Origin of the sequence: Perlabentimonas gracilis, from assembly GCF_011174675.1 — a bacterium.
Classification (GTDB): domain Bacteria; phylum Bacteroidota; class Bacteroidia; order Bacteroidales; family Tenuifilaceae; genus Perlabentimonas; species Perlabentimonas gracilis.
In genome coordinates this window covers 1-57,671 of sequence record NZ_JAANIG010000028.1, presented here as the reverse complement: position 1 = coordinate 57,671, position 57,671 = coordinate 1, and the positions used below count along the sequence as shown (strand labels likewise).

The window sequence follows — 57,671 nt, the reverse complement described above, 5'->3', positions numbered from 1 at the left end:
ATAAACAATTCTTGCATTGGTTCTTACGTTGTTATATGTACCGCCAGTAGCGTAAATACGGGACAAACCCATGGCATTGAACGACAGCTTGGCCAGAAAGGGAATACTTATATAGTTAACACGGCGCGTTCCAAAATCGTCAGCAACACCCTTTGATGTGAATGTTAGCTCAGTTTCAAAAGAGAGCATATTGGTAAGGCCAATTTCACCCACAGCCCCAATTTGAATTCCTGTGCGGGAACTCACATTGGTAGTATAAGCATCCATATTGGTAATGGTTGAGAATGTGGTACCCACTTTGGGGCCAAGGTAGGCAAAGCCAATTTCGTGTCCTCTTATGGTGAAAAGCTGTGCACTTGCATTACCAAAGGTAATTAACACTAGCGCAAAAAGTAATGCACGTCTCATAGGTGTTTTTTAATTAATCGTTTACCTAAACAAAATTAAGGTATTTGGGGGCATTTCCGATAAAAATCTTTGCATTCTATACAATTTTTGATAAAACATAAAATTTTCTGGATAAACATATAATCGTGTAGGATATAGGCGTCGGAATTAATAGAAGTTTGTTGATAAGGACAAAGGTTGTTAGAAACAAATTCTCAGAATTTGATACATTTGAGGCTACCTTTTGATTCGATGCATGGATAGTTTAAATGGCCCAATCTCATTTCTTAAGCTTGTAGCAACAACAACGCTTCTGCAAATTATTTGGCTACTGGGTTTTATTTTTGTCTTTGGCATACTACTATCCCTTTTGGCTCGATTTACTAGGATTACCTTCGTTAAAACAATTGGATTGAAGTCTGACATATTCTTTAAAGGTTGGATTGGAGTTCCCGTTCACGAGCTGGGGCACGCTCTTTTCTGCATCATTTTTCGACATAAAATTATCGACATAAGGCTTTACCGACCAAATGCGGAGGATGGAACGCTAGGATACGTAAACCATACCTACAACTCTAGAAGCTTATATCAAAAAATTGGCAATTTTTTTATTGGTGTTGGCCCAATACTAACAGGTTCGTTAGCTATTTACGTTGCGCTATACCTGCTAGTGCCTAACCATAGCGACATTTTTGAGCCTTTAAAAAGAGGTGGTAGCGAACTCGTGCATGTTACACAAAGCAACTCAGGAGCAATACTTGCCACTTATTGGCAAAACACAATATCGATACTAAACAACCTGTTTACCGCATCAAACCTAACCAGCTACAAGTTTTGGATCTTCCTCTACCTCTCGCTATGTATATCATCGCATATGCAGCTTAGTGCGCCCGATGTAAAGGGTGCAAGCAGTGGCTTAGCCAGCATACTGATATTTTTTATGGTGATCAATGCAATTATACTTGGCCTTGAAGCGCTGGGGGTAAGCAATCAGTTTGGCAATTGGTGGAATTACCTTAAACTTGAGAGCTACGCACTGGGAATAAATAAGTGGGTTGGAAAGTTTGGCACGTTGCTAGCTCTAGCTACAGTAATTTCGAGCATAAACTTTACTGTAAGCTACGTGCTGCTATCAATAGTTAGCGTGTTAAGAGGAAAAGGTTTGGTAAACCCTACACATTAAAAGAGGGTGTCTAGGACTTTTTAGACACCCTATTTTGCTCTATTTGTAAACCTAAATCTTGAAGAAGCTCATTATTTCCTTTAGCTGTTCGGCCATAGCCGATAATTCTTCGGAATTTGAAGCCAGCTCCTCCGACGAGGAAGCATTCTGCTGAACCACTTGACTTAGCTGCTGCGTGGCATTATTTATCTGCTCTACCCCATTGGTTTGCTCAACGCTCGATGCAGCAATCTCTTGGATAAGGCTAGAAGTCTTCTCTATATCTGGAACAAGCTTGGCCAGCACCTCGCCAGCCTCCTCGGACAAATGGACCCCCTTGGTTGTTACACCAACAATTTCATCGGCAGCTAAGCTGCTACGCTCAGCCAGCTTGCGCACCTCGGCGGCCACCACGGCAAATCCTTTACCATGCTCGCCAGCACGAGCAGCCTCTACCGCTGCATTAAGCGCCAGAATATTAGTTTGGAAAGCTATATCGGTAATTATTGATATCTTCTCAGATATTTCTCGCATATAGCCTGCTGTTTGTCTGGTTGCCTCGCTCCCATCGCGTACACCTACTTCGGCCAATTTTGCCAATTTGGTGGTTTGGCTAGCGTTATCGGAGTTTGACTCTATCATCGATGACATCTCCTCCATCGATGATGAGATTTCCTCGGATGAAGAGGCCTGAAGGTTAACACCATCTGAAAGCAGCTGAGCGCTGGAGCTCATCTCCAAGCTAGCACTTGCAATGCTATCGGAAATACCTGTAATCTTCTCAACCATTCCCCTTAAGGACTCGGCCATTTGTGAAAGTGATCTGGATAGGGTACCCATCTCATCATTCGATTTGTGATCGATTTGAATGTTGAGATTCCCCTTGGCAAACTCATCGGTAGCGGTAACCAGCTTATTAATTGGCTTAATAATGGTTGTATTAAGGATATAGCCAATAAACCCAACGGCAACTACACCTAATATTAGCATAAGCACAAGTACGGCAGTGCTAATACTCATAACCATGCTGTTTATAATAGATACCTGAAGTCCAATGAATAGCATGCCGGTAATATTACCAGAGGCACCTCGTATGGGAAGGTATGCGGCAAGACATGGGTTACCCTGAATTTGTGAATCACCAAAGTAGATTCTGCCCTGATTCAGCACTGTATTCTCAATCTCAGGTATGCCTAGCCTGGTTCCAACAATTCGAACCCCTTTTTCGTCAGTAATGGTAGTCTGATAGCGTGTGTCGCCATAGAAAAGTGTTGCCTCAACATCTTGCACGCGCTTTAGCTCATCTACAAAACGCTCATCGCCTAGCACATACCCCAATGATATGGCTCCAATTATTTCGCCATCCTCATTACGCATAGGTACTCCTGCACGTATGGAAAATTTAACAACTGTACCATCCTCAAACCCTACAGAAGTCTCACCCCTTAGCGCTTTCTGGATATTAATCTGGTTGCCAATATTATCGCCAAACTGATCCTTTGCATGTGCCCTTATAAATACATTGGCTTGATTATCTGTGATCACGAGGTAATCGAGCCCATACGATTCCATAAGCCTTAACCCGTGCTCAATGGCCATCTGCCTATTACCCTCGGTAAATGCATTACGAAGTATATTTGAGGTGCCAGCAACAAGGGTAGCCGCTTTAGCCGATGCTTGCTTTTCCTGCATATACGCATTAACAAAATCAGCTTTCACCTGAATACTACGATTAAAATAGTCCTCAAGATTATTTTTAACACCAACATAAACTTGAAGCAAAATACCACTGAGCATTACAATAATGGCAACCAATAAAGTGGTAAAGACTTTTACTCTAATTCCTTTGTTATTCATAGCTATCATTAATTTAGGGTTAAGATTTCAACCACATAAATCTTATGTAATTTTGTAATGTAAAGCTATACAAGTTGCAAATGGAATGCAAACTACTAGCTATGATTTAAATTGCTCAAAAAGCTGATCTATGTCAATTTAATAAAAAATACTGATATAACTGATTCAATATCTTTAAGCAGTAGCGAATTACTAATCAAATTTTTTCTGGGAGCATATCTTTAGCATGCAAGTTGTAAAGTGTTGGACTAGGCATAGCGGAGTGCTAGTAAAAATGCAGAGCAAATCTATACACCAAATAAACCATAAAAAATAATGAAAAACGCTTGCCCATAGAATAGTGTACACTAAACTTTTTAAAGAGGAGTATACCTGAAGATTCTATAAGTATATGCGTTTTGGTAAAAAAGACTAATTTTGTCGCTTCAATTGGACATTGGTTTAAAAAACTTAAAGTTATGAAAGCATTTGTATTTCCCGGTCAGGGAGCCCAATTTGTTGGGATGGGCAAAGATTTGTACGAAAACTCTCCGTTGGCTAAAGAACTTTTTGAGAAGGCTAACGAGATTTTAGGATTTAGGATAACCGATCTAATGTTTGATGGCACCGACGAGGACCTAAGGCAAACCAAGGTTACACAACCAGCTATCTTCCTTCATTCGGTAATACTTGCCAAAGTTCTAGGCAAAGAATTTAATCCACAGATGATTGCAGGCCACTCACTAGGCGAATTTTCGGCACTTGTGGCAAGTGGTGCACTATCGTTCGAAGACGGGCTTGTGCTGGTATCGAAACGTGCTATGGCCATGCAAAAAGCCTGCGAAAAGGAACCATCTACTATGGCTGCCATCCTGGGTCTTGAGGACGAAGTTGTGGAAAAAATATGTGCAGAGATAGACGCCGTGGTTGTACCTGCAAACTACAACAGCCCAGGACAGCTAGTCATTTCGGGTAGCATAGCCGGCATTAACATCGCTTGCGAAAAGATGAAGGAAGCTGGAGCCAAAAGGGCTTTGCCCTTAAAGGTTGGTGGAGCATTCCACAGCCCACTAATGGAACCCGCAAGAGTTGAATTGGCCCAAGCTATTGAATCGACAACTTTCAATGCTCCACTGTGTGCAATCTACCAAAACGTAGATGCCAAGGCCTACACTAGTCCTGAGGAGATTAAGCAAAACCTAATCGCACAGCTTACCTCCCCTGTTCGCTGGACCCAAACCATGCTAAATATGATTGGCAATGGAGCGTCTAGTTTCACCGAACTGGGGCCTGGAAATGTACTTCAAGGGCTTGTAAAAAAAGTTAATAAGGATGTAGAAGCCAGCAGTATCCAAAGTTTGTAGCACAAAAATTTCTAAAACACTAGCACCTAGCAACAAATTGTTAGGTGCTTTTTTGCATCAACACAAAGCAAAAATAAAGATTTCAATTTTTGTATACTAACCGCAATATTTCATAACTTTACAATTACACTAATGGAAAACAGATACCCTATAAAAATGAAAACTAGCCTTTTGCCTCACTTGGCAACATTTCTCTTTATCCTTCTCGCAATAAGTGCAAAGGGACAGAAAGAAGCATTTGAGAAAATTTTTGAGAAAGAAACACAACAAAGAGAGACTGCAAACTATGGAAGGTTCAAAAATATTGAGCGTGTTAGCTTTTACCCCGACACCCTCCCCAGCTGGTTTTTCAGTCCGCCTGCCTCCTCAAGCGAATCAACTTTTGCCATAGGCATTTCTGATCCCGACTTACTTCCCAACGAAGCTATTTTTCAGGCAATGCACAGGGCTAAATCAATGGCTATTCTTCAGCACAAAGCATACATACAGTACTACAGAGATGTATATACTGTAGCATACTCAGAACAAACATATAAGGGCTATGGACAACGATTCGATACATACTTCAGGCTATCGGCTGCCGCCCAGGCCGATTCAAGTTGCTTCACAACCGAGAAAGTTCACCTAACCCGCTACAACGAAGCAGTTGTCCTCCTAAGGTACTCCCCTTCAATAACCGATTCCTCTGCCTCTTGCTCATCTCTAAAAATATCTACAGTTGGAACAGCGCTTTACATCGAGGCTCAAATCGACAACGTATTTGAGCCCCAGGCCGAGTACGAAATTGTTACCCAGCACTTAACCCCAAATGGCTTTGACATCAATTCGCACTTTACCTACCGTGAAAAAGGAAGACGATTCCTTGCCATTTCGGAATTTATGGGAAATGAAAGAGACTTCCCACTATACAACTATAAGTACTGCAATCCAAGCTGGGAGGTCAATAAGGAACCCCTTATTAGCTATAACGGCCTGTGGAGCATTTATTCCAAAAAATTGCTTCGCCAGCTCACCCTCAATACGGAGGAAACATCAATAAACATAAGGAGTTTGGATGAAATGTATAGCCCCGAAATGCGAAACCTAACCCGAGAGGTGGCCATAAAAACAGCGCAAATGCACATTAATGGCATTGAATTTGGTGTGGACAGCATAGGCTTTGATATAAATGTTATTGAGCTAAAGTAACACCCCAACCATATACAAACAAAAGCATTTGAGTGAAACCACTAATATTAAACGGTATGAAAAAGGCGTTAAAATTTTTGTCCATAGCCGTGGCTGCTCTGGTTATTGGCACTTCAAACATTGCTGCCCAAGAATTTGTGGATCTAAACACCAAGCAGCTTGGTGAGAATATTAACATTGAATATTCCATAACAGGCGAGCAGATAGGGCAACTATTTAAGGTTACCCCCAGCTTTTCAACCGATGGAGGGCGCACCTTTAAGGAGATGAAAACCGTATCGGGTTATGTTGGCGACAATGTACTTGGAGGTAAAAATCAAGTTATTATTTGGAACGTGCTAAACGATTTGCCAGAACTTGAGGGCGATGTTATATTCAAACTGAATGGCCAGACAAAATCCACAAAAGCTCTAGAGGACGACTTTAGCGATGTGGTCTTTAAGCTCGTAAGCTTACATCGCACTGGGAATAATCAACTGGAACTAATTCTTAGCATCACCAATAATGGCCCAACACGCGATTTAAAGCTTATTAATGGGCTAATTACCATTACAGACTTTAACCGGCAGAACTACGATGCTCAACGTGGAAAACTTGGCGATGTAGTTGGTTCGCAGCGCTACTCTACCCCCCAGCGCACCATTAATAACGGTGAAACTGTGCAGGCATCATTCACATTCGATAGAATACCTACCGATTTGAATCGGGTTATGCGGCTAACCATAGGAGCTGAACTGCTTACCTTCTCAACCTTTGGCCTTGACAAGCTCGAAAATAGTGCGCTGCAATTTCGCGATTTTCCAGTATCCAACGTGCCAACAACCTCCATGTCGGTTACCTCATCGAAACAATTCGAAAATAGCGTAGCCACCTCCGTCAGCGTCCAAAAACCTGCACCCCAGGTTGCACAAAAGGATACCAATCCGCCAGTTATCTCCATCCTATCGCCCGAAGGCGTTTCGCTTACAGGTAGCGAAGCGACAAGGGGTAGACCCTTGGCTCAATCATCAAGTGGGTTAGAAGACAGAAAACTCCGCTCCGTTGCCCTTGGCGAAGGCCTCACCGTGTCTGACGAGAGCCTACTTGTTAGGGGCACTGCAAGTGACGAAAGCGGCATATTTGAGGTTGTGGTAAACGGCCGTAACGCTTCGCTTCTACCCGATAATATCTTTGAGGCAACAGTTCCTCTTAAGCTTGGTCGAAACGACATTGTGATCCGATCGATGGATGTTTTTGAGAACAGCGTCGAACGAAAATTCATTGTGTACCGAAAGGACTCACCAAACCAGAAGGTTTCGTCGGATACCGAAGAACTCGATCTTGTTTTTGATGCACCAAGAGCGCCAAGGTATTACGCTCTTATTGTTGGAATTAACGAGTACCCAGACCCAGGAATTGCCTCCCTTAGCAACCCCGTTAGGGATGCCGCAACCCTTGCCAAAACATTGGTAGAGAATTACACCTTTGAGGCTAGCGACATTATCTTCTTAAAAGATCCATCGCGAGGCCAACTAATTGATGAGCTTGACAAGCTTACCCGTCGCGTAACAAAAAATGACAACCTGCTAATTTTCTTTGCAGGCCATGGGTATTTTGATACTGAAACAGAATTTGGATACTGGCTCCCAGCCGATGCCTCTGCCTCGAGCACAGGCAATTGGATGGCCAACAGCCAGCTTAAAGACTATGTGGCAGCAATAAAAAGCAAGCATACCCTGCTTATTGCCGATGCCTGCTTTGGTGGGAGCATCTTTAAAATTCGCAAAGCATTTTCCGATGCCACCGATGAGCTTAACAAGGTGTACGACAGAAAAAGCCGCAAGGCTATGACCAGTGGTGCGCTTACCGAGGTTCCCGACGAGAGTATGTTTATCAAGCATCTTGTTCAACGACTACAAGAAAATACATTGGACTACCTCTCGGCCGAGGAGCTGTTTAGTAGTTTTAAAACGGCGGTGATGAACACCAGCCCAACTGTACCCCAGTATGGCGACATTAAAGGAACTGGCGATGAGGGCGGTGATTTTATCTTTGTAAGGAAATAACCAAAAGCCTTTAGATAGCCTTAGCGCTCAAACCTAAAAGGTTTGGGCGCTACTTTTTACCATTCCAACTATTTGTAAAGCGGGAAGCAAAGCCTATCATAACCTTCAAATTCAAATAAAGGGCATTAAAAATTAGATTCTTCAATCACTATTTGTATTTTTGAATGAGCAAACTTTCTCGAAACTTATACATAAATTGGCTTCGCGTTGACATCTTTAACTTTTAAATATCAATGCATTTTATTATGAAAAGAATTACCTTAACACTATGCATTCTCACCAGCTATCTTCTGGTATCCTATGGACAATCTGACGATCCAAAGATTGCACGACTTGAAAGTAAGGTAGAGTCGGCAAAGGAGAGGGTAAATGCTACCGATGCCCTTATCTTCTCTGCCGACAGCCTAATTGCGGTTGGTGAAGCCGAGATGGCTAAGGCCGAAGTGGCTCTTAAAGAACTTTCACAGGAAAAAAAAGATATCGACAGGGATCACTTTAACCAAAAAAGACCCTTAGAGAGACAGCTAAGGTCGAAAGATAGGGACGAAGCCCGAGAAGCTAAGGCCAAAATTAGAGAAATTGACTCGGACAATAAAGCGCGTGAGCGCGATTGGAATACCCGATACAGGGCAATGCTTAGGGAGTACGACTCGGGAAAAAGAACAGTTGACAAGGGAAAGGCTAACCTAAAGAAGGCTAAGAAGCAAAAAAAAGATGCCGAAAAAAGACTTAAGGATGCCGAAAAGGAACTGCAAAAAGCCCAAAAATAATTGTTCTAAAAATTGGTGGCTATGGTAAGCTTAATAGCTACATTATCGCTCCAAGCAGGGTTGGTGTAAGTCCCCCAACGATAGTAGGCTCCCACTCCTAGCGAGTAAAAGGGATTGGCAAGCAACCCATTCAATAGTAGTCCGCTCTCAAAAAAACCAAGCGAAAGGCTTTTGGGCTCTGCCCCTACAAAAGCATGGAATGGGTTTTCTGAGTAACTCCCTATGGCAAAATTCTGAACCACTTCCAATTGAGGTTTGAATAGTGCCGAACGGCTTTTCCCAAACAGCTCCCCAAAATTGTGTCTAAGAAAGGCATAAAAATACCGATCGGATACAAACTCAAATGGGTGTATAGTTCCAAACGAGTTGGTGGCATCAAGAGGATACTTGTCCATACTTCCTGGGGTAAAGTAGAGCAATGAGGTTGGCACATCACCTGTTATCACTCCTCCAGTAAGGCTAACATTAGTTTTACCGATAATCCTATGGTTTATCTTGTGACTAATTCGAGCCTCGCAGCGCAGATAGTCAAAACCCTTGTCGTTAAGCTCAATTCCTTTTGCAACATTTAGCCAAACAATTGGATGCTCAAAACCAAAGGGCATTAGCCCTTTTAGGGTTTGAATATACGACTCGCGCCAGGCAAACTTAAGCTGTAAGCCAAGCTCATTGGTTCTGTATGCAAAGGGTGAAGCCAACAAGGGATGCTCAAATCCGTACCCAGAAGCAATATTATAATCGGTTTGAACTGCAGACAGCCCAAGGGTAAATCGCTTAAGAAACCGGAACCCAAAACCTGCCGAATAGCTCTGGGTATAATCCATCCTATCTATCATAAAAGTGCGAAAAAGATCGGTGTTTATCATACCCGTTTGTCGCTCAAATACCACTTCTCCAGGCTCTCGCACATCATTGCTGTATCGCCCCTCAACATAAACCTGATGCAACTGGCTTAAGGTAAGGCGAGCAGACACTCCAAACTTATCCTCTTTATCGCTAAAACCGTAGGCATAGTAACCGCCTAGCGTAAACCATTTTGATACCCTTTGGTTTGTTTCCAGCCCCAGTCCCAAGCGATACCCCTCAAATCGGTTGTAATCCATAATCTGGTTTAGGTCGAGATTGAAGATACCAATGGGAATTTTCCCCATGATCAGTGCATCAAGAATGTTCATCATCCTGTCGAGGTTGGCTTGCTTGCTTATGCTATCGACAAAATGATACGTGCGCAGCTCCTGGGCAGTAAGAGGCTCTACTCTATAGCTATCCCAGAATGCATCGTCGCGCAAAGATGCTGTGGGATCGAAGCTAACCGCAACGTGGCTAAAGTCTCTGGGCCTTAGATTTGGTAATAGGTCAATATTATCGATATAGGTACTACCCTTACCCACCATTATGAACTTAACAACCTGTTTGCTGGTTGAGTCTTGTAGCTGAACACTGCCCGAATTAAGGTAAAGAGTAGTATTAAGTTCAACTGGAAACCACTGTACACTATCGATGAGCTGGTAGCGCTGCTGAATTTTAATATTAAAAACTGGAGACGGAGCCTCTACTGGTTCGGCAATTACGTTCTGTATGGCGTAGCCATTGGAATTTATATTCATCACCCCTTGCAATCCGGCAAAATTGGCATTGCGTAATAGCCTGAATGATACTACGAAAACTGTGTCGGCACTTGGAGTAAAAAGCGTATCCTCCAAAATAAAAAGGTAGCGCCGTGTGCTGTTCTTGCTAATGGGGTTGAGGTGGAATTTGCCGCCAAGATTGAGCAACTCGGGATAGAACGAGAACGATTGGTACTGGGTTGTTAGGAAAGCCAGGAGCGGATCCTTAAAGCCCGATACCTTTGAAGCTAAAATGGTCTCGTGACTTCTGTTGGGGTGCATGAATATCCGCTCGGTAATCGATTCCATCATCATCAGATGCTGCTGTTTAAGAACCTTCTCAACCTTCAGCTCAAGCGAGTCGGTTGAAGGTTGTGCCCCCTCCCCATCCTCTCCTTTAGGCTTAAGGTTAATGGTGTCGCGCTGGGCCGTGAAGTACATCTTACTATAGCTATTGTACCTAAACTGTGCTAGTCGCTCAGGGTTATTGCGCTGTCTGTTCTCGTAAACCAGGTTGATAATCCTATGGGCTGGATTTTCACCGGGACGTACTACCACCTCCTCCAAATCGTAGGCAGTTGGAGTAAGACCAAGGAGCATAGGTTTGGCATACGCCCTATCATCAACAGCTATACTTTCGGGAAGATACCCAACGTAGCTAGTTCTTAGCTGAGTAATTCTATGTGATGTGGTAATTTCGAAGTTCCCCTCCAAATTTGAGGTAACACCTTGCCCCTGTTGATTATAGATAATATTGACAAAGGGTAAGGGTTGTCCTGTTTCCCTATCAACAATCCTACCTTTAAGCACGTATTGACCTTGGAGAGCAAATACAAATAAAAGCTGGGTGATAATAGCAAAAAAATATTTCACTTTTCGGGCTAATCAGTGGTTTTAATTGTAGACAAAACTACATAAAAAAAGCGGAATCGAATATCCGACTCCGCTATATTTGGGTGAGTGTAACCCTATTTAAACCTGTTCGTTTTAAGCATATTCACCTCCTTTGCCGAAAGGAATCGCCACTTGCCTCGGGGTAAACTCTTCTTTGTTAGGCCAGCAAAGTACACCCTGTCGAGCTTAACAACCCTATAGTTCAACTTCTCGAACATGCGGCGTACAATACGATTCTGCCCAGAGTGAATTTCAATACCAATAATTGATTTATCGCGGTCGTCGGCATACTCAATGGCATCGGCAGCAATAATCTCACCATCAAAATCAAGTCCTTTAAGAATTGCCTCCATATCTTGGGGGGCCACATTTCGGTCGAGACCAACCTCATAAACCTTACGCTTCATGAAGCTTGGATGAGTAAGCTGCTTGGTAAGCTCACCATCGTTGGTGAAAAGTAGCAAACCGGTACTATTCCTATCGAGGCGACCAACAGGATATACCCTTTGCTCGCATGCCCCTTCTATTAGATCCATCACTGTACGGGTAGCATTCGGATCCTCGACAGTGGTAACGTAATCCTTGGGCTTGTTAAGCAGGATGTATACTTTCTTCTCAGGGTCGAGGGCCTTGTCCTTAAAGCGTACCTCATCGGTAAGTTTAACCTTTGTGCCCAGCTCCCTAACCTCAACACCATTAACCGTGATTTGGCCTTTTGCAATAAACTCATCGGCCTCGCGACGGCTACATAAGCCCGAGTTGGCAATGTATTTATTCAAGCGGATAAGGCCATCCTTATCAGTTTTAAGCTCATTCTCTATTTCGGGTGGTGTAGAAAAGCGTTTTGTTGCCTTTGGTTTGCTTTCGAAATCGGGCTTGGCAAACTTATCGGGTTTAGCAAACCTGTCGGACTTTGGCTTGGAGAACCGATCGCTGGACGATTTTGTGTACTTATCCCTCGAAGGTCTCTCGAATTTTTCCTTGGTAGGTCTTTCGAATTTTGGTTTCGAATATTTATCCTCGTAAAAACTTTTCTTTCCGCTATCCCTTTTCTCGGGTCTTGGCTCAAAATCTTCATCGGATCGCTCGCGCTTGGGAGCATCCTTTCCAATGGATTTTGATTTTAGCGTACGAGGCATGTAGGTTCTCGACGAATCGGACTTTTTATCGTCTCTTCTAGGTTGACGCTTAGTCTCGTTGCGATCTCCTCGCTCACGTTTCTCCTTAAAATCGGGGGACTTTCTTCGTTCGGTGGGCTTAGGGGTTGACTCCTCGTCGTTGGAATACTTTTCCGTTTGGGGTTTAGAACTTAGCGGTCTGGCTGTACGGGGTTTGTATACCCTTGCAGACTCTTTCTCGTCGGACGTACTCCGCCTCACGGGTTTCTTTCCGAATTTCTCTTTCTCTTTCATTTACAATGTACTGGTTAAGAACTCTTAAATCTATAGCTATGCGTAAAAAATGGCTGCAAAGATACACCATTTTTAAAGAAATTCCTTACTATTCAAAAACTTAATTTTTCTGCTGATAATCAGCACTATCTTCGGGTGAAGTAGATGATGACGTTTTGGAAGAGTTAGTCGATGTTGAATTAGTATCAAGATCGGAAAGTTCGCGTTTAATATCATCTGTTGCTTTCTGAAACTCACGGTAGCCCTTGCCTATGGCGCGTGCAACCTCAGGAATTTTTTTTGATCCAAAGAGCAAAAGCACCACAAACACAATTAGTATGATTTCGGTTCCACCAATAAATAAGAGCATAAGACCAAGTGATTTGCCACAAAACTACAAAAAAAATCCTGCGAAAATCTCCGCAGGATTTTAAATATATGCTAAAGAAACACTATTTCCTCTTTTTGGGCACGTTGGCTGCCTTAACTGCTGCTTTTCTGCTAGCCCAAGCTTTAATATCGAAAGCAATTGGCGAAGCAACAAATAGCGACGAGTATGTACCAACCAGCACACCAATAATCAAGCCGAAGATAAATCCGCGAATGCTCTCACCTCCGAAGAAGAAGATGGGTATAAGCACCACCAACGTACTGAATGAGGTGGAGAATGTACGGCTCAGGGTATCATTCAAGGCGTTGTTCATTGTCACTTGCCTTTCACGCTTGGGGTACAAACCGATGTACTCACGAATACGGTCGAAGATAACCACCGAGTCGTTAATAGAGTAACCTATAATGGTTAGTATTGCGGCAATGAATGCCTGATCGATCTCAAGGCTAAATGGCATTCTGTTGTATAGCAACGAGAATATCCCCACCACAATAATGGTATCGTGGAAAAGCGCAACAACTGCACCAGTACCATACGACCAGTTCTTAAACCTTATAAGGATATAAAGGAATATTACAACAAGTGCAAAGAATAGAGCGATTATTGCCTCTTGGCGAAGGTCATGCGCAATGGTTGGCCCAACCTTCATGCTGCTCTGCTTGTTAACATCCCTAAACACATCAATGCTTGTACCATCGGGCAGGTAAGGCATAAGTCCAACATGAAGCAGCGAGTCAATCTCGTTATCAATGTTCTCACCTTCATCATCAATCAGGTACTTGGTTGTAATCTTCACCTGGTTGCTTGGGCCAAAGGTTTTTACCTCAGGGGTCTCGCCAAACACCTCACGAAGATCGGCTGCTATATCAACAGTTGACACATCCTCTTGGAACCTTACAACGTACGAACGACCACCGGAGAAGTCAATACCATAGTTTAGGCCTCGCATCGATAGCGAACCAACTGCAATAAGAATAAGTGCAAGAGAGATAACATACGATATCTTTCTGGCTCCAATAAAATCGAACTTGGTGTTTTTGAAAGCACCCTCGCTTATCCTATTTGAGAAAGTGATGTTATACTTACGCTGCTGCATGAAGTGAATCACAAGGCGGGTAAGGAATAGCGCACTAAACAACGAGGTAATAATACCGATAACCAGAGTGGTTGCAAAACCACGGATTGGTCCAGAACCAAATAGGTAAAGGATTACACCAGTAAGCAAAGTGGTTACGTTACCGTCGATAATAGCGGAGTAGGCATTTTTATAACCATCGGAAATAGCTAGACTCATCCCCTTTCCAGCCTTCAGCTCCTCACGAATACGCTCGAAGATAAGTACGTTGGCATCCACCGACATACCAATGGTAAGCACAATACCAGCGATACCAGGCAGTGTTAGCGTTGCGCCAAATGAGGCAAGCACACCAAATATAAAGAATAGGTTTGCTACCAGCGCAAAGTCGGCAATAAGTCCGCCCCTATGGCTGTAATAGAAAACCATAAACATTAGCACGATAATAAAGCTAATGATGAACGAGCGCAAGCCCGAATCGATAGCTTCCTGACCAAGTGATGGCCCAACAATCTCTTCCTGCATAATACGAGCAGGAGCAGGTAGTTTACCCGACTTAAGCACGTTGGCCAAGTCCTTAGCCTCGTTAATGGTGAAACCACCAGTAATTGAGGAGCGACCACCCCGAATCTCCTGATTTACCTTTGGGTAGGAGTACACATAATCGTCGAGCACAATGGCAATGGAACGGCCAACGTTATCGGCGGTAAGCCTAGCCCAAATTTTTGCACCCTCAGCATTCATACTCATCGACACCTCGGCCTCGCCACCAGTAGAGCTAAAATCGTCACGGGCATCGGTAATCGCACCCCCATCGAGAGGAGGATTACCATCACGGCTAGTTACCTTAATGGCAATAAGTTCAAAAATGCTATTGGTGTTATCCCAAGGAACATTTTTTACTGACCAAAGCAACCTTAGGTCGCGTGGCATTAGCTGCTGAACCTGAGGCAACTTTAGGTAAGAGTTAATTTGAGCAGTATCGCGATAGTGAGCAAAACCCACCACGGGGCCGCCCATTACTTGTCCCTGCTGATTGGTGCTAGGGTTAAGAATGGCGAAAAGAGGGAACTCCTTTGCCCAGTCGGCTTCGTCGATATCGGTTGAGTCGCCTTCGGCTTTAAGCATCTCGAGCAAATCCTCCTCCTGAGTAGTTGCTTCGTCAGCCTGAACCGCCTCGGCAGGAGTAGTATCCTCTACCTGAACGGGCTGTTGGCCTTTGGCTAAAGCTGTTTCAGCATCCTTAATTTCTTTAATCTTGGCATTAGCTTGCTGTAGATAGGGAAATATCTCACTATTCTCGTATGTTTCCCAGAACTCGAGGCTGGCAGTTCCTTGCAGCAACTTGCGAACACGCTCTGGCTCCTTTACGCCGGGCAGTTCTACCAAAATACGACCCGAGCCTTCGAGACGCTGTATGTTTGGCTGAGCCACACCAAAGCGGTCGATACGATTACGGATAATGTTAAACGAGTTGGCAATGGCACTTTCTGCTTCGGTTCTAATAACCCTAAGAACCTCGTCGTTGGTAGAGTTAAAATTTACCCTATCGCGCAGTTCAACGGTGTTAAAAATTGACGCTAGGCGAGCGTTGGGTGCAATGGTTTCAAATGCCTTTCCAAAGCGAGAAATAAAATCCTCCGATGGGGGCATCTTACGAGCCATATCGATAGCGGCAACAAAAGCGCTGTCGTTACTATAATTCGATAATGAACGTAGGATATCTACAACCGATACCTCAAGGGTTACGTTCATACCACCTTTTAGGTCAAGACCAAGGTTGATCTCGCGCTCCTTCACCTCGCGGTACGAATACTGGCGCAACCATAGGAAGTTGTATACCGTTTCGCTTGAAATGGAATCGAGATAAAATGCTTCCTTTTTCGGATCGCCCTGGGCATACTCTGCAGCTGCCCTTTCTGCTTTCTTGGCAAACCAGGTAAAGGATAGCTGGTATAAGCAAACCAGCGTCAATGCTACTGCAATAAACCTTATCGCTCCTCTATTTTGCATTGGATTTTTGTGTTAAACGATTGATTACTTTTAGTTTATTTTGAAAATGTGGGGCAAATATATTACTTTTTTTGAGAAATGCCATAAAACCTTGCATTGTGCTTGAATTCTCTGATCATATTCAGAGTATCAGAATCTTAAAACGACTTATTAGCCCGGTGAAATTTGGTGAGCACTATTTTTTGAGTGTTAAAATCCACAACACCACCATACTTCACCAGAAAGTCGCACCCCAAGAGCCCATCAATTCTTACCCCAGCCATCTGCTCGTAGAGCGATGATACTGCATCTAAATTGGTGCTAAAAATTAGCATGTCGAAAAAATCTAAGTTGCCAATCCTTATGCTAGGAATAACCACCTGCTCCACCTCCATACGCTGGGCGTTAATACCCGCCGCAAAGGCCTCTTCTCCATCTCCAGCAGTTTTGTCGAAATTTACCACAAGGTTGCTGCTTAATACTGTACGCGATGCGCCCGAATCGAGTATCATATTTATTTGCTTTCCCTCTAACTCTGCAGCAACTATTGGATGAAAGCTGGCGTGTTCTATCTCCTTTACATCAAACGGAATAAAAAAATCCATATTAAAAAACTTAGTGAGCCACAAAGATATAAAATTGCTCTCGATGCTTATTATATCAACACTTTTTGGTGTAACCACAAATCATTCACAACTTTAGTACAAGAGGTGCGGAAAAAAATATTACATTTGGAGAAATCGAAACCCACACCATGAGAGCCTGGTCAATAAAAACCCGTCTTTTTATTTACTCCATGCTATTTTGCTTTGTGGGGTTGCTGCTGCTAGGCGGTTACTCGTACTTCATTGCGCGCAGGGCGCTCCTTAATCGCACCTTAAGTCAGCTAACTTCCATTCGTGAGGAGAAAGCCCAGCGGGTGGAGCAATTCTTCTCCGATAGGGTGCGAGATGCCGAGTTACTATCGAATCAGGATATTAAAGCAAATCTGGCTGAAAAACTAGCAACTTCAAATTTTATAGACCTTTCAATTCTCGAGCAAGACAAGTCCCTGCTAAATATGCTCAGCTTTCTGCAGGCCGCCGGATGTTACAATAGCCTTATCGTTGGTAAGCCCAACGCCAACGCCCTTTGCATTAAGCTAACCGACGAAAATTTGACAAGCCATATTGTATACACCAACCTGAAAGCGAATGTTGAGATAAATAGAATTGCCGCGAGAACCCTTGAAGCCAACAAAGTTGGGATATCCGACTTTACTACTGGGTCGATAACGAACGTATACAGCTCATTTGTGGGGGCTCCCATTCCGGGAACAGAGGCCGTTCTACTACTTGAAGTACCCGACAGGGCAATGAATAGGCTTATGGCCGAACATATTGATAAGATGGAGGTGGGCCGAACCGGCGAAGTGTACCTTGCTGGCGAAGACTTTCTCATGCGATCCTCTTCACGATTTGTCGACAACTCAGTTCTTTCGGTTAAATGCCAAACCTTTGCGGTGGAACAATCGCTCAAAGGATTTGCCGGAACGGCAAAAATACTGGACTACAGGAACGTTGAAGTGCTCAGCTCGTTTAGCCCCGTGAATTTGCCATCGCTAAATTGGGTAGTGGTGGCCGAAATGGATTGGAGTGAGGCACTTGCCGATGTGGTAGTTTTAAAGCATAGGATTTTGCTAATTGGAGCCATAATTCTAGTGCTGATTACAGCAGGTGTTTTTCTTTTTAGCCGCCGAATCACCACCCCAATTATTCGGCTAAAGAAAGCGGCTATTCGGATAGGTGAAGGGGATTTCGAAGAAAGAGTTCCAGTTTCACAACACGATGAGATTGGCTTGTTAACCCAGGTATTCAACAAGATGACCCAAAGCCTTAAGCAAACCACCAAACGCTTGAAGGAGAGGGAACGAAGGCTACTACATTTTTATCGGGCCACAATAGATGGAATTCTCATTCACAACAATGGCAAAACAATTTTGGTTAATAGGGCGATGATAAACCTAACCGGTTACACCGAGGAGCAGCTGCTTAGCGCTCCTATCCAGTCACTTTTTGCCGATGACGACTACCTGCTGAAGTACACTAATGCAAGCGAGGTGCAATCGTTCGAAGCTGTGTTGCTTACAAAGTCCAAAAGCACCATTCCTGTAGAGGTTCAGCACCGTACAATTTCATTCCATGACCAGGAGGTTGATGTTATGGTGGTACGAAACATTGCCGAACGAAAGGCTATGGAGGACGAGCTAAAAACCGAGCGTTTGCATCGTCTCCGATCGGTTATCGATGGGCAGGAGCAGGAAAGGCAACGGTTATCGCGCGAGCTGCACGATGGCTTGGGGCAAACCCTTGTGGCCATTAAGCTAAGGCTCGAAAGTATTGATGTTGATAAGCTGGGAGACGAGCGCAAAACTCTTGAAATAATAAAGCAGATATTTAACCAAACCATAGATGAAACCCGCAGAATATCGAACAACCTTATGCCCGCAGCCCTCACCGAGTTTAGCCTGGCAGTGGTGCTACGCAACCTATGCAACGAAATTGAGAGCAACGCACAAATTAGCACCTCCTTGGTCCTGGGGGTTTTGCCCGAGAGTATAGATATGCTGACCAAAACCTACTCGTACAGAATTGTTCAGGAGGCTCTCACCAATATCGTAAAGCATGCACAGGCCAGTAAAATAACAGTATCCGTTTTTTCAGACATTCACAACCTGTACATTCAGGTTGAGGACAATGGGATAGGATTCGACAACAGCCAAAATAACGAAGGAGGAAACGGCCTGTACAACATGAAGGAGCGAGCCACGCTGCTGAACGGAAAATTCGAGATTATATCGTCACCCGGCAATGGGACTCTGATAAAAGTTGAACTACCCATTAAAAATTTTAAACAGAGAAATGAAAGCTAAAATTTCACTCGCCCTAGTAGACGATCACCATCTTGTGCGCGATGGCATAAAATCGTTGATCGAAGGAGTTGAGCACATTGACGTGGTAATTGAAGCCTCCAATTCCGATGAGCTGTTGGCAAAACTTGAGGAGGTGGAGCCACAAATTGCCATTGTAGACATTTCACTACCTGGCTTATCGGGCATAGAGATCACCAAAACACTTGGTAGCCGCTACCCAAACATAAAGGTGATAATCCTGTCGATGCACACCACCCAAGAGTTTATTTTCAATGCCATTAAGGCGGGTGCAAAGGGGTATCTGCCCAAGAACATTACGCAAACCGAACTTGTTGATGCAATAGATGGGGTTAACGCCGGAAACGAATACTTTAGCAAGGAAATCTCCGAGATAATACTTAAGAACTACCTTAAGCAGATAAAAAACCCCGATAGGGTTGATGAATACCAAGAGCAGAAGCTTACATCGCGCGAAAGCGAAATACTTAAGCTGGTGGCAGAGGGGTACTCCAATCAGCTGATTGCCGACAAGCTATACATAAGCGTTCGCACAGTGGAGTCGCATAAAAATCATATTATGCAGAAGCTAGAGCTATCCTCAACAGTTGAGCTGGTAAAGTACGCCCTAAAAAATAAGATTATTGATATATAGTTCATAGTGGCTACACACCATGCAATTTTTCGACAAGGGGAAAACTATACCTAACCTTTATTGTTTACTATATTTGCACCATCACATCCTACTTTAAAATGTGCGCTATGTTCACACACAACATGAAGCTGGCTGAGGTTGTTCAGTCCGATTTTAATACCCTAAATGTAATCAACCGGTTTGGAGTTAAGCTGGGCTTTGGCGAGAAATCGGTGGCTAGAGTTTGTGCCGACTATGGAATAAATACCGAGTTTTTTCTCGAGATACTTAATGCTTACCACGACCCAAACTACTTTCCGCAAAAACACCTGCAAAGCTTCAGTGTGGGCGAAATAGTGGAGTACCTTCGTAAAACCCATAGAAGCTATATCGACGAGGGGATTCCCTTTATTGAAGAGCTGATGAATAGGATGCTTGAAGATTGTGAAAACCCAGGTGAAATTAAACCCATTGTGAAGTTTTTTAACGACTACAAAACCGAACTTTTTAACCACTTACACTGGGAAGATAGGGACATTTTCCCATACACCCTTGCGGTAGAAGAAACTTACATAAATGGCACCGATGCCTCCGAGATAATTGAGGCAATGCAGAAATACTCTATGACCGATTTTCTGGATGAGCATGACGATATTGAATCTAAGCTCTACGACATCAACACGCTATTCATAAAATATGTACCCCCCGTATCAAACCAAATGATTTGCGTTCGCATTCTAAAGGAGTTCTCGCTCTTGCAAAAGGACATTAATAACCATGCACGTATCGAGGAGAAGGTTCTGGCCCCCAAGGTGATTATAATGGAAAAGGAGTTATTGCAAAAGCAATGAGCAAGGTAATCTTCATAGTAGCAGAGCCCTCGTACATTATTCGCAAGGGATTGGTGAGCCTAATTAATGAGCTACCTAACACCCTTGTGGCCAGAGAGCTTGAAACTGCTCAAAAACTTATTGAAACTGCAACCCACCATGGTGCCGATGCTATTGTTATTAACGCCGAATTGCTTAGGGAACTCTCCCAAGCCGATAGAAAAACATTGCTAAACGGTAAGAAGAAAACTGCAGTTGTTACCATATCTTGCTCTGCACTAAGCCACAGCGATGAAATAACCAACATAAGTAGCAGCCAAATTATGCTCTCGGAGAGTAAGCCGTCGGTACTTAAAAAGATAAAAGACATTATTAATCGGGTAGACACCAGCGAGGCTACACCAGAGAATCAAGAGCTAAGCGATAGGGAGGTTGAAATACTAAAGGATGTTGCCCTGGGGCTATCGAACAAGGAGATTGCAGAGAAGAACTTTATAAGCCCACATACTGTAATAACCCATCGTAAGAACATTACTCGGAAGCTGGGAATAAAAACCGTATCGGGGTTAACCATCTACGCCATTCTCAACAAGATAATTGGAATGGAGGCGCTTGAGTAGTAAAAACTATCGCTACACCTCAAACTTAAGGTGCTGGCACCACTTTTTTAAACCCATCGAAAAAAAATCACTACTGACCGACTAATAAATATAGATTTAGCTTCGCTGCTACTTCATGGTCTCGCTTCCTGCCTGACTGCGTCATTCAGGCAGGCGCTCGAAATCTATTACATTATTATCATTTTAAAAAAGACTTAGTCGGACACTAGTGAAAAAAAAATCTAAAAAATCTTGCATACTTTTTAGTCCTAGGTACATAGGATATAAATTGTAGTGATTCAACCACTTTGAACAAAATACATTGGCAATTTAAATGTTATAACAGGTTATTTTTCTCCTCTCGACTAAATAAAAGTGCCTAATGTTCTTTTTTTGAGCGAAATAAAAAATTAGATTTGGCGCATATTTCTCAAAAAAATCTTACTACATATGGAAAAACAACCTCAGAAGAAGGGAATAGCTTCGTTCCCTCGAAATTTCTGGACCGTTATTGTTATGGAGTTTTTCGAGAGGGGCTCCTACTATGGCGTAATGTCAATACTCTCGGTTTACCTGGTTCTTGATGTAGCCCACGGGGGCCTTGGATTTACCAAGGAGAGCGTAGGTGTTATAAAAAGCGTTATAACTCCATTGCTTTACTTTTTGCCAATCCTAAGTGGTGCACTTGCCGATCAGTTTGGTTACAAAAAAACCCTAGTCTTTTCATTCATTGTAATGTCGCTCGGATATTTCTTTACCAGCATCAGCACATCGTACTACTTCGTATTTGCAAGTCTTATGCTAATGGTAACAGGAGCCGGTTTCTTCAAACCCATCATCTCTGGTACCATTGCACGAAGTACCGACGAGAGCAACTCGGGGCTTGGTTTCGGAATTTTTTACTGGACTATTAATTTGGGAGCATTCCTGTTCCCGCTATTTTTAGTTCCCTACATGAAAAGCCTGGGGTGGAACTATATATTTATTATGGCTTCTGTGGGAACAGGTTGGCTTTTGCTGCTAGCACTATTTGTTTACAAGGAACCTGCAAGACCCGCCGTTCAGAAAAAGCTGGGCGAGGTACTTAAAGGCGCTGTGATGGTGCTTAAGGACTATCGATTTGTGCTTATGATTGCCATTTATTCCTGCTTCTGGATTCTTTACTTCCAGATGTTTGACACGGTGCTGTGGTACCTAACCGAACATATGGACATGACCCCAGTTAACAATGCGGTTAACTCATTCCTAACCCTATTCACCGAGAGCCCTAGCTGGAAATTCGATGCAGAGCACGTTACCGTTATTAATGCGGGTACCATCATTTTGCTCCAGCTAATCATCTCGTCCATTGTTAAGAACACCAAAGCATTGCCCACCATGATAATTGGTATTGCTATGGGTACCGTTGGTATGGCCGTGCTAGCAATATCAACCCATGCATGGGTATTTATGGCAGGTATCATCATCTTCTCCATTGGCGAGATGACCGCTCACCCCAAGTTTATATCGTATGTTGGACTAATCGCCCCCCCCGACAAGAAAGCTCTATACCTAGGCTACTCGTTTCTTTACGGAGTGATTGGTAGTGGTGTTGGTGGAATTCTTGGCGCATTCACTTACGTTCGATTTGTAACAGAGATGGGACGCCCCAGCCTGCTTTGGCTAATGTTTAGCGGAATTGGCGTTATCACCATTATAGGGTTGCTGGCATACAATAAATTCTTAGCGCCTAAAAAGGATATTTAGCTTATCTAAGCTACTACCATAAAATCAGAAAGGGGATTGATCGTTGGGTCAATCCCCTTTTGGTTAACTTTGGTAATATGGTAGTATATATTTAATTACCGGAACTTACTTCATATTCACACTATTTATATTTAGGCGTACAGTATTCTCTAGAAGTAGAACAGGAACATCAAGCAGGTCAACAGAGTAGAACTTTCTACTGGGGCTTAGGTCTGCATTAAAAGCCAAAGCAACCCTGTCCTTAGGGAACTTTATGGTTGCCAATATTACACCGTTAACATCCACAAAATCAATGGTAAGGTGCCCTTGCCCAATGAGTTTCGATGTATTCTCAATCTCCTTCTCTGTTTCAAACTCAAGCCTTAAGGTTTCATATCCACCACCATATCCGTACCCTCTATCGGCATTGTAACTATAATCGTAGAACCGACCAGCGTTTTTCACAATTAGCTGCTTGCTTACCTCAAGGTTTGTGGATCCGGAGTAAAAATCAAAGTTTGTTTCATGCCTTCCAAGCAGTTCTATTGTGCTTTGTGCATTTACCTCTCCAGCTGCCAGAACAACAAAAGTCAACAAGAGAATTTTTTGTAGTTTAATCATTTTTGAATAGTTTTTGGTTTATACTAATGAACATTCAGCATTCATCAATTCAATTTCTGTTCCACATCAAACCCTAGCCACAGATTTCCCTCTCCTCTCGATGATAAACCTATTATGCAGGTGGTTAGTAAAAAAAATTAACGGAGTTAAATCAATACAAAAAAGCAAGTAGTCCAAAAAACGTATTAAAATTTCCTCAAACTGTTTCGCAAAAACCCAACTTTTTAGGCTTTTTGAACAGATAGCATCAACTGGCTACCCAAAATAAATGCATTTGCTATATTTGCAAAAATTAAGGACAACCATGCTAAAAGTTGCTGTTGATTTTGACGGAACCATTGTAGAAAACAAGTTTCCCAGCATTGGCGAACCCCTCCTGTTTGCTTTCGAAACGCTTAAAGCCATGCAGGAAAAAGGATTGCTACTTATTTTATGGACTGTTAGAAAAGGTGCAGAACTACAAGAGGCTGTTGATTTTTGCCGTAGCCACGGCATTGAGTTTTACGCAGTAAATGCCAACTACCCCGAAGAGAATTTTAGCCCTGAAGTATCGCGTAAAATTGAGGCCGATATTTTTATTGACGACAGAAATATTGGTGGATTTATTGGCTGGAGCAGGGTGTGGCAGGAACTATTCCCTGAGGAAATGAATGTGAAAATGGAAAAAGTAGCGGTAAATAATCTGGGCAGTAAGCCAAGATGGAGAAAATGGCTTGGACTTTAACGATTAAAACTATGAATAGAATATCATTGCTTGGAATAACCTTTTGCGCGCTTGCTCTTGGTGCCTGTAACGGTTCAAAAACAACGGAGCGAACAGAACGCGAAAGAAGTACACCGTTGCAGTTGGTGAGGGTTTCAGAACCAGTTAACGGAGTTGTATTCACCCTTGGCGAATCGTTCAATCTAAACCTTAGGCTTATAAACGACACCATTGCAGCCGATTCGATTGTGCTTAGCATTGATAATAACCGTATAGGCCAGCTACAGGGATTATCTCGCCCAATCGATACTGATAATCTCTCACTGGGTAGTCATTTGATAAGGGCTACAGCATGGTACAATGGCCAAAGGCAAACCGCATCGGTTGGGTTTAAAATCAAATCGAATCAGCCCCCAAAGCAGTTAAGCTATAGGATTGTGAATACATATCCTCATGATATTGGTGCTTACACTCAAGGCCTTTTCTATTTTAATGGCCACTTAATAGAAAGTACCGGCCAGAAAGGGCAATCAACGCTTCGTAGGGTCGAAATTGAGACAGGAAAAGTAAAACAGAGCGTCAACTTGGAGAGGCAATACTTTGGTGAGGGGGCCACCATTATTAACGACGAGATTTATCAGATAACCTGGACCTCGCGAAAAGGCTTTGTGTACGAGCCCAACACTTTTAACCTGATACGTACCTTCGATTACCCAACCCAAGGCTGGGGGCTTACAACCGTTGGCGAGCAGCTGGTTATGAGCGATGGCTCAAATATCCTATACTTCCTCGAACCAAAATCGTTCACTGAAATTAAGCGGGTTGAGGTATACGATCACCGAGGCGCAGTTAACCAGCTCAACGAGCTGGAGTATATCAACGGAAAAATTTATGCCAATATCTACCTCACCGATAAAATTGTTATTATTAACCCTACAACAGGAATGGTTGAGGCCGAGGTTGATTTCTCAAATCTTTTAACACCGACAGACAGGCACAGGAACATCGATGTGTTTAACGGTATTGCCTGGGATCAGAAAAACGACAGACTTTTTGTGACGGGTAAAAACTGGCCTAAACTTTTCGAGGTTAAGATTCAATAAGTCTTTTCTTCATAATTACCCCATAAATACCTCAGATCACTATACATACCTCGACAAACATATTGTTTATCAATTACTAACCATTCACTAACAAAAAATCAAATTATGAAAAGAATTGCAATTATTTCTGTTTTACTTTTAATGGTGTCAGCAATGGCCATAGGTCAGAATTCCAATATGTGGGCTGGTGGTTCACTGGCTTTCTCAAACGAAAATAATGATGGCACTAAGGGTTCTGTTTTTACATTTATGCCCCAACTTGGCTATATAGTAAATGACAACTTTACTGTTGGGGGCGCAATTGGTTTTAGTTCCGTTGGTACAAAGCTTAACAATGGTGACAAAAATACTGACAATACACTATCAATAGTACCCTTTGCCAGATATTCTGTAATAAACCTTGAGAAAATCAGCATTTTTGCACAGGGAGAGCTACCGCTTCATTTCTATAGCGGAACCAACTATGATGGCTCATCAAAAAATAGCCAAAATTCTATAGGCATAGCAGTTCGACCTGGCCTATCGTACTCGTTCAACGAACGCTGGGGGGCAAATTTATTGATGCCTTCAATTTTTTCGTTTATTACACACAGCAATAATTACTCAAGCGTGAACTTTGGTATAAACAATGGGTATACCCTACAAGGCTACCTGCTTAATACAAGCATTGGATTTATCTATAAGTTTTAGTGCAAGTGAATCATTCTATCAAAGAGTTGCTCATAATTTTTGGGCAACTCTTTTTGTTTTCACAGATAGCTCTAGCCAAACATAAGGTTATAGGGTCTGGCAATTTTCTGTTCCAGCTCGCCAAGCGATATCATTCCATTGGCCCGGAATACCTCCCGGCCATCGACATACAGAATAATACCCGGTATGCTCAACATCCTTAGCTGCGCAGCTAGCTCACGATTCACCACTGCATCCAAATCAACCATATTTATCTTTGGGAATCTACCATTTACCAGATCCCTTACCTGCGGGTGAAGCACATTGCACACGCCACAGGTATCGTTGTGAAGATAAAGCAAAACCGCATCCATCGATCGAACAAATTCTTCCCATGCAAAAACATCGTACTGCATAATCGCAAAATTTAATAATTAAATTTCTCTAACAGAACAATTGGATGAATGTTTAAAGACATTAAAAACCAATGGTAAAAAGTAAGTTACAATTTTTATTCTAGCATTATCTTTGTTCCCATTCAAATAAAATCTAAAAAAAGCAGTTTTTATTTGATGAAAACACAAATCACCCTAACCTAATGACAAGAAAGTTCTTAATGCTTTTGGCGATTGCCATAAGCCTGCTTGGCCTGAAAGCACAAGCTCAAAACCGATTTACAATTAGTGGCTACGTATACGAAAAGGGTAGCCGCGAAACTATGCCGGGGGTAAACATTTACATACCCGAAACCACCCTTGGCACAGCCTCGAATAGCTACGGATTTTACAGCCTTACCCTTCCGGCTGGAGAGTACGAGGTTGTTTTCTCCTTTGTAGGCTACCAGCCCCGAAGTTTTAGCATCAAGCTAAATCAGAACGTACCCCTTAATGTCGAGATTGACCCCTCAATCGAGATTGAAGGTGTTGAGGTTAGGGCCGAAATGCCCAAACAATCGAGCCGCAGCTCGCAAATGAGCGTGATGGAGATTCCAATAAGGCAGATCAAGTCAATACCAGCCCTGCTGGGCGAGAAGGACGCGCTTAAGGTTGTGCAGCTTATGCCCGGCGTACAAAAGGGTAGCGAGGGCACCAGCGGGCTTTACGTACGTGGTGGTGGCCCCGACCAAAACCTAATCATCCTCGACGATGCCACGGTATACAACGCCTACCACCTCTTCGGCTTCTTCTCGCTATTCAATGGCGATGCCATAAAAAGTTTGGAACTCACCAAGGGCGGATTCCCAGCCCGATACGGCGGAAGGCTTTCGTCGGTTCTGGAGATTGTGATGAAGGATGGGAACAAGGAGAAGATCTCGGGTGAGGCAGGCATTGGGATGCTCTCGTCGCGATTAGTTCTCGAGGGTCCCATTGTTAAAGATAAGGCCTCATTCCTTGTGTCGGGTCGCAGAACATACTACGATGTTCTAGCTCGCCCATTCATCCCCAAAGACATTAAGCTAGGCCTTTACTTCTACGATTTAACTGCCAAAGCCAACTGGGAGATCAATAACAATAACCGCATATTCTTGAGTGGATATTTTGGCGAGGACAAGTTCTCGGGAGGGGAAGAGTACGAGGGCGCCAAGTACGAGGGTGGTATGTTCTGGAACAACGCAACCTCCACCATTCGTTGGAACCATATCTTTACCAGCCGGCTATTCTCCAACCTATCAGTTATTTTCAGCAACTACCGACTCAATATTTATGCAAGAGACGAGTATGAAGGCGACGTATTTGAGCTAAGCTACCGTTCGGGTATTCGTGATTTTGGAGCAAAATACGACTTCACCTGGATGCCACGCCACTCGCACACCATTCGATTCGGGATGACCTCTACATGGCACAGCTTCAATCCAAGCGCTGTGGTTATTCGCGATGACTACTTAAATGAATTTGAGAGCATAGTGAATACAATAGATACATACGAGTCGGGGCTTTACCTTGAGGACGAAGTAAAAATATTGGATAAGGGAATTGTAAATGCTGGTGTTCGCCTATCGCATCACTACCACGATGGGGCATCGAACTTTTCGTTTGAGCCACGCATCTCGGGGAGTTACTACCTTACCAATACCCTATCGGCCAAGGCCTCGTATGCGCAAATGAACCAGTATATCCATTTGCTTACCAGCACGGGCATTGGATTGCCCACCGACTTATGGGTTCCGGCCACCAAGGATGCCCCGGCACAGGACAGCTGGCAAGTGGCTGCAGGGTTTGCTAAAGATTTGAAAGATATATCAACCACCATTTCGCTCGAGGGGTACTATAAGGAGTCGGATAATGTGATTACCTATCGCGAAGGGGCTAGCTTTCTGATGTTCGACGACCCTACTAACGCAAATAACATTAAGTGGGAAGATAATATTACCAGCGGTTTTGGCTGGTCGTATGGCGTTGAATTCCTTGCCCATAAAAAGATGGGCCGCTTTTCGGGTTGGGTTGGCTACACCCTTTCATGGACACAACTACAGTTCGATGAGATAAATATGGGTAAACCCTACTGGGCAAGGTACGACCGCCGACACGACATTTCCGTTGTTGGGGTTTACGAGTTTAGCCCTGGCGTAACCCTTTCGGGTATCTGGGTTTACGGAACGGGCAATGCTGTAACCCTACCCCTGGCAACATATCCTGTTAATCAACACGTTCCAAACTCGGTTTCAAACTACGTGTGGACCGAAACAATTCAAGACTACGGAAAGAAAAACGACTTTAGAATGGCACCCTACCACAGGCTGGACGTAAGCGTGCAGATACATAAAAAGTTCGAAAAGTATGAGAGAACATGGGAGTTTGGCGCCTATAATGCCTATAACCGTCAAAATCCTTTCATGTACTTTGTTCGCGGAGAAGAGCGTCATAACCCACGTACTGGCGAAAGCACCTACGTTAACAAGCTGAAGCAAATCAGCCTATTTCAGTTTATCCCATCCGTTTCATGGTCAATAAAATTCTAATAGTATGAACTTACAATCAACAAAATCAATAATAACAATTGCTGCGGCTGCATTTGCCATTACATTTGCCAGCTGCATAAAGGATGTTGACGATGTAAACCTCCCCAACACTCCGCAAAAATTGGTAGTGCAATCGTATATATCGCCTACCGATTCCATTTTTGTTACCGTTTTCGCATCGCAACCAATAAATTATAACATCCCCATTGATGGCAACAACTATTATTACAACGCTTTCGATACCATAAAAACTGCTACGGTTATATTAACTAACATTGAGGACGATAACACTATTGCTATACCCTACGATTCGAAACAAAAGAAATACGCACTCCCGCCCAATTTATTTGCCATTGAAAAGGGCAACGAGTACGAGCTTAGGGTTACCGCCAATAACTTTGAGACAGTGAGCGGCAGAACCGTTGTACCTCTGGGCAAGGCCACCTCTAGCATCGAAAGAATTGATACAATTTCTACTAATGAATGGGGCTATACCGAAATGAGGCTAATTGGCACCATTATCGACCCAAAGAACGAGGATAACTTCTACAGCACACTCATATATAGCCTAAAGCAGTACGAGTCATCTTGGGACGAAACAACCCATACATTTATTTCAAATTACTCCAAGCAGCTAATAAGCGATAGTAATTCAGATGGTCGTACCATATCAATTCGGCATGAGTTTTCATCCTATGATGACGATTACTATATTAACCTAGGGACCACAACAGAGGTTTACGAGGTTGATGAACACTACTACAACTTCCACTACTCACTCCAAAACATCTACGACATTATGGATAATCCATTCACTGAATCGTCTCACCTATACTCAAACATCGAGGGAGGGCTAGGAGTTTTTGGCTCATACATCACTATAAATCAAACAACACTGAACAAATAAAGTAACGTAATATAATTAGTTCGTTTACAGTGCCCCAAGCTTTTATCAGCTTGGGGCAATATTTGCTTTTTAGCCAATAATCAGCTAGTTTTGCAAATAATTTCAACCCAATAAAATGGTTGTCATACTTATCGTGTTGAAGCAATTATTGCCTTTAGATTAAAAACAAAAACCCACAATAATCATATGGATTACAATACCCAGCGTAAGCATTTGGTTTTACCAGAGTACGGAAGACATATCCAACAAATGGTGAACCAACTCCTAGAGATTGAAGACCTAGAGCAAAGAAACAAAACGGCCAAAGCTATTATAGCTATAATGGGTAATATGAACCCGCACCTGCGCGATATTAACGATTTTAAGCACAAACTTTGGGATCACCTGCATATCATGGCCAGTTTTAATCTCGAGATCGAATCGCCTTACCCAAAACCAGAGGCATCTGTTATATACGAAAAGCCAAAGCAAGTTCCGTACCCTTCACACCCCATCAAGCACAAGCACTATGGGCGCTCAATATCACTCATAATAGAAAAAGCGATTGAACTGGAGGAAGGCGAACTTAAGGAAGCGCTGACCAGCCTTATTGCGAACCATATGAAAAAATCGTACCTAATATGGAACAAGGATTCCGTTTCGGACGAAGATATCATTCGAGATATGGCAGAACTTAGTGGAGGAAAGCTATCCTTAGCTTCCGATTTTAAATTCAACCTGGTGAAAGAAAACATACCTAGCAAGCCAAGAAAAAAGTTCCAACCCCGTAAAAAATAAGTAACATTATGGCAACCTTTGAGATTACTGGAGGCAAACGCCTTAAGGGCGAGATTACCCCACAGGGGGCAAAAAACGAAGCCTTACAAATTATTTGCGCCGTTTTGCTAACCCCCGATAAGGTTACTATCAAGAATATACCCAACATTAGAGATGTTAATAAGCTTATTGAGCTTATTGAGTCTATGGGGGTAGAGGTTAACCGCACATCCACCTCGGAATGTACATTTAAAGCCAAGGATGTAAACTTGGAGTACCTAAAAACCGATGTGTTTAAAGCAAAGGCTGCAGCGCTCAGAGGGTCAATTATGATTGTTGGGCCACTTCTTGCTCGATTTGGGGTGGGCTACATACCTCAACCCGGAGGCGATAAGATTGGCCGTCGCCGGCTCGATACCCACTTCGTGGGATTTCAGACCCTAGGCGCTACCTTCTCCTTCGACCCAAAGCAAAATTCGTACGAAGTGAAAGGCGATAAACTCAAGGGAGCCTATATGCTACTCGATGAGGCTTCGGTAACTGGAACGGCAAATATTGTTATGGCTGCTGTGCTTGCCCCTGGCAAAACCACCATTTTCAACGCTGCCTGTGAGCCATACTTGCAGCAGCTTTGCAAGATGCTAAACAGAATGGGCGCTAAAATTAGCGGCGTGGGTTCTAATCTACTCACCATAGAGGGAGTTGACTCACTTGGAGGAACCGAGCACACCATCCTCCCCGATATGATTGAGATAGGATCATTTATTGGCCTTGCTGCCATGACCCGCAGCGAAATTACCATAAAAAATGTGTCGTATGATGACCTTGGGATAATCCCCAATGCTTTCAGACGGCTTGGCATAAAATTCGACCGGGTGGGCGACGATATTTTCATTCCAACTCAAGAAAACTATGAAATCGAGACCTTTATTGATGGCTCCATCATGACCATTGCCGATGCACCATGGCCCGGATTAACACCCGACCTACTTAGCATATTCCTTGTGGTGGCAACTCAGGCAAAGGGTTCGGTATTAATTCACCAAAAGATGTTCGAGAGTCGCCTGTTCTTTGTAGATAAGCTTATCGATATGGGCGCTCAAATCATACTTTGCGACCCACACAGAGCAACCGTAATTGGGCATAATCATCAGTTGCAGCTAAGATCCACCTCAATGGTCTCCCCCGACATTAGGGCTGGGGTTGCGCTGCTTATTGCTGCCCTTTCGGCCGAAGGCACCTGCGTTATTCATAACATTGAGCAGATTGATAGAGGCTACCAGCAAATTGAGGAGCGCCTCAATGCCCTGGGCGCACAAATTATTCGTAAGGATTAACACATTGCCAATTATCAACGGAGCGAAAAAAGAAATATGCCAAATTGGCTGAGTTTTGCCATTGGCAAGGCATTTGTGTTTAGCTTCCATCGATATGATAAAAATAGATACAAGATATGAGCAAGAAAAAAACGACAAAAGCTAAAGAGCAAGTAGAGGAAAAGCCAGAGCAAGAGGCGGGTAGCCAAAATGATGTTACCCCTGAGTCAGATGATCAATCCCAAGAGAACCAACTTGAAACCGAAGAACCGGAGGTTGATCCTATTGAAGCACTCCAAAAACAGCTAGATGAGGCCAAGGATAAATATGTTAGGCTATCGGCCGAGTTTGATAATTTTCGCAAGCGCACTCAGCGCGAAAAGATGGATCTAATTCGATTCGGTTCTGAGGACGTAATGAAAAACATCCTTCCCCTAGTTGATGATTTTGAACGGGCAATCAAGCACACCGAAACAGCCACCGATATTGAGGCAATGAAGCAGGGCTTAGTGCTTATCCACGGAAAATTTGTTGATTTCCTTAAAAACAATGGCGTTAAGGAGATTGAGGCTATGGGGTATGAGCTGGATACTGACAAGCACGATGCCATTACAAAAATTCCTGCCCCCGACGATACCCTTAAGGGTAAAATTGTTGACGTGGTGGAGAAAGGCTATATGCTTAACGAGAAGATAATCCGTTTCGCAAAGGTTGTAATTGGAGAGTAAGATAAAAATATTATACGCGATAGATGTCAAAAAGAGATTACTACGAGGTTTTGGGCGTATCGAAAAACGCCAGTAAGGATGAGGTAAAAAAGGCTTATCGCAAGATGGCCATTAAGCATCACCCCGATAAAAATCCGGGCGACCATACCGCTGAGGAAAAGTTTAAGGAGGCTGCAGAGGCTTACGAAGTACTAAGCGATGACAATAAGCGCGCACGTTACGACCAGTATGGACACGCAGGCGTGAACGGTGGCTCTGGTGGATTTGGTGGTGGAGGTATGACCATGGATGATATCTTCTCGCAGTTTGGTGATATTTTTGGCGGACACTTTGGCAGTGCATTCGGAGGATTTGGTGGGTTTGGTGGCGGAGGCCGCAGTTCGCGAAGGGTTAACAAGGGCTCCGACCTTAGGGTAAAAGTTAAGCTTAACCTATCGGAGATTGCCAATGGAGTTGAGAAAAAAATCAAGGTAAATAAGTACGTAGGATGTAAATCGTGCTCGGGAACAGGAGCCGCCAACGGTTCATCATACTCCACCTGCTCTACCTGTAGAGGCTCTGGATATGTAAACCGAGTTACCAATACCCTGCTGGGCCAGATGCAAACCACATCGCCCTGCCCCACCTGTAATGGCGAGGGTAAAATGATTACCGACCGCTGTACCAGCTGCTCGGGCGAAGGTGTTGTTCGCGATGCAGAGGTAATAGCAATAAAAATTCCTGCTGGCGTTGCCGAAGGTATGCAGATGTCTGTTTCGGGTAAGGGAAATGCTGCTCGCCGGGGTGGTATTAATGGCGATTTACTTGTACTTATTGAGGAGGAGAAAGACCCCAACCTTACCCGCGATGGTAACGATCTTATCTACAGCCTATACCTTAGCTTTAGCGAGGCTGCATTGGGGGCGCCCGTTGAAATCCCAACAGTGGAAGGGAAGGTGAAAATTAAGATTGAGCCAGGCACACAACCCGGTCGCGTACTCCGCTTACGAGGCAAAGGATTACCCGATGTGAATGGTTACGGACGTGGCGACCTGCTGGTTAGTATTAATGTGTGGGTTCCTAAAAATCTCTCGAAAGAAGAAAAAGTTAGCCTCGAAAAGCTTGGCAAGTCTGATAATTTTACCCCTGCACCCGATTCAACCGAAAAGAATTTCTTTGAACGGATGCGAAGTTTCTTTGATTAGCCTACGATACGCTAATCGAGAACACGGATTACTTGCAGCATAGCAATAATCCGTGTTTCTGGTTTTAGTACTACTTAATGAGTCACAAATTGCTGGATACTAAAGTCGGCAATAAATAATTGATAAATTTGCACTTCATTAATCAGCAATATTTATAAACTGTGAAACCCCTTGAACCAAACGAGCTGTTTACAATTGCCAAAGCCAACCCAGTAGTTGATGTACGAACACCTGCTGAGTTTGAGGCTGGTCACATCCCCGGTGCCATCAACATACCTCTGTTCACAAACGAAGAGCGTGCCGAGGTGGGAACATTATACAAGCAGGTTAGCCGCGAAAAGGCAATGCTTAGAGCGCTGGATATTGTGGGGCCAAAAATGTCGAACCTGGTAAAGCAGGCTAGTAAATTTAAATACACCGATAAGCTCATTGTGCATTGCTGGCGCGGAGGAATGCGCTCAGCATCGTTTGCGTGGCTAATGAACACTGCGGGTATACCAGCAATAACGGTTAATGGTGGCTACAAGGGATTTAGAAGATTTGCGGCATCGATAATTAAAAGAGATTGGAACTTTAAGGTGATTACCGCCTGCACTGGCAGCGGAAAAACCGAGTTGTTGCTCAAACTGCAGGATCTAGGTGAGCAAATAATTGACCTGGAAGGCCTAGCCGACCATAAGGGCTCTGTTTTTGGCGGATTAGGACACGCACCACAACCCACCACCGAACAGTTTGAGAACAACCTTTTCTGGGCCATAAAAGATTTTGATATCAACCGCACCATCTGGGTTGAGGATGAGTCGATGTGTATTGGCCACGTTTTTATTCCACGGGATTTTTACAACAGGATGCACTTTAGCCCGCTGGTAAAGGTCGATTTAGCTCTTGACCAACGCATCGAACGGCTGGTTAAGGAATACGCCCTGTTTAGTAAGGAAGAGCTAACCCACGCCATAAGCAAAATAACCAAACGGTTAGGTGGCGATAACGCCAAACTAGCCGCCGAGGCCATTGAAAGCGGAAATTTCCACGAAGCCACCCGCATACTGCTTTGGTACTACGATAAGGCATATAATCGCAGCATTGAGGAGCGGCGGGGCTTGATATCCTTTGAAAAGGAATATAAAAAGTTTGATGCCGAGCAAATTGCTCAAGAATTAATGGCCAAAGAGTAGATTCGGACTACGCTTAATCAAACAAAATTCTTTTCAACAGATTGGGTCTAGTCTTACCTCCTTCAACCGTTCTGCGGGTTTCATCAAAGAAAATCTTATACGATACCGTGGGTATTATGGGGAAAAAGCTGATTTGGTAAAGCGAATAAGGCTCAAACCTCGATGATGAAAATAGCCTGAGACCATCACTCTTGCTATGCGTGTAGTAGTAAACATTTGGGTTCTTTCTGTTGTAAGCATTATACAGCGCGAATGTCCATTGGGTTTTGTAACCACTTCGTTTCGAGAACCTGGTGTAGTTTAGAGCCACATCGAGCCTATGGAACGCTCGCATTTGCTCACTATTCCGCTCGCCATAAATGAATGCTTCGTAAAGGAATTGGTTGTCTCCATGATTCCGGTAAGTTGAAGGAATTAGCTGCTTGCCAATTACTGGGGTAAAGGGTAAGCCCGATTGGAAAACCCAAGTTGCGCTAACAGACAGCTTCTCGTTAAGCTTTCGGCTAATGTTTACGGAGCCGCTATGGGGGCGGTTAAAATCGAACAAATACTCGTAACCATTATTAATGCTAGGGTACTGCCGCGTAGCTCGTGACCATGAATAGCCAACAAAACCAGTCCATTTGCCTAACGTTTTGCTAAGCATAAGCTCGGCGCCATAGGCTTCACCCTTGCCTCCCCTCTCCACCTTGCTTCGCCAGCTCTTATCGCCCATCAGGTTGGTGAAACCCTCCCTGTACGTAGCCAAGTTGCTTAGCGATTTATGATAAACACTCACCTCTGCACCAAGCATACCATCCAAAAATTTACCCTTCCACCCTGCCGATACCTGCTTTGTACTAGCTGGCTGAATATCGGCGCTAGCCGGTACCCAAACCTCGTTGCTCATAATATCGCCCTGTGTGATTAGTAGATGAGAGAACTGGTTCACATCCATATAGCTAACATTTAGGCTGTGATTTTTATTTAGGCCAATATTTATACTTGCTCTGGGCTCAAAATCGAACTTGCTGTACCCTTGGGTTAGGTAGCTAACCGCCCTCCCTCCAATCTTCAGCTCAAGCCAGTCGGTGGGTTTTAAGGCATTGTCGATGTAAAGTGCCGACTCCCAGGACTGTATCTCAGCCTGATCGCCCAAGGGTTTACCATCAATAATTGTGCTGTTGGGGTTATGCGTAAGCCATGAGGTTTGTAGCCCAAAATCCATCGACCAAAAATGTGTAGCATCATACTTAAATCCTACTTTGTACGATAAGTCCTGAACTGCCGAGAGGTACCTTTGGCTATAATTCTGCGAGTTATCTACACCCATCTCCGAATAGTTTTGCCTAAAGCCAAGCCTATAACGAACGTAAGATAGGCTCTGGTTTGAGTACAAGTTGGAAGAGTGAACCCTATTCCATCGAGCCGACACCAGCCAGTTGCCCCATATGTTTTGCATCCGTGCTCTTTCGGTAGTGTTACCACTAGTGTTTTTGTACCAAAAGTTGAGGTAATCGTCGCCCTGATACACGTTTAAACTCAGGGTATTTCGAGGGTTGGGTCGCCAAGTAAACTTGCCGTTGATATCATGGAAGCCATACATCAAGGTGTAGTCACTTCCTAAGCTTAGCCTGCTTGCCAGCACAAACAAGCCATCTATCATTGTTTTTCGCCCGGTAACCATAAAGGTGGTATTCTCCAGAGGGGTGGGCCCCTCAATGGCGAAAGAGGCATCGGTTAGCCCAATGCTAAAATTCCCTTTCAAAGTCGATGAATTTCCCTCACGCTGAGCAATATCCATAATTGATGAAAGTTTGCCCCCATACTTGGCAGGGAATCCGCCCTTGTAAACATCAATATTGTTAATCATATCGGGGTTAAAAACCGAAGTGAATCCCCCAATATGATTTACGTAGATAAGCGATACGTTATCGAAAAGGTATAGGTTCTCGCCAGGGTTGCCTCCACGCACTAGCACCAAGCTAGTGCCCTCGTTCTGCTGTTCAATGCCCGGCAGCAGCTGTATCGATTTCATCACATCGGGCTTTGCTCCTAGCGAGGGAATGCTCATTAGCTGCGTTCTGCTAAGCGTTGATACATTAAAACTTGGTCGGCTAGCCTGAGTTATCACCACCTCCTCTATCTCGTTACTTGGAACCAGTAATACTTCATACACCTTATTAGTTTCTGCTTTCACCGCAAGTTCACACTGGTTATAACCAACGTACGAGACCTGTAAGGTTTCACCGTTCGCAGCAACTAACCTGAAGAATCCATTATTATCGGTTGTTACCCCACGCTGATTCTGCGTATCGATTACATGTGCACCCACCAGCACCTCTCGGGTTACGCTGTCGCGTACAAATCCCGATACACGTATTTGAGCAAAGGAAGAGGAGGAAATAATTAGTATGGCAACTATAGATATAGCGAAACGAGTTGTTGATTTCAAAGCTTTAGGTATTTAAGGGTTACATCAAATTAATAGAGACTAAAATCCTGAGGGTAAATGGTGTCGGAAACCACAGAGGAGTACCCTGCAAATATTCCATATCCATTATCGACATTGGAGTGCATATGGAATGGAACTATTGTGCCTTGCCCTATCAATGGCTCGTCGTTGGCATTCACATACAAATAGAACTGCTTGGCATACTTATAGTAATCGTAACTAATCGACCGTAGCTCAACGGTAAAAGGGTAAACATTTCCCACCCATCCCGTACTCGGACTATAGCTAGCACCGCTAGTTGCGTAGTTTATGGTCATAGTATAGCTATCGTCCTCTATCATCTCGTTACTAAAAACCAGTATTGGCAACCCCTCGTTTAGCAACACAGGATCAACAACTTGAATTATCGAAGGGTGGATAACGTACAAGTCGTCACTCGAATGGGATTTTTTATATAGGTTTATTACCACCTCATAGTAACGCAACCTTGTGGAAATATTAGTAAAAGAAAGTATTAAGGCTGGCTGCGTTGTACCCTCCTCATCTACAACAGCCTGACTTATATGCTCAATACCTACTATTTGCATTGGATTTGGGAGCGTTGTGCTACAAGTTACTGTTTCGAAATCGGGAATGTTTACAACACATCGGTACTCAACCTTTGGCTCGGCTATCAGCTCCGACAGGTAGAAACCCTCCTGAGAGTACTCCAGCGTTTCAACAAATGCATCATCTGCATAAAGTTCCACTGTAGCATTCTCGCAAATGGCAACAGGCGTATCGTTGAACTCCCCTGTTAGCGAAACGAAAACCTTTATTGGCTTACCCGCCACAACAAAAGAATTAACTGTAGGTGACGGCTCGAGTTCTGGGGATTCCCAGTCAATCTTGGTACGGCATGCACTTAGCAATATGGATAGCACAATTAGCGCAAAAATCCGACGAGAGAACTTAAGCATAGCGAGAGGATTGTATAAATATGTGAAAGTGTTTTATGTAAGGTAAGTGTTATATGGTTAAAACTTAAAAGTTACACCATATCTGTATGTTACAGAGCGGTAGCCATTGCGATAAAGAGTATACCCATACTCACCAAAAACGCCCCATCGCTTGGTAAAATAGTATGCAAGCCCCATATGGGTTTGACCAAATAGGTAGGTTCCATTTACCATATACTCATCCGAAGCGAGATACGTTATCGCTCCCACCTTGCCTGACAAGTAAAGGTCTAACTTTAAGCCCTTGGTATCGAAAAGCAAAGGCAATGGGTGAAAGTTTGCCGTTGCACCGAAAGAAATGCCATGAGTTTTAATGCTAGAGGAACTCCATGTTAAATTTCCTAAATCTGATTTGAGTGAATTGTATAAACTGGTATGCCCCACAAAACCACCAACCTCTAGGTATTTAAAAACTCCATACGTAGTTTGGAGCCTATCCTCTCGGTTATTAAAACTGGAATATGATTTAAAACTAGGAAGCTGATCGGTGCTGAGGCTAAAACGAAGCCTATCCTTCACGTTATGATCTTGTGCCAGCGTAGTAACAGCAAAGCTGGCCATTAAAATGGCAATAAATGCAAATCTTCTCATTTTGTTAATTTTTTAGGTTATCCAAAATTACCTGCATTTATTGACAACAAATGTTACCTAAAGTTAATTGGTTTGAAAATAAGCTAACAAAAAAGGGTGATGAAAGTCACCACCCCTTAAACTATAACAAAACGAATTATATAATTAAAACCCTAATCCAAACCTACCCCAGTACTCATCCTCCAGCTCACCCCAACGCAACATGGTTGCACCTGCAAAGTCGCGGGTGTAGCGAGTTAGCATTTTCTGAACCTCCTCATTTTTATTCGCCTTTGCCAGATCTTGAACTTTCGGCTCTAGGAATTGAATCTCCATTGTGGCTTTGTTCTCGAAATGAGCAACCTCTTCCATCATCCCCTCGCGGGTATCTTGCCAAGCCAGCGTGGCCAGCTTGTTGGCCTTACGGTATTTCCAAATGGCAGCATCGGTACGATGACGCTTTTGTCCGCAGTAGTTAAAACTTTCGGGCAACTCTGTTGTACCCGAAAAAATTGGGATTCTGGGGCTTTGGCCAGGGTTATCGAACGAGAACCAAGCCACTCCGCCAATGGCATCGGGTAGCCAATCGCGCAGCTGAATTATTTGCGAGTACGAGCACCACGATACGGCCACGGTACGATAAAACTTAACCGCATCCTCATCGAGGAAATTGTACAAATTACGAGCATTGGTGGTTAGCCAAGGCTGCGCAATGGGCGATATTACGGTATCTACACTAGTCACCTCGCGCTTATCGTTGTAAGTTTTTTTGATGGATTTAAGATTTTGAGTCATGTCGTAATCGGTTCCCTCATAGGTTTCGCGGTATAAGGCAATCACATCCTGAACAGAAACCTTCTTGTCGGGCTTAACCGAGAATGGCAGCTCATCGGCATCGTAGCTGAGGTTAAGCGATGGGGCTACTGCGTTAAGCACAAAGTAATCGCGAATGGCGAAGGGTTTCTTGCCTGTTCCGTAGGCCTGCCAAAACTTAAAAGTAGACTTGCCGTCCCAAAATCCCATCTTCTTTGCTACATCAAAAACATTCTTTGAGGCCATGAAGTGTTCCTTATCCTTTAGGTTGATTTCGCCAATGCGAGGTATGTTAGCCGAAATGCCTACGTGGTCATCGGGAATACGCTGTGCTGCCCAAACGCCACCAATCTTATCGGGCCCCTCACCAAAAATCTCCATTTGCCAAACCTCCCTGGTATCGGCAATGGTGATGCACTCGCCCCAATCGCCGTAACCATAATCGTTAATTAGTTGGCCAATAAGCCTAATTGCATCGCGAGCTGTGGAGCAACGCTGCAGGGCAATACGTTGCAGCTCCTCAATCAGGAACATACCATTTTCGTTCACCAGCTCCTTCTTTCCCGTAATGGTTGTTTCACCAATGGCCAGCTGCTTCTCGTTCATGCATGGGTAAGCGGTATTAAGAAATGTGTAGGTTTCATTGGCTTGCGGAATTTCGCCCACCTTTTCCACGTTGCGCATATCCCAAGGCGTTTCGGTTTTTAGCAAGCCTTTATATATTGCTGTTACTGTATCGCGCTCATACTTCTGTCCCTTTTCAATGGTCACCCAGGTGCGGTAACGGCCATCGCAAGTATGACTGGTTATTACCGAGCCATCGGTTGAGGCTTGTTTACCAACCAAGATGCTAGTACATGACTCGCCAAAGAAGGGATCGTTCACCTGATCGAAAATGCTTTGCTGAGCAAACGAAAATTGTATTGACCAAAAAATCGATAAAAGCGTAAGGCTAAAAAAGTATCTCATAGGTACTAAAGGTATTAGTGAGGGGTTAATAAAGTTGGATTTACACTAATTTATAGATACTTACCACACTAATTGGTTTAACGTTTTGCTACTTAATAAAATCAACAAAAATGATTACATCAGTTTTTAGCTAATTTTTACTGAAATGGTGGATTATTAGTCAAAATCGAACTAATTTTGAGGCCAGTAAAAAACCAACTATAATACACGCAGTATGAACATCCTAACTACAAGTAACATCGAGAAGCGCTTTGCCACTCACTTGGCGCTCGATGATGTAAGCATTTCGGTGCCCGAGGGGAGCATATACGGGTTACTTGGCCCCAACGGTGCTGGGAAAACAACCCTGATCCGTATTATCAACCAGATTACGGGCCCCGATAAGGGGAGTGTTGAATTTAGCGGTCGACCATTGAAAGCAGACGATATTTACAACATTGGCTACCTGCCCGAAGAACGCGGCCTTTATAAAAAGATGAAGGTTGGCGAACAGGCTCTTTACCTTGCTCGCCTTAAAGGGCTTAGCCGACACGATGCGCTAAAAAGGCTTAAGTTCTGGTTCGAGAAGATGGAGATTCAAGGCTGGTGGGACAAGAAAATTGAGGAACTTTCCAAAGGGATGGCCCAGAAGATACAGTTTGTGGTAACGGTTATTCACGATCCCAAGCTACTGATTTTTGATGAGCCCTTCAGCGGATTCGACCCCATCAATGCGAATCTTATCAAGAACGAAATACTTGACCTGAAGAAGAACGGCGCCACGGTAATCTTCTCTACCCACAACATGGGCAGCGTTGAGGAGATGTGCGATCACATCACGCTGATTAACAAGTCGAAGAATATACTAAGCGGCCCAATCGATAAGGTTAGGCAAAGCTACGGCAGCAATGTTTTTGAGCTATTACTTAGAGGAGATATTGAGAAAGTTAGAGAGAACCTTGGTTCAAACTACGAGCTGGTTAGCCATAAAGAGGATGCTGGTTTAGTTAATGCTCAGGTTAAGGTGCACAACTACTCCGAGGATAACCGATTGCTAAAAGAAATAATTCCCGTGGCCGAGATTCTTGGGTTTAAACAAGCTGTCCCCAGCATGAACGATATCTTTATACAAGTGGTACAGGAGTATAATAAAGCCCACGGGCTTAAGTAATCATCACCCTGAAAATATTGAGCTATGAACAAAATAATGCTAGTACTAGAGCGTGAATTCCTTACAAGGGTAAGGAAAAAATCGTTCATCATAATGACCATCCTAACGCCCATCCTGTTTGCGGCGCTAATGATTGTCCCCGCTGTAATTGCTACCCTAGAAGATAAAAACGAGAGGCATATTGCAGTTATCGATGATGCAGGGATATTTGAAGGTGCAATACCCGAAACGGAGTACCTAAAGTTCACCTTTCTGCATGATGTGGAGGTTGATGATATTAAGGAAACCTTTCACGATTCGAACTACTACGCCGTGCTTTTCATCGGCAAAATGGTAGCCAGTACCCCCGATGCCGTGGTGCTTTACTCCGACAAGCAACCTTCCATCGATATCACATCGCACATCTCGAGTGCGCTGAAAAATGAGATAGAGTCGCAAAAGTTGATGTCGTACGACATTGAGAATTTAGATGAGATACTAAACAATATCAAAACCTCTGTAAGGGTACGAACCATCAAGTGGACAAAAAGTGGCGAAGCCAAGGAGAGCTCTACCGAGCTAGCCATGGGGTTGGCCTACATACTTAGCTTCATGGTGTATATGCTAATTTTTCTTTTTGGAACCCAGGTTATGCGGGGGGTTATTGAGGAGAAGAGCAGCCGTATTGTTGAGGTAATCGTATCGTCGGTTAAGCCGTTCCAGCTGATGATGGGCAAAATCTTGGGTATTGCAGCCGTTAGCCTTGTGCAAATTGTGCTGTGGATAATTCTAACCTTTGGTTTGGTAACAGTTGGCACCTCGCTTTTAATGGACAAACCCGACACCGCCGATGCCAACAAGCAAATGGTAACCAGCATCATGGAGGCGCAGGGTGGAGCACAGATGATACCCGATACCGCAGCTGCCGACAACGACTTTGTTAGCGAGATGATGGGCGCCCTATCCAACGTAAACTTCGCGCTGATAATTGGAGGGTTTATCTTTTTCTTTATTGGAGGATACCTACTTTACGCCGCCATGTTCGCCGCCGTGGGCTCTGCAGTAGAAAACGAGGCAGATACCCAGCAGCTGGTTATGCCCATTACCATACCCCTTATTATTGCCATTGTTGTAATGGTAAGCGGATTGCGTTCGCCCGATGGAGCCATATCGTTCTGGTTCTCGATGATTCCCTTCACATCCCCAATTGTAATGATTACTCGCTTGCCCTATGGTGTTCCTACCTGGGAGCTTATCCTTTCTGGAAGTTTGCTTATAGTAACGTTCATTGCAATGACCTGGCTTGCGGCTAAGATTTACCGCACAGGAATTTTGCTATATGGCAAAAAGCATACTTGGGGCGAGATGTGGAAGTGGATTAGGTATAGCAACTAACATACACACCACACCGAAAAAAAGGGGAAATCGACACGATTTCCCCTTTTCAATTTGGATTGAAAGGACTACCTCTCAACCACTCTAACCAATGTTCCTTTACCCTGTACATTTGCCCTAACAAATACCTCAACCTTTCCGTTTGCGCTGGGAACAACTATTGGGAATGCATCACCATACTGCTTAATTCCACCAACCGATTTGCTGATCCAGCTATCCCCATTGCGGTGCGATACGAATAGGTCTCCATTTCTCGAGTACCAAGCCACCACCGATTTACCATTACTGGTTGCCGTTGCGCTTAATGCCGATGAGAGCGTTTCGCTACCAAGGCCAAAAGTTCTTTTGGTCCATCGGCCAGTATACTGCGCATAGCCAAGGGTGCCACCCGCATAGTGATATAGTGTGGGCGAACCATTCTCCATGAAGATATTAAACCCATGGGTATTGAGCATACCTAAGCTGCCCACAATGCCCATATTCTTCCAAACACCTCCTGTATAAACCTGGCAATCGAGGAACTCGGCCACCACAACCCAGTTCCTATGGTGCGTTCCTTGGTATGGAATAAGAATATCGCCATTGGGCTGTATTAGCATGGTGGAGTTTACTCCACGTTCAACAAAGTTGGGTTTGTTATCCTCATTGGCCTTGAGCATTGTTGGCACAAAACGCCCCGACTTGTTGTTGGCATACTTAAGCCCCTCGTTATGGTAACTTATATGAATGATATTTTGCCTGTCAATGGCCAAACCATTCTGATAGCTGGTATTGGAAGTGATAGTCTCAACAGCTATTTTAGCAATAGTACCCTGTGTTAAGCTAATTGACCCGCAGTACAACTTAATGCTGCTGGACTCCACCTTGAAGTAAGTAAAATGAAGTGTCCCATTATTGTCAATAGCTAGCGATGGAATCTGCTTTTCTAATCCCCGGCTAAAACGTCCGTCCTCTTGCGATGCCGAACCTAGGCGCTCTAACTCGGCAGATTCCCAAGAACTCCCCTTTTGCCTTACATACCGTAAAACGAACTGATCGCCCGCAACCTTATCAACAAAAACCATATGGATATTGCCAGAGCCATCTCTTATTGATGAAGGTGTTCCTACTGCCTCGGTTGAACCCGTTACGTTTAGGGCTGTAGCCTTGGCTGCAAACGTGTTGGCACCTGCCGACAAAGTATGCTGAACCTCGGCAACTGGGGTAAACGAAAGCCTCTGTTGCGCTTCTGCTGAAATTGATATTAAAACGAACGCAAAGGCCATACTTATACCTTTAATCCCCCTTGAAACAATACTTATTTTACTATTCATAATATTTTTAATTTAGGATTATGCCACAAGATGAAATTTTCCAGCTAATAATAAAACATATATCTAGCATTTGCTGGGAACTATTTATTATTCGATAGTGTTTAATGATTATTTGCTAAATCGGGATAGATTAAAAGTAATCCCACATACCACCCTCTTCGCCAGAAAATCACTCGCACAACCCTTCGTTTGTATTAAGTTCCATTAACACTTGAGTTGTGAAAAACAAAAAACAGCTAAACTGTGTTGCCGAACGTTAACTCAGTAAATACTTTACAAAACATAGGTTTAAATTTGATAACACCAATTCTAAACCCTTATGAAAAAATCATTATTTGTAGCAGCACTTCTGCTAGCAATTTCATCTTCCGCATTTGCTCAGGTTGGAGTAGGAGGATTTGTAAGTTTTGGAGAGGACATTCAACCCCTTAACCTCTCGCTCACAACCAACCCATCGAAGAACTATGGCCTGATATTAAGACAGGGCTATGGTTTTAATGCTTCGCAGATTTACAGGCGAGCCGAAACCAACTTAGTAGTTAACCGGAGATTCTTCAAAACCGAAAACTCCAACTTTTACGTTGGGTTGGGAGGTATTATGAACTTCCAAAGGTACGATAGCCAAAACTACTTCGACTGGGGATTCAACATTCCCTTGGGTGTTGAGATTTTTCCAAACCCGGAGAAACGAAACTTTGGCATTACCGTTGAAACGGGTCTATACTACAAAACTAACAAGCAAAGGGGCACTATGCTTCGCGATGAGGATAAGTTTGGAGGTTACGGTGGGCTAAGCCTGCATTACTACTTTGGTAAGACAAAATAAGTTAGACCCTTAAAAACTATCTAATTTTTATTGCTGATCGACAAGAAATTTAAACTTATAAATATATTGCCTACTAGGCTATAGATTCTTCGCTTCGCTCAGAATCTATAAAAAGTTAGTCGATCAGTTATGTTTGAATTATCTTTTAACAACTATGATAATGATCACAAGGTTGCTTCGACAAGCTCAGCAACCCTCACTTTACAACTGGATACCTATGCGCTAATTAAAACTTAAACAGTTCATGCGCCTTTTCATTACTAAATTACAAACAATAGGGACTTATAGCAAACAAGAATGCCCCGAAAAAACTTCCGGGGCATTCTGCTATCTAAAGAAAATAGTTTACTGTATCTCAACTTCAATCCAACCGCTACGGTCGGGATCGGCAGGTACTGGCCACTTTTTAGGTGGATTTTCCTCCAGCTGCTTAAGCAGAACCTCAATGGCTTTCTCCAGTATTGGGTCTTGCCCCTTGGCTAGCTTGTGGGGTTCGTCAACCACCTCAATATCGGGGTAAACACCAATTCCCTCAATAATCCACTCACCCTTTTCGTTGTAAATTCCAAAGCGGGGAACGGCAATGTAGCCACCATCCATAAGCGAAGCGTTACCGCTCATACCAACCAGTCCGCCCCATGTGCGCGAGCCGATAATGGTGCCTAAGTTTTTCTGACGGAAGAAGTAGGGGAACGCATCGCCACCCGACGAGCCATACTGGTTAATTAGCATAGCCTTTGGCCCATCATGCGCAACCCCAGGGGTGCGCATTGGGTGTGGTAGCCCTGCCCTATGCCAATGGGCATGGGTTTCGCGGTTTAGTAGCTCAACCATACGATCGGGAATAAATCCACCGCCATTGAAACGCTCGTCGATAATAAGCGCATCCTTGTGATGATAGGCATACATACCACGGTGTAGCTCACGATTACCCTCAACAGCCGTGTTGGGCACGTGCATATAGCCAATACGACCACCCGACAACTTATCGACCATAGCGCGGCGCGAGTTCACCCAATCGAGATACATTAGCTCCTGCTCGCTGGATATTGGCCTAATGGTGTAGGTACGTGCGCCCTGCGTTGTGGGCTTGCTATTCACAGTTAAGCGCACGGCCTTGTTCACCTTATTCTCTAAGAACTTGTATGGGTTCTGGGTTGTTGTTACATCTTGCCCATCAATTTGGATAAGATACTCACCCTCCTTTATATCAATTCCCTGCTCGGTTAATGGTGAGCGACGCGATGGGTTCCAGTTCTCACCCTCATAAATTTTGCTGATGATATATCGCTTGCTCCTGTTGTCGGCAGCAAGCTTGGCACCAAGCAACCCGGTCTCAACGCGGGTAACACGCTCAAAATCGCCATAGTTGGCATAGGCGTGACCCGTATTGGTTTCGGCAATCATCTCACCAAAAATATAGTCGAGGTCGAAGCGGTGGTTCAGGTATGGTAGCATCTCGCCATACTTCTGGCGGAAGTCATCCCAATCGACATTGTGCAGGTTGGCCACATAGAAGAAGTCGCGGAAAATACGCCAACCATCAACAAAAATTTGCTCCCACTCCTTGCGGGGTTCAATGCGCATATCCATATTGCTCAGGTCGAGTTTGCCCGTGCCCGCCGATTGGTTTGGAGCAAGCGATGCCACTCCGTAATCGCCACGGCTTTGGTAAAGGAACTTCTTGCCATCAGCCGATACGGTTGCTCCACGAATTCCGGCCATAATCAGCTCGTTCTTCTGCTCCTTCACGTTGTAACGCTGCATACCCTCGTCGTTGAAATACACCAAGCCATTATCAACAGGTTGTAGGTTCCAGTAACCGCCAGAGGAAAGTGGGAAGGCCATGATTCGCTGGTTCGCCCCATCAAAATCGATGGTAACGGTTACATCCTTTTTAGGCTCATCCTTTTTCTCCTCGCTTCCGGCAGGCTCAACTGTTTCCTTGGGTTCAAATAAGCGGGGGCTATCGTTGCGTAGCGCAATGGCATACAGGCGAGTAGCCCTATTGTACAGGTAGTTGAACTCGAAATCGGAGAAGTTTAGGTTGAAATCGCGATTTGAGGCAAAGAAGATGTAGTTGCCACAATTGGAGAATATTGGATTCCTATCGCTGAAGGTATTATCGGTTAGCTGTTGGGTTTTGTTGGTTTCCACGTTGTAAACCCAAATGCCTCCCTGACCATTCAAACCATTCTTGGTATAGGTTACCCAGCGCGAATCGGGCGAGAAGTTGTAGCTGCGGATTTCGTCGGAGGTTGGGGTATCAATCACCGTTAGCTTACCTGACTCAACATCGAGCAACTGCAGGCGCATCGACCTGTCGAAGAAAACCAGCATTTTGCTGTTGGGCGACCATGTAGCTGCGTACTTCCAACCCTTGGAGTTCTTAGTGATTTGCTTAGGAGTTGCGTTCTCCTTATTCTCGAGCAGATACACCTCATACTCACCAGTCTCATCGGAGTAGTAGGCTATCCACTTGCCATCGGGCGACCACTGTGGGTAAACCGAGCGCACGCCCTGAGTATTTGTAAGGTTAATAGTAGTTCCATCACCAGCGGGTACCGAGAAGATATCGCCACGAGCATCGAAAAGCACGCGGTTACCAGTTGGCGAAATGGCCGAACTATGTATGTTATCCTTTACATTCTTATGATAGGGTAAGGTGTTGGCGTAGTCGTAGCGGATATTCACCTTCACACGTTCGGTCTCCTCAGTTGTAAGGTTTAGCTTGTAAAGATGTCCGCCCACCTCGTAAGCTAGCTGTCCATTGCTTCCGCTGGGCCACATCACGTCAAACTTATCATGCTTGGTTATTTGCTTAACCTCCTTGGTTTTCACATCGTAGCTATGTACGTTAAGCCAAAGATCGCGGTCGGAAGCGAAGTAGATTTTATCGCCGTGCCAAGTTGGGATATGGTCGGTTCCTTTGAAATCGGTGATCTCTTCGGAGTGATTTTTCTCCAAATCGTATATCCAAAGGTTCGATGCGCGGCCACCCTTGTATCGTTTCCAAGTGCGGAATTCCCTGTCGATGTAGGTAAACACCACCTTTTTGCCATCGGGCGAGAGGTCGGCAAATCCACCGTGAGGTATGGGTAGTTCCTCCTCTAGCCCACCCTCGATACTAATGGTGAAGTACTTGCCCATTCGGTCGCCGTAGGGGGTGCGGTTGGCGCGGAAGAAAACCTTTTTGCTGTCGGGGGTCCAGCCCAGCACCACGTAGTCGTAGCCACCACGTGGAGGCATTTCGCCCACATCGTTGTAGTAGGTTAGCTGCTGTGGGGTGCCACCCTGCGAGGGCATAATGTATACCTGGCGCGAACCACTGTACTCGGCCGAAAAAGCAATCCACTTGCCATCGGGCGAAATTTTGGGGAATAGCTCAAGGCCTTTGTGCGAAGTTAGCTGCCGCGCATCGCCACCATTGGCATCCACGGTCCAAATATCGCCAGCATAAACAAATACAATCTGGTTGCCATTGATGTCAGGGTAGCGCATCATCCGCGCATCCTCGTATGCATGCGAGATGAATGGCAGAAGCGCCAGCATCCCAAGCAACCCTAGGTTTCTAAAGATTTTTTTCATAGTGATGTTAGTTAATTATTTGAATTGATTTTAATTATCAGCTCATGGTTTGATGGGCATTGCTTGCAATAGGTTTAATTGCAACTGCCAACCAAAGGTAAGGGATTTTTTGCATATGGATGAAAAGGTTGATGATGCTTTAGGTTAACGTAAGCTAAGTTCACAAATGCACACCCTTTGAACAAACAATACAATAGGTAGGTTGTTATTTGTGAGAGCAGTAGGAATAAGATAGAATTAGCATTTGCTTAAGAATCATCGAACATCATAGCAACCTAATTGCTATATATTTACAAACCCATTAAGGTGAATCATCATGAAGGCAATAAACCAATTAGTGAGTACCATTATCACCAGCCATAACGATAAAAGATCGCTAATTCCACGATTGGTGGTAGGGCTGGTATTCCTCTCGGAGGGTATTCAAAAGTTTTTGTTCCCTGAGCTGGTGGGCGTTGGCCGTTTCGAGAAAATTGGGTTTGCCAACCCCGAAATCCTAGCATACCTAGTAGCATATTTTGAGGTAACTAGTGGAGCAATGATACTTGCTGGTCTCCTAACTAGGCTAGCCTCCATCCCACTGCTTACCATTATGGCAACGGCCATTGTCACCACAAAAATACCCATACTGCTAAATAATGGATTTTGGAAAATGGCGCATGACTCGCGAACCGATTTTGCCATGACCATGCTTTTGGTATACCTGATAATCTATGGGGCAGGAAGCCTTTCGGTTGATAAATTGATTCTATCAAAAAAAAAACAATACATAAAACATCACTAGTGGCTGCCAAAAACTTTGAAGATATATATAAGATTCTTCGCTTCACTTCGTTTTGCTCAGAATGACAGGTATATGCTTTTAAGTGGATGTGGAGAGGAGGGGCAGTTGGCCTCGTTCTAAAACAACGAGGCCAACTGCCCCTCCCCTCCACTAAATATAATATAAACACATGTCATTCTGAACGAAGTGAAGAACCGAACATGGGGGTTCACTGAAAGTAATCTTATTATTTTAGTCGGTCACTATTGATAAAACATCATTAGAAAGTAAAACGAACATAAATATGAGCAAACCAAATAGTTTAAAGCGAGTTCTGGGGCTAAACGATGCCATTGGCGTTGGGCTTGGAGCCATTATTGGCGCCGGAATATTTGTGGTTACGGGTGTTGCCGCTGGGGTATCGGGGGCATCGTTTATTGTTGGGCTGATGATAGCCGGCCTAATAGCCTCGTTTAACGGCTTAAGCTCTGCCCAGCTGGCAGCAGTTTACCCACAATCGGGTGGAACTTACGAGTATGGTTACCGGCTGCTAAATCCATCGCTTGGTTTTTCGGCAGGTTGGATGTTTATAATTAGTAAGCTTTCGGCAGCAGGCATTGTGGCCATTGGGTTTGGCAGCTACTTTCATCAGCTGGTGCCCGCATTTGCTCCCATTACCTACTCGGTTGCCGCTGTGGTGCTACTCACCATTGCCAATATTGTGGGGATAAAAAAGGCCGGAGCAATAAATTTAGTTATTGTGCTTGTGACCCTAATTTCATTAGTCTATTTTATTGTAGGTGGAATTGGCTCTGTTAAGGCTAGCAACTTCACTCCATTTGCTCCGTTTGGGGTTATGGGAATTGCCGAATCAACAGCCATTCTTTTCTTTGCCTTTACTGGATACGCGCGAATAGCCACACTGGCCGAGGAGGTGGTGGAACCCACGAAAACCATTCCACGAGCTGTAATCATCACAATTATCAGCGCCATTGTGCTTTACGCAGGCGTGTCGATTGTTGCCACAGGCGCCATTGGCGCCGAGGGGATGGCGCAAAGCAAGTCGCCCCTTCAGGTAGCGGCAAATGCCATGGCTGCTCCAGGTATAAGCACTATAATCACCATAGGGGCATCAACAGCTATGCTGGGGGTTCTACTTAGCCAAATACTGGGGATTAGCCGTATGCTTTTGGCCATGGGGCGGCGCAACGACCTACCCCATTTTTTTGAGAAGATACACAGCAAAACTGCAGTACCACACATCGGCATACTATTTACAAGCGTGATAATACTTGCAATAACTATTCTGGGAACCTTTGAGTTTGTAGTACGAGCGGCCACCTTTACCATTCTGCTGTACTACAGCATTACAAATATTGCTGCCATTAGGCAGCCAAACCAACAGCAGCTGTACAGCAAGGCAATACCCTACCTTGGGCTTGTGGGATGTATAGCCATGTCGATATCGCTACCCCTTAACGTAATTGTTTCGGGGATAGCATTACTTGCCATCGGATTTGCAGTTCGGTATCTGGTAAGGCGTTTTAGCGCTACATAAAGAAAAGGAATACGCCTAGGATAGTCACAAATGCACCTAGTAGCTCCTTGGGGTTAAACCTCTCCTTCATTATTAATACCGAGAAGGGAATGATTAGCACCGGCACAATGGACATTAGCGCCGAGGCCACGCCCGTAGTGGTAAACTTAACCGCCCAAAGGGAGAACGACACACCTAGAAAAGGGCCAAAGAAAGCACCTATGGCCGTGCGGCTAATTGCCCGTCGGTTCCTAAGCGCTTCGGTAAGCTTCTTCCACCTACCCAGGAATGTGAAAATTAGCGCAAAGCCAACAACTCCCGTGAGCACGCGGATTTGAACTGCCGAGAAAACATCGTAATCGGCCATTCCGTACTTGCTAAGCACCAAGCCTCCGCCCTGTCCTACTGCTCCGCCAAAGGCCAGAAGCAAACCAGCAATTGGATATGAGAATTGCACCTTACGACGAGCTTTTGGCTTCTCGGGGTCATGAATCTCCCGGCGAAGGATTACCATGGCAATGCCCGAAAAGGTAAGCAGCATGGCAATACCCTGCTTAAGGGTTACGGTTTCGCCAAGCCAAGCCCAGCCAATTAGTGCGGCTACACCCGGTGCCAAGGCCATAATAAGCATCGATATACGGGCTCCCACCACCACGTATGCCTGGAAAAGCACCAAATCGCCCAGCACAAAGCCCACCAGTCCAGATATGGACAGCCAAACCCAATTGTGTACGCTGGCGTCGGTTGGGAAAATTACGCCACGCATAAACCATGAGAAGATGCTAAGAAAGATGAATGCCATGGTGAGCCTAATAAGGTTCACCTGTAGCGAACCTATCTTTTTGCCTGCCGACTCGAAGGCCAGCGCAGTAATGGTCCAGAAAAATGCGGTAATTAGGGCAGCCAGCTCGCCCTTGTGAGCAAGAATAAAATCGTTTAGCATTGAATTTCTTTAGTGTATGTTTAATTGATCGTGCTTTTGATATTAGTATGAAGTTTTGGTTTAACGAGCATTCTGAGAAAAGGTTAAGCCTTTGAGCAAATGAGCATAGAGAGAAAAGTATACAGCTAAACACAAACCGTTTCATAGCCTAATTAGCTATATCGGATAACATTTCGTGCATTTGTCAATCAAAACAACTAATTTTACAATACCATTTGCTACTTGGCAATGAACTCAAAACTTTGAAACACAATTGCTATGAACAGATTAGCCCGTTATATAATCCTTGGAACAGGCCTTGCCATTGTGCTGTTTTTGCTTTGGTACTTTAGCAGCATCGTTAGCTATGTAATCATCTCGGCGGTACTATCGCTCATGGGCAAGCCCATAGTTGACCTGGTGTGTAAGCTAAAAATTAAAAGCTGGAGCGCCCCAAAAGCACTAGGCGCTGCACTAGCTTTGATTACCCTATGGGGACTATTTATACTTTTTTTCCGGGTAATGATACCTTTGGTGGTAAGCCAAATAAACGACCTTAGCACGGTGAATGTTCCCAGCATGGTGTCGAACTTCAATAAACCCCTTGAGAGTATCGATACGTTCATTAAGGAATACCTACCTGCCTCGGCGCACGATTTCTCCATTCAGGAATACCTTGTTGAAAAGGTAAGTGGAATAATAAATGTTGGTATTATCACCGATATCTTTAGCTCAACGGCAAATATTATTGGCAACCTGGCCATTGCCGCGTTTTCAATATCCTTTATCACCTTTTTCTTTCTAAAGGATGAGGGGCTATTCTTCAATGGGGTAACTATTCTTTTCCCTGAGAAGTTCGAGAAGAATATTAGGCATGCGCTGAGAAGCATCAACAACCTTTTGCGCAGGTATTTCATTGGCATTGTGCTGCAAAGCACAGGTATTATGATACTCGACACAACGGGTTTACTAATTGTTGGCCTACCCTTTAACACGGCAATTGTAATTGGCCTATTTAGGGGAATACTAAATGTAATTCCCTACGTGGGGCCAATAATTGGCACGGCACTGGGTTTAATTATTGGCATTGCAACCAATTTAGATATGAACTTTGCAACCGAGATGCTACCAATGCTGCTATTCATGACATTAGTTTTTGTGTCGGTTCAGCTAATCGACAACTTCTTTTTTCAACCCCTTATATTCTCGAACAGCGTACACGCCCATCCTCTCGAAATATTCATTGTTCTTCTTATTGCCGGTAGCATTAGTGGTATTTTAGGAATGCTACTAGCCATACCGGGCTACACCGTGCTGAGAGTTTTTGCAAAGGAGTTCCTTAATAATTTCAGGGTAGTACAAAAATTAACCGAAAAAATTTAGCCCGTGTTATATGGCTTTTACTATATTTACAGTAAAAATTGAGCAATTATGCAAAAAGGTTTTAAGCTAGTAATCCCCATTACGCTCCTTATACTTACCATAGGTACTATTAATCTTAGCGCACAATCGTTAACTTATACATTGATTGGGCAGTACGAGTTGGCTACCGAAACGCCCGATACCTTAGAATTTACCCAACATCTGCCCGATGGCTTTGAGTTTTGCAAAATTGAGTTCGATGTGACCTCGGAAACCCTTATCACCAATCAGGTATATGTTTTCGACAATGGACCCGAAAACTTTGAGGCAACCCTATACTATATTGCCACTGGAGGCAGCTGCAGTACCGCAGCAGATTTACTAACCCAAACCATAACAATTTACCCAAAACGAGCACACTTCATACTGGAGTACGACAAGGAGTTTGAAGAGCTGGCCAGCCTGAAAAGGATACTTAAGAGTTCGCTGGATATCTCGGATAATTCCATCAACCAGCTCGGTGATTTTAGGTTCTTTTGGGATTTTGATGCCAAGATGCTCCCTGCTCCTCAGGTCGATTTTGATGCAAATAACCCTTCGTTGGGTCAATACCCCAATGTTTACTACACCTTCCCCAATGGAGGTGCCTATGAAATTACGCTAAAGGTTATCGATATAAACAATGCTACCGACACGGCGGCCTTTACCATGATTACAATGCTAGGGCCCGAATTTGGTTCCGACCTGGTTGATTTTGAATATATCCCCAACGTTTTCACACCCACTGGCAATTCCAACAACTTCTTTACCGTTGAGTCGTCGGGAACAAATAAGCTGTCATTCAAGGTCTTTTCGCGCTCGGGGTCGTTGGTGTACCAGTACGAGGGTAATATTATTAAGTGGGACGGTAAAAACTACTACGGGACATACCTGCCCCAGGGAATATACTACTACCTGCTTGAGGATATAAGCCCCGAGAAACGATACAATACCGCCAAAGGCTTTTTCTATATCTACAGATAAAAAAACGGTGCGAAGCATTGCTCCGCACCGTTCAGTTTACTTTCAGTCAATAGTTACTTAGCTGCTTCGCCCACACCAACAATTTGGTAGCCACTTACATCGAGCGACTTATTGGTATTGCTTAGTATTTCGCGCACATTCATGATGGTTTTGGCGCCCGAGCTAAAATCTTCCGAAACCATTTCCATAATCATTCCATTGCCAAAACCCATTCCGGCTGCTGCCAACCCTTGCAATCCATACATCTGCCCATAGGCTCTTGAGAGATCAATGGGGCTCTTCTTCGATGCCCAAAACGAAACCCTGCCCTCGGTATTCTCATACAAATACTCCTCGCATAGCTGCCCTGCGATAGTTTTGCTTTTACCTGTCTTGGTGTACATTGGGTTAACAAATATCTCGTCCTCCACAACCTCTTCCGGGTACTCCTGAGCTAAAGCTTCTTCTTGCTCGGGAAGAGAATCGTTAGCAAATGAAATGGCCACCCCGCTTCTTTCGCCATTCTCCTCATTGAGTATCAGCATGGAGAAATTCTTCATATCAAAAATCATAGTCCCCTTCTGCTTTTGCCCTGTTTGCTGGTCTACGGCATCAAACACCATGGCGTAGCTCTTGCTGTTGGGATCAAAATAGGTGGTGTACTGCATCTTGTCCGATTTTTTAAGCGAGTCGATGCTCTCAATATCCATCACCATGCTGGAGGTGAACGAGTAGTGAGGTTCATACTTCACATTGTTAAGGCCCATGGCCTGCATCATTCTGCGCTCCAAAAAGTTTGGCCCAGCCTGTCTCTGGCGTTGGGGCTGCGCCTGCTCCTGCTCTACCTCCTGCGTTTGAGTTGTTGCTTCTTCTTGTTGGTTTCCTCTCAGGGCCTCAATGGCCTTTTCTTTCAGTAATCTTTTAATTTGGCCTTGCGACTCGCGGGGAACAAGTAGAATAGCCATAAGTAGAACGGTACAAAAAACAAATCTTTTCATAGTGCTTAAAGGTTTAATTATTAGTCCTTGAATTTATGTGTGTATAAGTTCAAAGAATTTGAACATTAGGGTTATTATCACAATGCAAGTTATGCAAAATATGCAACAGGAATCAAGCCTATTGGAAGTTTTTTTAGAGAGGAAAGGTTAATTGGACACTTTATGCTGAGTAATATAAAATTGGTTTACCCTATGCTCCATTAATCATTCTCCAAACAGCACCCTCCTTAAGCGCATACGACGACTGCACCATCCGCTCAATGCCAAAACGCCTGACAAGAAAATGGGTAAAAATGGTAGCCAGCACAATCATCTCAACCCGCATGGGATCCATACCGGGTATAGCAGACCGCTGCTGCTTGCTAGTTTTAATAAGGTGGTTATGCAGGTTGAAGTATTCCTCCATGGGAATCTCTATGCTAGGATCACCGTTTGCCTTTACTATATTGGCGGCCACTAGGATATTTCGATAGGTATCGAACGAACCCGAGCTGCCAATAATCATTTTGGGTTTAAAGTGCTCCATGGGTTCAATTAAATCGGCAAGTTGAGCCTCAAGATACTCTTCTACTGCAGCAATCTCATCTTCAGCAATTGGATCGGAGGGGTTAAACTGTTGCAATAGCCGCGATATACCCAAATCGTAGCTCCTTTTCCAGTGGAACCGCTCTCCATTTCCAATAATCATCTCGTTACTCCCCCCGCCAATGTCGAGCATTAGCACGTTCTCGCTGTTTAGCTCAACTGCTTGACGAATTCCCATGTATATAAGTTCAGCCTCCTCATCGCCACCAATCACCTGAACATCTACGCCAAAAAGATTTTTAATATCGGCCACCAGCTCATGCCCATTGGATGCGTTGCGCGTTGCCGATGTGGCGAAAGCAAAAATTTCGTTCGCACCATGCAGCAGGATGGTTCGCATATGCTCGCCAATGGCGTTTAGCCCACGCTGATAAGCAGCTGGGGTTATGTACTTTTGATTTATGCCCCCCTCGCCCAGCTTTACAGCCTGCTTGGAACTGTGAATAATTTGGTACGACAAATCACCATTAACCGAAGCCACCAGTAGGTTAAAGGTGTTGGTCCCCATATCGATAATTGCTACTTTTCTCATAATTTGTAAAGGCTGATGCTACGGTTTATCCTCCAGATTCCATTCACCCAAAAATTGTTCCACGAACCCCTCCATATAGCGATGTCGACCATCGGCTAGCTCGCGAGCGGATTGGGTATTAAGCCGCTCCTTAAGCAGTAGCAGCTTTTCGTAGAAATGGTTAAGGGTGTTCCCCTTGGAGCTTTTATACTCGGCAAATGTGCCGTGCATAATGGGTTCCTCGTTGGGATTGTAGAGTTCGCGGTGCTTTGAGCCACCATACGCAAAGGCACGGGCAATGCCAATGGCGCCAATGGCATCGAGCCTATCGGCATCCTGCACCACGCAGGCCTCAGCTGATGTGGGAGTGGTATCGACACCAGCCCCCTTGAAAGAGACCTGCTTTATTATTTGCACAACACTTTCAATCAGCCTATTGTCCACATTACAATCATGTAAAACATTCCTTGCATTGGGTAAATTCTCCCCATCACTTTGGGCCAGCTTATGGTCGTCCATATCGTGCAGCAGGGCAGCCAGCTCAACCTGCAGCATAATTGCACTTTCGCGTTGAGCAATATGCCGAGCCAAGTTCCACACCCGCCATATATGCCACCAGTCGTGGCCCGTGGTGTCAACCTCATGAAATGCCTCAACACGCCGAGCCACCTGTTGAACAATACTGCTATCGTCTAAAACCTGCATTAATTTATTCTTTGTTGATGAAAATTTAGGGTATGTGCTTGAACAAGCAATGTGTTCCAAAAGTAGGAAAAAATGTGCTTTTCACACCACCAGTACAAAAGTAGTGACACCAACCGCTCCTTTTGCACTACCCCAAAACGGTTATTTTGTTGGCACAAATGGTTACAAGTAATCTTTTATACCACCTGAAAACATGGGTGCTTTGTAAAACCTAAAACCCTAACCAATTTATGTCACTAGTGGGCACTAAATATAAATAATAGTTCTTTGAAAATCTTTGTTCATCGCACTTATCTGTTTTTTTAATAGCGTGACGATTTGAATTGGAAATC

Annotated in this window: 46 protein-coding genes (1 of these 46 running past the window's edge); 27 read left to right on the top strand and 19 right to left on the bottom strand. The window is 44.1% G+C overall.

Going from position 1 to position 57,671, the window contains the following annotated elements:
- Positions 1-408 carry the 5' portion of a porin family protein gene (locus G8O23_RS12355; protein WP_166365270.1) on the bottom strand. The gene continues 270 nt to the left of window position 1, outside the view, so the window shows 408 of its 678 coding nt (coding positions 1-408); the start codon lies at positions 406-408; its stop codon lies off the left edge, out of view.
- A 235-nt stretch (positions 409-643) separates the two neighbouring features.
- Between G8O23_RS12355 and G8O23_RS12350 the strand changes: the two genes are divergently transcribed.
- Positions 644-1,570, top strand: a complete 927-nt coding sequence (locus G8O23_RS12350) for a hypothetical protein (protein ID WP_166365268.1) — start codon at positions 644-646, stop codon at positions 1,568-1,570.
- A 51-nt stretch (positions 1,571-1,621) separates the two neighbouring features.
- On the opposite strand, the gene G8O23_RS12345 is transcribed toward G8O23_RS12350, so the two are convergent.
- Positions 1,622-3,406: a methyl-accepting chemotaxis protein gene (locus G8O23_RS12345; RefSeq protein WP_166365266.1), complete on the bottom strand. Its 1,785-nt coding sequence runs from the start codon at positions 3,404-3,406 to the stop codon at positions 1,622-1,624.
- Between the two features lie 458 nt (positions 3,407-3,864).
- On the opposite strand from G8O23_RS12345, the gene fabD reads away from it, so the two are divergent.
- The 4 genes from fabD (at position 3,865) to G8O23_RS12325 (ending at position 8,752) form a co-directional block, all read left to right on the top strand.
- Positions 3,865-4,749 (top strand): ACP S-malonyltransferase, encoded by an 885-nt coding sequence (fabD, locus tag G8O23_RS12340; protein WP_166365264.1) that lies wholly within the window; start codon positions 3,865-3,867, stop codon positions 4,747-4,749.
- A gap of 156 nt (positions 4,750-4,905) precedes the next feature.
- A complete protein-coding gene (locus G8O23_RS12335; RefSeq protein WP_166365262.1) occupies positions 4,906-5,937 on the top strand; it encodes a hypothetical protein in 1,032 nt (343 codons plus the stop codon).
- A 56-nt stretch (positions 5,938-5,993) separates the two neighbouring features.
- Positions 5,994-7,982, top strand: a complete 1,989-nt coding sequence (locus G8O23_RS12330; RefSeq protein WP_166365260.1) for a caspase family protein — start codon at positions 5,994-5,996, stop codon at positions 7,980-7,982.
- A gap of 245 nt (positions 7,983-8,227) precedes the next feature.
- Entirely contained in the window at positions 8,228-8,752 is a 525-nt protein-coding gene (locus G8O23_RS12325; RefSeq protein ID WP_166365258.1) for a hypothetical protein, read from the top strand.
- Positions 8,753-8,757: 5 nt separating this feature from the next.
- On the opposite strand, the gene G8O23_RS12320 is transcribed toward G8O23_RS12325, so the two are convergent.
- The 5 genes from G8O23_RS12320 to G8O23_RS12300 all read right to left on the bottom strand — a co-directional run bounded on the left by G8O23_RS12320 (position 8,758) and on the right by G8O23_RS12300 (position 16,707).
- The gene (locus G8O23_RS12320; RefSeq protein ID WP_166365256.1) at positions 8,758-11,232 is read right to left on the bottom strand and encodes a DUF5686 and carboxypeptidase-like regulatory domain-containing protein; all 2,475 of its coding nucleotides are present in this window, start codon (positions 11,230-11,232) and stop codon (positions 8,758-8,760) included.
- Positions 11,233-11,327: 95 nt separating this feature from the next.
- On the bottom strand, positions 11,328-12,665 hold the full coding sequence (locus G8O23_RS12315) for a pseudouridine synthase (RefSeq protein WP_166365254.1): 1,338 nt from the start codon (positions 12,663-12,665) through the stop codon (positions 11,328-11,330).
- A 100-nt stretch (positions 12,666-12,765) separates the two neighbouring features.
- Positions 12,766-13,014: a Sec-independent protein translocase subunit TatA/TatB gene (locus tag G8O23_RS12310; RefSeq protein WP_166365252.1), complete on the bottom strand. Its 249-nt coding sequence runs from the start codon at positions 13,012-13,014 to the stop codon at positions 12,766-12,768.
- An 82-nt stretch (positions 13,015-13,096) separates the two neighbouring features.
- Positions 13,097-16,123 carry a protein translocase subunit SecDF gene (gene secDF / locus G8O23_RS12305; protein ID WP_166365250.1) on the bottom strand — a complete coding sequence of 1,009 codons (3,027 nt, stop codon included), beginning with the start codon at positions 16,121-16,123 and terminating at the stop codon, positions 13,097-13,099.
- Positions 16,124-16,260: 137 nt separating this feature from the next.
- Positions 16,261-16,707: a retropepsin-like aspartic protease gene (locus G8O23_RS12300; protein WP_166365248.1), complete on the bottom strand. Its 447-nt coding sequence runs from the start codon at positions 16,705-16,707 to the stop codon at positions 16,261-16,263.
- 149 nt (positions 16,708-16,856) lie between these two features.
- Between G8O23_RS12300 and G8O23_RS12295 the strand changes: the two genes are divergently transcribed.
- The 5 genes from G8O23_RS12295 to G8O23_RS12275 all read left to right on the top strand — a co-directional run bounded on the left by G8O23_RS12295 (position 16,857) and on the right by G8O23_RS12275 (position 22,819).
- Positions 16,857-19,013 carry a HAMP domain-containing protein gene (locus G8O23_RS12295; protein WP_166365246.1) on the top strand — a complete coding sequence of 719 codons (2,157 nt, stop codon included), beginning with the start codon at positions 16,857-16,859 and terminating at the stop codon, positions 19,011-19,013.
- Complete coding sequence (locus G8O23_RS12290) at positions 19,003-19,665, top strand: response regulator transcription factor (RefSeq protein ID WP_166365244.1); 663 nt, start codon at positions 19,003-19,005, stop codon at positions 19,663-19,665. The genes G8O23_RS12295 and G8O23_RS12290 overlap by 11 nt, the downstream gene beginning before the upstream one ends.
- A 107-nt stretch (positions 19,666-19,772) precedes the next feature.
- Entirely contained in the window at positions 19,773-20,495 is a 723-nt protein-coding gene (locus G8O23_RS12285) for a hemerythrin domain-containing protein (protein WP_166365242.1), read from the top strand.
- Positions 20,492-21,094, top strand: coding sequence for a response regulator transcription factor (locus tag G8O23_RS12280; protein WP_166365240.1), 603 nt, complete (start codon positions 20,492-20,494; stop codon positions 21,092-21,094). The genes G8O23_RS12285 and G8O23_RS12280 overlap by 4 nt, the downstream gene beginning before the upstream one ends.
- A 429-nt stretch (positions 21,095-21,523) precedes the next feature.
- The gene (locus tag G8O23_RS12275; RefSeq protein ID WP_166365238.1) at positions 21,524-22,819 is read left to right on the top strand and encodes an MFS transporter; all 1,296 of its coding nucleotides are present in this window, start codon (positions 21,524-21,526) and stop codon (positions 22,817-22,819) included.
- Positions 22,820-22,924: 105 nt separating this feature from the next.
- On the opposite strand, the gene G8O23_RS17280 is transcribed toward G8O23_RS12275, so the two are convergent.
- Entirely contained in the window at positions 22,925-23,419 is a 495-nt protein-coding gene (locus G8O23_RS17280; RefSeq protein WP_219932507.1) for a hypothetical protein, read from the bottom strand.
- Between the two features lie 304 nt (positions 23,420-23,723).
- On the opposite strand from G8O23_RS17280, the gene G8O23_RS12260 reads away from it, so the two are divergent.
- From G8O23_RS12260 to G8O23_RS12250, 3 genes are all read left to right on the top strand, one after another.
- Positions 23,724-24,143, top strand: a complete 420-nt coding sequence (locus tag G8O23_RS12260) for a BT0820 family HAD-type phosphatase (protein WP_219932506.1) — start codon at positions 23,724-23,726, stop codon at positions 24,141-24,143.
- 11 nt (positions 24,144-24,154) lie between these two features.
- Entirely contained in the window at positions 24,155-25,225 is a 1,071-nt protein-coding gene (locus tag G8O23_RS12255) for a glutaminyl-peptide cyclotransferase (protein WP_166365232.1), read from the top strand.
- 105 nt (positions 25,226-25,330) lie between these two features.
- Positions 25,331-25,915 carry an outer membrane beta-barrel protein gene (locus G8O23_RS12250; protein WP_166365230.1) on the top strand — a complete coding sequence of 195 codons (585 nt, stop codon included), beginning with the start codon at positions 25,331-25,333 and terminating at the stop codon, positions 25,913-25,915.
- Between the two features lie 71 nt (positions 25,916-25,986).
- On the opposite strand, the gene G8O23_RS12245 is transcribed toward G8O23_RS12250, so the two are convergent.
- Positions 25,987-26,310, bottom strand: a complete 324-nt coding sequence (locus tag G8O23_RS12245) for a thioredoxin family protein (RefSeq protein ID WP_166365228.1) — start codon at positions 26,308-26,310, stop codon at positions 25,987-25,989.
- A 182-nt stretch (positions 26,311-26,492) separates the two neighbouring features.
- Between G8O23_RS12245 and G8O23_RS12240 the strand changes: the two genes are divergently transcribed.
- The 7 genes from G8O23_RS12240 to mnmH all read left to right on the top strand — a co-directional run bounded on the left by G8O23_RS12240 (position 26,493) and on the right by mnmH (position 34,919).
- Positions 26,493-28,853, top strand: a complete 2,361-nt coding sequence (locus G8O23_RS12240; RefSeq protein ID WP_166365226.1) for a TonB-dependent receptor — start codon at positions 26,493-26,495, stop codon at positions 28,851-28,853.
- Positions 28,854-28,857: 4 nt separating this feature from the next.
- Positions 28,858-29,760: a DUF4249 domain-containing protein gene (locus G8O23_RS12235; protein ID WP_166365224.1), complete on the top strand. Its 903-nt coding sequence runs from the start codon at positions 28,858-28,860 to the stop codon at positions 29,758-29,760.
- Between the two features lie 186 nt (positions 29,761-29,946).
- Positions 29,947-30,537: a DUF4290 domain-containing protein gene (locus G8O23_RS12230; protein ID WP_166365222.1), complete on the top strand. Its 591-nt coding sequence runs from the start codon at positions 29,947-29,949 to the stop codon at positions 30,535-30,537.
- An 8-nt stretch (positions 30,538-30,545) separates the two neighbouring features.
- Positions 30,546-31,853, top strand: a complete 1,308-nt coding sequence (gene murA, locus G8O23_RS12225; RefSeq protein WP_166365220.1) for a UDP-N-acetylglucosamine 1-carboxyvinyltransferase — start codon at positions 30,546-30,548, stop codon at positions 31,851-31,853.
- Between the two features lie 116 nt (positions 31,854-31,969).
- Complete coding sequence (locus G8O23_RS12220; protein ID WP_166365218.1) at positions 31,970-32,560, top strand: nucleotide exchange factor GrpE; 591 nt, start codon at positions 31,970-31,972, stop codon at positions 32,558-32,560.
- Positions 32,561-32,583: 23 nt separating this feature from the next.
- On the top strand, positions 32,584-33,744 hold the full coding sequence (gene dnaJ, locus G8O23_RS12215; RefSeq protein ID WP_166365216.1) for a molecular chaperone DnaJ: 1,161 nt from the start codon (positions 32,584-32,586) through the stop codon (positions 33,742-33,744).
- A 161-nt stretch (positions 33,745-33,905) separates the two neighbouring features.
- The gene (gene mnmH / locus G8O23_RS12210) at positions 33,906-34,919 is read left to right on the top strand and encodes a tRNA 2-selenouridine(34) synthase MnmH (RefSeq protein WP_166365214.1); all 1,014 of its coding nucleotides are present in this window, start codon (positions 33,906-33,908) and stop codon (positions 34,917-34,919) included.
- Between the two features lie 13 nt (positions 34,920-34,932).
- On the opposite strand, the gene G8O23_RS12205 is transcribed toward mnmH, so the two are convergent.
- The 4 genes from G8O23_RS12205 to G8O23_RS12190 form a co-directional block, all read right to left on the bottom strand.
- Positions 34,933-37,353: a TonB-dependent receptor gene (locus G8O23_RS12205; protein ID WP_166365212.1), complete on the bottom strand. Its 2,421-nt coding sequence runs from the start codon at positions 37,351-37,353 to the stop codon at positions 34,933-34,935.
- Positions 37,354-37,382: 29 nt separating this feature from the next.
- Positions 37,383-38,312 (bottom strand): DUF4249 family protein, encoded by a 930-nt coding sequence (locus G8O23_RS12200; protein WP_166365210.1) that lies wholly within the window; start codon positions 38,310-38,312, stop codon positions 37,383-37,385.
- A 57-nt stretch (positions 38,313-38,369) separates the two neighbouring features.
- Positions 38,370-38,942, bottom strand: coding sequence for a hypothetical protein (locus G8O23_RS12195; RefSeq protein WP_166365208.1), 573 nt, complete (start codon positions 38,940-38,942; stop codon positions 38,370-38,372).
- A gap of 144 nt (positions 38,943-39,086) precedes the next feature.
- A complete protein-coding gene (locus G8O23_RS12190; protein WP_166365206.1) occupies positions 39,087-40,703 on the bottom strand; it encodes a dipeptidase in 1,617 nt (538 codons plus the stop codon).
- 214 nt (positions 40,704-40,917) lie between these two features.
- On the opposite strand from G8O23_RS12190, the gene G8O23_RS12185 reads away from it, so the two are divergent.
- Both G8O23_RS12185 and G8O23_RS12180 read left to right on the top strand, forming a co-directional pair.
- On the top strand, positions 40,918-41,853 hold the full coding sequence (locus G8O23_RS12185) for an ABC transporter ATP-binding protein (protein WP_166365204.1): 936 nt from the start codon (positions 40,918-40,920) through the stop codon (positions 41,851-41,853).
- Between the two features lie 24 nt (positions 41,854-41,877).
- Positions 41,878-43,227 carry an ABC transporter permease gene (locus G8O23_RS12180; protein ID WP_166365202.1) on the top strand — a complete coding sequence of 450 codons (1,350 nt, stop codon included), beginning with the start codon at positions 41,878-41,880 and terminating at the stop codon, positions 43,225-43,227.
- 68 nt (positions 43,228-43,295) lie between these two features.
- Here the strand turns inward: G8O23_RS12180 and G8O23_RS12175 are convergent, their stop codons facing one another.
- Positions 43,296-44,540: a hypothetical protein gene (locus G8O23_RS12175; protein WP_166365200.1), complete on the bottom strand. Its 1,245-nt coding sequence runs from the start codon at positions 44,538-44,540 to the stop codon at positions 43,296-43,298.
- Positions 44,541-44,859: 319 nt separating this feature from the next.
- Between G8O23_RS12175 and G8O23_RS12170 the strand changes: the two genes are divergently transcribed.
- Positions 44,860-45,366: a hypothetical protein gene (locus tag G8O23_RS12170; RefSeq protein ID WP_166365198.1), complete on the top strand. Its 507-nt coding sequence runs from the start codon at positions 44,860-44,862 to the stop codon at positions 45,364-45,366.
- 345 nt (positions 45,367-45,711) lie between these two features.
- Here the strand turns inward: G8O23_RS12170 and G8O23_RS12165 are convergent, their stop codons facing one another.
- Positions 45,712-48,954 (bottom strand): S41 family peptidase, encoded by a 3,243-nt coding sequence (locus G8O23_RS12165; RefSeq protein ID WP_235942284.1) that lies wholly within the window; start codon positions 48,952-48,954, stop codon positions 45,712-45,714.
- Positions 48,955-49,270: 316 nt separating this feature from the next.
- Here G8O23_RS12165 and G8O23_RS12160 point away from each other — a divergent pair, with 316 nt between their 5' ends.
- Complete coding sequence (locus G8O23_RS12160) at positions 49,271-49,738, top strand: DoxX family membrane protein (protein WP_166365196.1); 468 nt, start codon at positions 49,271-49,273, stop codon at positions 49,736-49,738.
- A 283-nt stretch (positions 49,739-50,021) separates the two neighbouring features.
- Entirely contained in the window at positions 50,022-51,275 is a 1,254-nt protein-coding gene (locus tag G8O23_RS12155) for an APC family permease (protein WP_166365194.1), read from the top strand.
- Here G8O23_RS12155 and G8O23_RS12150 read toward each other — a convergent pair.
- Complete coding sequence (locus G8O23_RS12150; RefSeq protein WP_166365192.1) at positions 51,268-52,197, bottom strand: DMT family transporter; 930 nt, start codon at positions 52,195-52,197, stop codon at positions 51,268-51,270. The genes G8O23_RS12155 and G8O23_RS12150 overlap by 8 nt on opposite strands.
- 258 nt (positions 52,198-52,455) lie before the next feature.
- Here G8O23_RS12150 and G8O23_RS12145 point away from each other — a divergent pair, with 258 nt between their 5' ends.
- Both G8O23_RS12145 and G8O23_RS12140 read left to right on the top strand, forming a co-directional pair.
- Complete coding sequence (locus tag G8O23_RS12145; protein WP_166365190.1) at positions 52,456-53,559, top strand: AI-2E family transporter; 1,104 nt, start codon at positions 52,456-52,458, stop codon at positions 53,557-53,559.
- Positions 53,560-53,607: 48 nt separating this feature from the next.
- A complete protein-coding gene (locus tag G8O23_RS12140; protein WP_166365188.1) occupies positions 53,608-54,561 on the top strand; it encodes a T9SS type B sorting domain-containing protein in 954 nt (317 codons plus the stop codon).
- Positions 54,562-54,614: 53 nt separating this feature from the next.
- Here G8O23_RS12140 and G8O23_RS12135 read toward each other — a convergent pair whose 3' ends face one another.
- The 3 genes from G8O23_RS12135 to G8O23_RS12125 form a co-directional block, all read right to left on the bottom strand.
- Positions 54,615-55,538, bottom strand: a complete 924-nt coding sequence (locus G8O23_RS12135) for a hypothetical protein (RefSeq protein WP_166365186.1) — start codon at positions 55,536-55,538, stop codon at positions 54,615-54,617.
- Positions 55,539-55,728: 190 nt separating this feature from the next.
- Complete coding sequence (locus G8O23_RS12130; RefSeq protein ID WP_166365184.1) at positions 55,729-56,655, bottom strand: Ppx/GppA phosphatase family protein; 927 nt, start codon at positions 56,653-56,655, stop codon at positions 55,729-55,731.
- A gap of 18 nt (positions 56,656-56,673) precedes the next feature.
- Positions 56,674-57,339 (bottom strand): HD domain-containing protein, encoded by a 666-nt coding sequence (locus G8O23_RS12125; protein WP_166365182.1) that lies wholly within the window; start codon positions 57,337-57,339, stop codon positions 56,674-56,676.
- Between the last annotated feature and the right edge of the window lie 332 nt (positions 57,340-57,671).

What these genes read in the sequence shown, in the direction of transcription:
- G8O23_RS12140 (WP_166365188.1), top strand. Translation starts at nt 53,608, where the DNA reads ATGCAAAAAGGTTTTAAGCTAGTAATCCCCATTACGCTCCTTATACTT.
- G8O23_RS12150 (WP_166365192.1), bottom strand. Translation starts at nt 52,197, where the DNA reads ATGCTAAACGATTTTATTCTTGCTCACAAGGGCGAGCTGGCTGCCCTA.
- G8O23_RS12310 (WP_166365252.1), bottom strand. Translation starts at nt 13,014, where the DNA reads ATGCTCTTATTTATTGGTGGAACCGAAATCATACTAATTGTGTTTGTG.
- G8O23_RS12260 (WP_219932506.1), top strand. Translation starts at nt 23,724, where the DNA reads ATGCTAAAAGTTGCTGTTGATTTTGACGGAACCATTGTAGAAAACAAG.
- G8O23_RS12255 (WP_166365232.1), top strand. Translation starts at nt 24,155, where the DNA reads ATGAATAGAATATCATTGCTTGGAATAACCTTTTGCGCGCTTGCTCTT.
- G8O23_RS12315 (WP_166365254.1), bottom strand. Translation starts at nt 12,665, where the DNA reads ATGAAAGAGAAAGAGAAATTCGGAAAGAAACCCGTGAGGCGGAGTACG.
- G8O23_RS12250 (WP_166365230.1), top strand. Translation starts at nt 25,331, where the DNA reads ATGAAAAGAATTGCAATTATTTCTGTTTTACTTTTAATGGTGTCAGCA.
- G8O23_RS12185 (WP_166365204.1), top strand. Translation starts at nt 40,918, where the DNA reads ATGAACATCCTAACTACAAGTAACATCGAGAAGCGCTTTGCCACTCAC.
- G8O23_RS12335 (WP_166365262.1), top strand. Translation starts at nt 4,906, where the DNA reads ATGAAAACTAGCCTTTTGCCTCACTTGGCAACATTTCTCTTTATCCTT.
- G8O23_RS12175 (WP_166365200.1), bottom strand. Translation starts at nt 44,540, where the DNA reads ATGAATAGTAAAATAAGTATTGTTTCAAGGGGGATTAAAGGTATAAGT.
- G8O23_RS12200 (WP_166365210.1), bottom strand. Translation starts at nt 38,312, where the DNA reads ATGCTTAAGTTCTCTCGTCGGATTTTTGCGCTAATTGTGCTATCCATA.
- G8O23_RS12285 (WP_166365242.1), top strand. Translation starts at nt 19,773, where the DNA reads ATGTTCACACACAACATGAAGCTGGCTGAGGTTGTTCAGTCCGATTTT.
- dnaJ (WP_166365216.1), top strand. Translation starts at nt 32,584, where the DNA reads ATGTCAAAAAGAGATTACTACGAGGTTTTGGGCGTATCGAAAAACGCC.
- G8O23_RS12130 (WP_166365184.1), bottom strand. Translation starts at nt 56,655, where the DNA reads ATGAGAAAAGTAGCAATTATCGATATGGGGACCAACACCTTTAACCTA.
- G8O23_RS12195 (WP_166365208.1), bottom strand. Translation starts at nt 38,942, where the DNA reads ATGAGAAGATTTGCATTTATTGCCATTTTAATGGCCAGCTTTGCTGTT.
- G8O23_RS17280 (WP_219932507.1), bottom strand. Translation starts at nt 23,419, where the DNA reads ATGATTAAACTACAAAAAATTCTCTTGTTGACTTTTGTTGTTCTGGCA.
- G8O23_RS12220 (WP_166365218.1), top strand. Translation starts at nt 31,970, where the DNA reads ATGAGCAAGAAAAAAACGACAAAAGCTAAAGAGCAAGTAGAGGAAAAG.
- G8O23_RS12345 (WP_166365266.1), bottom strand. Translation starts at nt 3,406, where the DNA reads ATGAATAACAAAGGAATTAGAGTAAAAGTCTTTACCACTTTATTGGTT.
- G8O23_RS12240 (WP_166365226.1), top strand. Translation starts at nt 26,493, where the DNA reads ATGACAAGAAAGTTCTTAATGCTTTTGGCGATTGCCATAAGCCTGCTT.
- G8O23_RS12290 (WP_166365244.1), top strand. Translation starts at nt 19,003, where the DNA reads ATGAAAGCTAAAATTTCACTCGCCCTAGTAGACGATCACCATCTTGTG.
- G8O23_RS12330 (WP_166365260.1), top strand. Translation starts at nt 5,994, where the DNA reads ATGAAAAAGGCGTTAAAATTTTTGTCCATAGCCGTGGCTGCTCTGGTT.
- secDF (WP_166365250.1), bottom strand. Translation starts at nt 16,123, where the DNA reads ATGCAAAATAGAGGAGCGATAAGGTTTATTGCAGTAGCATTGACGCTG.
- G8O23_RS12190 (WP_166365206.1), bottom strand. Translation starts at nt 40,703, where the DNA reads ATGAGATACTTTTTTAGCCTTACGCTTTTATCGATTTTTTGGTCAATA.
- G8O23_RS12125 (WP_166365182.1), bottom strand. Translation starts at nt 57,339, where the DNA reads ATGCAGGTTTTAGACGATAGCAGTATTGTTCAACAGGTGGCTCGGCGT.
- G8O23_RS12145 (WP_166365190.1), top strand. Translation starts at nt 52,456, where the DNA reads ATGAACAGATTAGCCCGTTATATAATCCTTGGAACAGGCCTTGCCATT.
- G8O23_RS12300 (WP_166365248.1), bottom strand. Translation starts at nt 16,707, where the DNA reads ATGGATTTTTTTATTCCGTTTGATGTAAAGGAGATAGAACACGCCAGC.
- G8O23_RS12170 (WP_166365198.1), top strand. Translation starts at nt 44,860, where the DNA reads ATGAAAAAATCATTATTTGTAGCAGCACTTCTGCTAGCAATTTCATCT.
- G8O23_RS12295 (WP_166365246.1), top strand. Translation starts at nt 16,857, where the DNA reads ATGAGAGCCTGGTCAATAAAAACCCGTCTTTTTATTTACTCCATGCTA.
- G8O23_RS12245 (WP_166365228.1), bottom strand. Translation starts at nt 26,310, where the DNA reads ATGCAGTACGATGTTTTTGCATGGGAAGAATTTGTTCGATCGATGGAT.
- G8O23_RS12165 (WP_235942284.1), bottom strand. Translation starts at nt 48,954, where the DNA reads ATGAAAAAAATCTTTAGAAACCTAGGGTTGCTTGGGATGCTGGCGCTT.
- G8O23_RS12230 (WP_166365222.1), top strand. Translation starts at nt 29,947, where the DNA reads ATGGATTACAATACCCAGCGTAAGCATTTGGTTTTACCAGAGTACGGA.
- G8O23_RS12280 (WP_166365240.1), top strand. Translation starts at nt 20,492, where the DNA reads ATGAGCAAGGTAATCTTCATAGTAGCAGAGCCCTCGTACATTATTCGC.
- G8O23_RS12155 (WP_166365194.1), top strand. Translation starts at nt 50,022, where the DNA reads ATGAGCAAACCAAATAGTTTAAAGCGAGTTCTGGGGCTAAACGATGCC.
- G8O23_RS12275 (WP_166365238.1), top strand. Translation starts at nt 21,524, where the DNA reads ATGGAAAAACAACCTCAGAAGAAGGGAATAGCTTCGTTCCCTCGAAAT.
- G8O23_RS12235 (WP_166365224.1), top strand. Translation starts at nt 28,858, where the DNA reads ATGAACTTACAATCAACAAAATCAATAATAACAATTGCTGCGGCTGCA.
- murA (WP_166365220.1), top strand. Translation starts at nt 30,546, where the DNA reads ATGGCAACCTTTGAGATTACTGGAGGCAAACGCCTTAAGGGCGAGATT.
- G8O23_RS12160 (WP_166365196.1), top strand. Translation starts at nt 49,271, where the DNA reads ATGAAGGCAATAAACCAATTAGTGAGTACCATTATCACCAGCCATAAC.
- G8O23_RS12350 (WP_166365268.1), top strand. Translation starts at nt 644, where the DNA reads ATGGATAGTTTAAATGGCCCAATCTCATTTCTTAAGCTTGTAGCAACA.
- G8O23_RS12325 (WP_166365258.1), top strand. Translation starts at nt 8,228, where the DNA reads ATGAAAAGAATTACCTTAACACTATGCATTCTCACCAGCTATCTTCTG.
- fabD (WP_166365264.1), top strand. Translation starts at nt 3,865, where the DNA reads ATGAAAGCATTTGTATTTCCCGGTCAGGGAGCCCAATTTGTTGGGATG.
- G8O23_RS12180 (WP_166365202.1), top strand. Translation starts at nt 41,878, where the DNA reads ATGAACAAAATAATGCTAGTACTAGAGCGTGAATTCCTTACAAGGGTA.
- G8O23_RS12135 (WP_166365186.1), bottom strand. Translation starts at nt 55,538, where the DNA reads ATGAAAAGATTTGTTTTTTGTACCGTTCTACTTATGGCTATTCTACTT.